27 protein-coding genes (1 of these 27 running past the window's edge) are annotated in these 57,671 nt (G+C 74.8%); 11 read left to right on the plus strand and 16 right to left on the minus strand.

Annotated features, from left to right (window positions below; all coding sequences use genetic code 11):
• The 9 genes from ACIBBH_RS37455 to ACIBBH_RS37495 form a co-directional block, all read right to left on the minus strand.
• A partial coding sequence (locus ACIBBH_RS37455; protein WP_399412590.1) for a type I polyketide synthase occupies nucleotides 1-1,613 on the minus strand: 1,613 nt, incomplete at its 3' end.
• A gap of 51 nt (nucleotides 1,614-1,664) precedes the next feature.
• Nucleotides 1,665-13,325, minus strand: a complete 11,661-nt coding sequence (locus tag ACIBBH_RS37460; RefSeq protein WP_399412591.1) for an SDR family NAD(P)-dependent oxidoreductase — start codon at nucleotides 13,323-13,325, stop codon at nucleotides 1,665-1,667.
• 59 nt (nucleotides 13,326-13,384) lie between these two features.
• The gene (locus ACIBBH_RS37465; RefSeq protein ID WP_399412593.1) at nucleotides 13,385-28,564 is read right to left on the minus strand and encodes an SDR family NAD(P)-dependent oxidoreductase; all 15,180 of its coding nucleotides are present in this window, start codon (nucleotides 28,562-28,564) and stop codon (nucleotides 13,385-13,387) included.
• 64 nt (nucleotides 28,565-28,628) lie between these two features.
• Entirely contained in the window at nucleotides 28,629-28,880 is a 252-nt protein-coding gene (locus ACIBBH_RS37470) for a phosphopantetheine-binding protein (protein ID WP_399412595.1), read from the minus strand.
• Between the two features lie 33 nt (nucleotides 28,881-28,913).
• Entirely contained in the window at nucleotides 28,914-29,945 is a 1,032-nt protein-coding gene (locus ACIBBH_RS37475; protein ID WP_399412597.1) for a methyltransferase, read from the minus strand.
• 91 nt (nucleotides 29,946-30,036) lie between these two features.
• Nucleotides 30,037-31,839 carry a non-ribosomal peptide synthetase gene (locus tag ACIBBH_RS37480; RefSeq protein ID WP_399412599.1) on the minus strand — a complete coding sequence of 601 codons (1,803 nt, stop codon included), beginning with the start codon at nucleotides 31,837-31,839 and terminating at the stop codon, nucleotides 30,037-30,039.
• A gap of 5 nt (nucleotides 31,840-31,844) precedes the next feature.
• Entirely contained in the window at nucleotides 31,845-32,657 is an 813-nt protein-coding gene (locus ACIBBH_RS37485) for a hypothetical protein (RefSeq protein ID WP_399412601.1), read from the minus strand.
• A 121-nt stretch (nucleotides 32,658-32,778) separates the two neighbouring features.
• Nucleotides 32,779-33,573 carry a thioesterase II family protein gene (locus ACIBBH_RS37490; RefSeq protein WP_399412603.1) on the minus strand — a complete coding sequence of 265 codons (795 nt, stop codon included), beginning with the start codon at nucleotides 33,571-33,573 and terminating at the stop codon, nucleotides 32,779-32,781.
• A gap of 21 nt (nucleotides 33,574-33,594) precedes the next feature.
• Complete coding sequence (locus ACIBBH_RS37495) at nucleotides 33,595-35,070, minus strand: amidase (protein ID WP_399412606.1); 1,476 nt, start codon at nucleotides 35,068-35,070, stop codon at nucleotides 33,595-33,597.
• 235 nt (nucleotides 35,071-35,305) lie between these two features.
• On the opposite strand from ACIBBH_RS37495, the gene ACIBBH_RS37500 reads away from it, so the two are divergent.
• Complete coding sequence (locus ACIBBH_RS37500; protein WP_399412608.1) at nucleotides 35,306-36,316, plus strand: AIR synthase-related protein; 1,011 nt, start codon at nucleotides 35,306-35,308, stop codon at nucleotides 36,314-36,316.
• A gap of 162 nt (nucleotides 36,317-36,478) precedes the next feature.
• Here ACIBBH_RS37500 and ACIBBH_RS37505 read toward each other — a convergent pair whose 3' ends face one another.
• The gene (locus ACIBBH_RS37505) at nucleotides 36,479-37,882 is read right to left on the minus strand and encodes an MFS transporter (RefSeq protein ID WP_399412610.1); all 1,404 of its coding nucleotides are present in this window, start codon (nucleotides 37,880-37,882) and stop codon (nucleotides 36,479-36,481) included.
• Nucleotides 37,883-38,038: 156 nt separating this feature from the next.
• Here ACIBBH_RS37505 and ACIBBH_RS37510 point away from each other — a divergent pair, with 156 nt between their 5' ends.
• From ACIBBH_RS37510 to ACIBBH_RS37535, 6 genes are all read left to right on the plus strand, one after another.
• On the plus strand, nucleotides 38,039-39,406 hold the full coding sequence (locus tag ACIBBH_RS37510) for a LuxR C-terminal-related transcriptional regulator (protein ID WP_399412612.1): 1,368 nt from the start codon (nucleotides 38,039-38,041) through the stop codon (nucleotides 39,404-39,406).
• Between the two features lie 318 nt (nucleotides 39,407-39,724).
• On the plus strand, nucleotides 39,725-40,714 hold the full coding sequence (locus tag ACIBBH_RS37515) for an AfsA-related hotdog domain-containing protein (protein ID WP_399412613.1): 990 nt from the start codon (nucleotides 39,725-39,727) through the stop codon (nucleotides 40,712-40,714).
• Nucleotides 40,715-40,727: 13 nt separating this feature from the next.
• Nucleotides 40,728-43,553: a BTAD domain-containing putative transcriptional regulator gene (locus ACIBBH_RS37520; protein WP_399412615.1), complete on the plus strand. Its 2,826-nt coding sequence runs from the start codon at nucleotides 40,728-40,730 to the stop codon at nucleotides 43,551-43,553.
• A 224-nt stretch (nucleotides 43,554-43,777) separates the two neighbouring features.
• Nucleotides 43,778-46,114, plus strand: coding sequence for an ATP-binding protein (locus ACIBBH_RS37525; protein WP_399412617.1), 2,337 nt, complete (start codon nucleotides 43,778-43,780; stop codon nucleotides 46,112-46,114).
• On the plus strand, nucleotides 46,105-47,772 hold the full coding sequence (locus ACIBBH_RS37530; RefSeq protein ID WP_399412618.1) for an AMP-binding protein: 1,668 nt from the start codon (nucleotides 46,105-46,107) through the stop codon (nucleotides 47,770-47,772). Before ACIBBH_RS37525 ends, ACIBBH_RS37530 begins: the two co-directional genes overlap by 10 nt.
• On the plus strand, nucleotides 47,769-47,948 hold the full coding sequence (locus ACIBBH_RS37535; RefSeq protein ID WP_399412620.1) for a hypothetical protein: 180 nt from the start codon (nucleotides 47,769-47,771) through the stop codon (nucleotides 47,946-47,948). Before ACIBBH_RS37530 ends, ACIBBH_RS37535 begins: the two co-directional genes overlap by 4 nt.
• A gap of 79 nt (nucleotides 47,949-48,027) precedes the next feature.
• On the opposite strand, the gene ACIBBH_RS37540 is transcribed toward ACIBBH_RS37535, so the two are convergent.
• Nucleotides 48,028-48,969, minus strand: coding sequence for a polyprenyl synthetase family protein (locus ACIBBH_RS37540; RefSeq protein WP_399412622.1), 942 nt, complete (start codon nucleotides 48,967-48,969; stop codon nucleotides 48,028-48,030).
• A gap of 270 nt (nucleotides 48,970-49,239) precedes the next feature.
• Here ACIBBH_RS37540 and ACIBBH_RS37545 point away from each other — a divergent pair, with 270 nt between their 5' ends.
• Entirely contained in the window at nucleotides 49,240-49,482 is a 243-nt protein-coding gene (locus ACIBBH_RS37545; protein ID WP_399412624.1) for a hypothetical protein, read from the plus strand.
• A gap of 1 nt (nucleotide 49,483) precedes the next feature.
• Nucleotides 49,484-50,386: a hypothetical protein gene (locus tag ACIBBH_RS37550; protein WP_399412626.1), complete on the plus strand. Its 903-nt coding sequence runs from the start codon at nucleotides 49,484-49,486 to the stop codon at nucleotides 50,384-50,386.
• Here ACIBBH_RS37550 and ACIBBH_RS37555 read toward each other — a convergent pair.
• The 3 genes from ACIBBH_RS37555 to ACIBBH_RS37565 form a co-directional block, all read right to left on the minus strand.
• Entirely contained in the window at nucleotides 50,351-50,572 is a 222-nt protein-coding gene (locus ACIBBH_RS37555; protein ID WP_399412628.1) for an MbtH family protein, read from the minus strand. The two genes, ACIBBH_RS37550 and ACIBBH_RS37555, sit on opposite strands and share 36 nt — an antisense overlap.
• Nucleotides 50,573-50,619: 47 nt before the next feature.
• Complete coding sequence (locus ACIBBH_RS37560; RefSeq protein WP_399412630.1) at nucleotides 50,620-53,421, minus strand: AAA family ATPase; 2,802 nt, start codon at nucleotides 53,419-53,421, stop codon at nucleotides 50,620-50,622.
• A gap of 163 nt (nucleotides 53,422-53,584) precedes the next feature.
• Nucleotides 53,585-54,415, minus strand: a complete 831-nt coding sequence (locus ACIBBH_RS37565) for a metallophosphoesterase family protein (protein WP_399412632.1) — start codon at nucleotides 54,413-54,415, stop codon at nucleotides 53,585-53,587.
• A gap of 317 nt (nucleotides 54,416-54,732) precedes the next feature.
• Here ACIBBH_RS37565 and ACIBBH_RS37570 point away from each other — a divergent pair, with 317 nt between their 5' ends.
• The gene (locus tag ACIBBH_RS37570; protein WP_399412634.1) at nucleotides 54,733-55,440 is read left to right on the plus strand and encodes a 4'-phosphopantetheinyl transferase; all 708 of its coding nucleotides are present in this window, start codon (nucleotides 54,733-54,735) and stop codon (nucleotides 55,438-55,440) included.
• 40 nt (nucleotides 55,441-55,480) lie between these two features.
• On the opposite strand, the gene ACIBBH_RS37575 is transcribed toward ACIBBH_RS37570, so the two are convergent.
• Nucleotides 55,481-55,660 (minus strand): hypothetical protein, encoded by a 180-nt coding sequence (locus tag ACIBBH_RS37575; protein ID WP_399412636.1) that lies wholly within the window; start codon nucleotides 55,658-55,660, stop codon nucleotides 55,481-55,483.
• A 278-nt stretch (nucleotides 55,661-55,938) separates the two neighbouring features.
• On the opposite strand from ACIBBH_RS37575, the gene ACIBBH_RS37580 reads away from it, so the two are divergent.
• Nucleotides 55,939-56,925 carry a LuxR C-terminal-related transcriptional regulator gene (locus tag ACIBBH_RS37580; RefSeq protein ID WP_399412638.1) on the plus strand — a complete coding sequence of 329 codons (987 nt, stop codon included), beginning with the start codon at nucleotides 55,939-55,941 and terminating at the stop codon, nucleotides 56,923-56,925.
• A gap of 20 nt (nucleotides 56,926-56,945) precedes the next feature.
• On the opposite strand, the gene ACIBBH_RS37585 is transcribed toward ACIBBH_RS37580, so the two are convergent.
• On the minus strand, nucleotides 56,946-57,671 hold the 3' portion of the coding sequence (locus ACIBBH_RS37585; protein WP_399412640.1) for a 4'-phosphopantetheinyl transferase family protein. 120 nt of this gene lie beyond the right edge of the window; only the last 726 of its 846 coding nucleotides appear in the window; the start codon falls outside the window, past its right edge — the gene reads right to left on this strand; the stop codon is at nucleotides 56,946-56,948.

Below are 57,671 nucleotides of genomic sequence, written 5' to 3' on the forward strand. Positions count from 1 at the left end.
ACGGCCTCCAGACCTGCCAGCAGCCCCTCCCGGTCACCGGCCACCACACCCGCCCGGCAGGCGAACGCCGAGCGCCGGGTCACCAGCGAGAAGCCCACATCGGCGAGGTCGACCTCGGGTTGCCGGGCGGCGAATTCACGCAGCCGTCCGGCCTGCGCGCGCACCGCGTCCTCGTTCACCCCGGAGACGATCCACGGCACGACCGGCAGCGCGGCCGGCTCCACGGTCTCCGCGGATTCCTCGGCCGGTGCCTCCTCCACGATGACGTGCGCGTTGGTCCCGCTGATCCCGAACGACGAGACACCGGCACGCCTGGTCCGCTCCCCCGCCCGCCACGGCCGGGCCTCGGTCAGCAGCTCCACCGCGCCCGCCGACCAGTCCACGTGCGAGGACGGCCGGTCGACGCCGAGTGTGCGCGGCAGTTTCTCGTGGCGGAGGGCGAGGACCATTTTCATGACGCCCGCCATACCGGCAGCGCCCTGGGTGTGGCCGAGGTTGGACTTGACCGACCCCAGCCACAGCGGGGCGTCCCGGTCCTGGCCGTAGGTGGCCAGCAGCGCCTGCGCCTCGATGGGGTCACCGAGCCGGGTACCGGTGCCGTGCGCCTCCACCGCGTCGACCTGCTGCGGGGTGAGCCGCGCGGCGGCCAGGGCCTGCCGGATCACCCGCTGCTGAGAGGGGCCGTTGGGGGCGGTCAGGCCGTTGCTGGCACCGTCCTGGTTGACCGCCGAGCCACGGACCACCGCCAGCACCCGGTGGCCGTTGCGGCGGGCCTCCGACAGCCGTTCCAGGACCAGGACACCGACGCCCTCGGAGAGTCCCGTGCCGTCGGCCGCGTCGGCGAAGGCCTTGCAGCGGCCGTCGCGGGAGAGGCCGTCGGCGCGGCTGAACTCCAGGAACGTGCCGGCGGAGCCCATGACGGTGACACCGCCGGCCAGGGCCAGGGCGCATTCCCCGCCCCGCAGCGCCTGGGCCGCGAGATGGACCGCCACCAGCGAGGAGGAACAGGCGGTGTCGATGGTGACGGAGGGGCCTTCGAGGCCGAGGGCGTAGGAGACACGGCCGGACAGGACGCTCGCGGCGACGCCGGTCATCATGTGGCCGGCGATCGACTCGGGCATACGGGCCAGGCCGCGCAGGTAGTCGTTGCTGCTGACCCCCGCGTAGACGGCGGTGCGGGTGCCGGCGAGGGTGTGCGGGTCGATACCGGCCCGCTCCAGGGCCTCCCAGGACGTCTCCAGCAGCAGTCGCTGCTGCGGGTCCATGGCGAGGGCCTCGCGGGGGCTGATGCCGAAGAACTCGGCGTCGAAACCGGCGGCGTCCTGGAGGAATCCGGCCCGCCGCCCGCAGTCGTCGTGGCCGTCGCTGGCGGCGAGCTGGTCCAGGGTCCAGCCGCGGTCGCGAGGGAAGGGGGCCATGCCGTCGCGGTCGGCGTCGAGCATGGCCCACAGGTCCTCGGGCGAGCCGACGCCGCCGGGGAAACGGCAGGCCATGCCGACGATAGCGATCGGCTCGTGTTCCCTCTCCTCCGCCTCACGCAGGCGCCGGCGGGTGTCGTGCAGGTCGGCTGCGACCCGCTTGAGCGTGTCGACCAGCTGTTTCTCGTCAGCCATTTCTTCCCTACTTCCCCTCTGATCCCCTCTGCGACGGCGGCGGGACCCGTGTCAGATGCCGAGTTCGTCCGTGATGAAGGCCAGGACCTCGTCGGACGATGCGTCCTGCAGCCGTGCGCCCACGTCGTCCGTGCCGTCGGTGGACGCGGTCCGCATGCTCTTGAAGCGGGCGAGCAGGTCCTCCAGCCTGGCCGTGACCACCCGGTGTGCCTCGTCGTCGAGCGACGCGTCCGGCAGGTGGCTCTCCAGCCGGCCGAGTTCGGTGAGGACGGCCTCGGCCGGGTCGGTCTGCTCGGGGGCCAGTTCGGCACGGAGCAGGCGGGCCAGGGCGAGCGGGGTCGGGTGGTCGAAGACGGCGGTGGCGGACAGCCGTATGCCGGTGGCGGCGGTGAGCCGGTTGCGGAACTCGACGGCGGTCAGCGAGTCGAAGCCGAGTTCCTTGAAGGAGCGGGTGGCGCCGACGGCCGAGGGGCCGGCGAAGCCGAGCACGGCCGCCGCGTAGGACTGGACGAGGTCGAGCAGAGCCGTCTCCCAGCCGTCGGCGGGCAGGGTGGCGAGGCGGGCGCGCAGTGCCTCGCCGGGGCCGCCCGCGCTCTGGGCCGCCGCGGTGGCGGTGGGGGCGGCGTGCGCGGTGGGCCGGGCCTGGGCGCGGACCAGGCCGCGGTACAGGTGCGGCACGGGTGCTCCGTCGGTCGCGCCGCGCAGCGAGGCCGTGTTGAGGCCGATCGGCACCAGCTGCGGGTGGTCGTGGCCATAGGCGCCGAGCGCGGCGTCCAGCAGCGCGAGGCCCTGCTCGGGGTCGAGCGGGCGGATGCCGGAGCGGGCGAGCCGACCGAGGTCGGCGGTGTCGAGGTGGCCGGTCATGCCGCTGGGCTGCGCCCACAGACCCCAGGCGAGCGAGATGGCGGGCAGGCCGCTCGCGCGCCGGTGGGCGGCGAGGCCGTCCAGGTAGGCGTTGGCGGCGGCGTAGTTGGCCTGTCCGGCGTTGCCGAGGACGCCCGCGGAGGAGGAGAACAGGACGAAGGCGTCCAGGTCGCGGCCGGCGGTCAGCTCGTGCAGGTGCTGGGCGGCGACGGCCTTGGGGGCGAGGACGGCTTCGAGTTTCTCCGGGGTGAGCCGGCCGAGGGTGGCGTCGTCGAGGACGCCGGCGGCGTGGACGACGGCGCGCGGGACGTGCCGGTCCAGGAGGGCGGCGAGCGCGTCGCGATCGGTGATGTCGCAGGCCTCGAGGGCCACGGACGTGCCCAGCGCGGCGAGTTCCTCGGCGAGTGCGGCGGTGCCGGGGGCGTCGGGGCCGCGGCGTCCGACGAGCACCAGGCTGCGCACGCCGTGCTCGGTGGCCAGGTGACGGGCGACGAGCGCGCCCAGACCTCCGGTGCCGCCGGTGATCAGAACGGGGCCGTCGGGCGACCAGGTGTGCGCGGTGCCCTGTGCGGCGGGTTCGGTGCGGGCCAGGCGCGGCACGCGGATCTCGCCGTCGCGCAGCGCGAACTCCGGTTCGCCGGTGGCGAGGGCCGCCGCGAGCAGGGCGCGGGAGGGCACCCCGGTGCCGATGTCGGCGAGCACGATCCGGTCGGGACTTTCGGTCTGCGCGGTGCGGACCAGGCCGTGTACGGCGGCCTGCGCGAGGTCGGCGATGTCCTCGCCGGGCGCGGTGGAGACGGCGCCGCGGGTGACGACGACCAGGCGCGCGGTGTCGGTGCGCGGGTCGGACAGCCACACCTGGAGGTCGCCGAGGGTCTGCATCACGGCGTCGTCGACGGTGCTCTGCCAGTGCACGGGGGCCAGGACGGTGCTGATGCCGCCGTCGAGTTCCTCGGTGCTGAAGATCTCCGGCAGGCCGGGGAAGAGCGGGTCGTCCCCGAACACCGCCCAGTCGTCCGGCACTTCGGTCGCCTCGGGGGTGGGCAGGGCGGTCCACTCGATGTGGAAGAGGGTGTCCCGGAACGGGTTGCCGCCCGCCCTCGACAGCTGGGCCAACGCGTCGGCGGGCAGTTGGCGCAGACCGAGTGCGCCGACGGTGGCGACGGGCGCGCCGGCGGTGTCGGCGACGGTGACGGACACCGCGCCCTCCCCGGCGGCGGCGATCCGCACGCGCAGGGCGGCGGCGCCGGCGCTGTGCAGGGTCACGCCGGACCAGCTGAACGGCAGCCAGGGGCCGCCGTCGCCGGCGTCCAGGAACCCGCCGAGCGCGATGGCGTGCAGGGCGGAGTCGAGCAGGGCCGGATGGAGGCCGAACTCGGCTGCCCGGGCCGCGGTTTCGAGGGGCAGGGCGACCTCGGCGTACAGGGCGTCGGCGGTGCGCCATGCGGAGCGCAGGCCGCGGAAGGCGGGCCCGTAGTCGAGGCCGAGGGCGCCGAGGTCGGCGTACAGCCGCGAGGTGTCGACGCTCTCGGCGCCGGCCGGCGGCCAGGCGGTCAGGTGCTCTCCGGTGACGGCCGGCTGCCGGGTGAGCAGGCCGGAGGCGTGCCGGGTCCAGGCGTCGTCCAGTGCCGCGTCGGCGGGCCGCGAGTACACGGTCACGGTACGGCCGTCCTCGCCGGTGCCCGCGACCACGACCCGGAGCTGGATCTCGGCGTCGTCGGACAGGACGAGCGGTGCCTCCAGGGTGAGGTCGGCCAGGTCCGGGTGGCCGGCCTCGTCGCCGGCGCGGACCGCCATCTCCAGCAGCGCGGTGCCGGGGACGACGACGGTGGAGCCGACGGCGTGGTCGGCGAGCCAGGGCTGCGCGGCGAGCGACAGGCGCCCGGTGAGGACCAGTCCGCCGTCGCCGGGCAGGGTGACGGCCGCGCCGAGCAGCGGGTGCCCGGCGTCTGTCAGGCCGACGGAGCCGGGGTCGGCGGGGGCCGCGGTGGTCGGCTCCAGCCAGTACCGCTCGCCCTGGAACGGGTAGGTCGGCAGCGGCACCCGGTCCGTGGCGCGGCCGGCGAACACGGCGTCCCAGTCGGGGCGCACGCCGTGCACGACGAGCCGGCCGAGGGAGGTCAGGACGCGGGCGGCGCCGCCGTCGTCGCGGCGCAGGGTGCCGGTGACGACGGCGGTGTCGGCGCCGGCGCCGGTGAGGGTGTCGGTGAGGCCGACGGTCAGCACGGGGTGCGGGGAGCACTCGACGAACACGGTGTGACCGCTGTCGGCGAGGGCACGCACGGCGGGTTCGAAGCGGACGGTGTGCCGCAGGTTGCGGTGCCAGTACGTGGCGTCCATCTCGTGCCCGTCGATGAGCCGGTCCTCCAGGGTGGAGTGCAGCGGGACGCGTCCGGCGCGGGGGCGTACGGGGGCGAGGATCTCCTCCAGTTCCTCCCGCAGGGACTCGACGTGGGCGGAGTGGGAGGCGTAGTCGACGGGGATGCGGCGGGCGCGGACGCCGTCGTTCTCGCAGGTCTCCAGCAGGGCGTCGAGGGCGTCCGGGTCGCCGGAGACGACGGTGGAGGCGGGCCCGTTGACGGCGGCGACCGAGATCTGGTCGGGCCAGCGCTCCAGCAGCTCCTCGACGCGGGCGGCGGGCAGCGGCACGGACACCATGCCGCCGGTGCCGGCGAGCCTGACCAGGGCGCGGCTGCGCAGGGTGACGACGCGGGCGGCGTCCTCGACGCTGAGCGCGCCGGCCACGCAGGCGGCGGCGATCTCGCCCTGGGAGTGTCCGACGACGGCGGACGGGACGACACCGAGGGACTCCCACAGCGCGGCCAGCGACACCATCACGGCCCACAGGGCGGGCTGGACGACGTCCACGCGCTCCAGTGAGGCGGCGCCGTCGGCTCCGCGCAGCACGTCGAGCAGCGACCAGTCGGTGTGGGCGTCGACGGCGGCGGCGCACTCCTCGATCCGCGCCCGGAACACCTCGGAGGTCTCCATGAGGTCGCGGGCCATGCCGGCCCACTGCGAGCCCTGCCCGGGGAAGACGAACACGGTCTTGCCGACGGGCCCGGCGAGCCCTTCCTCGACCCCGGCGGCGGGTGTGCCGTCGGCGAGGTCGGCGAGGCCCCGCAGCAGCTGGGTGCCGTCGTCGCCGACGAGGACGGCCCGGTACTCGAAGGGGGTGCGGGTGGTGGCCAGGGAGTGGCCGACGCGGGCGAGTTCGGCGGCGCCGAGGTCCCGCCCGGCCAGCTGCCCGCGCAGCCGGCGAGCCTGCTCGCGCAGCGCCTCGGGGGTGCGGGCGGTCAGCAGCCACGGCACGGGGCCGGCGGCCCGCTCGCGCTGCTCGGGTACGGCGGCGGGGGCGGGCGCCTCCTCGAGGATGACATGGGCGTTGGTGCCGCTGAAGCCGAACGCGGACACACCGGCCCGGCGCGATGTCCCCTCGCGGCGCGGCCAGGGCCGGGCCTCGGTGAGCAGGCGTACGGCACCGGCCTCCCAGTCGATGTGCGAGCTGGGCTCGTCGACGTGCAGGGTCGCGGGCAGTTCCTCGTGGCCGAGGGCCTCGACCATCTTGATGACCCCGGCGATGCCCGCGGCGGCCTGGGTGTGGCCCAGGTTGGACTTGACCGACCCGAGCCACAGGGGCGCGTCCGGGGAGCGGTCCTGCCCGTAGGTGGCGAGCAGGGCCTGCGCCTCGATGGGGTCGCCCAGTTTCGTGCCGGTGCCGTGCGCCTCGACGGCGTCGACGTCGGCGGGCGCGAGGCCGGCGGTGGCCAGGGCCTGCCGGATGACGCGCTGCTGGGAGGGGCCGTTGGGGGCGGTGAGACCGTTGCTGGCGCCGTCCTGGTTGAGGGCGCTGGCGCGGACGACGGCGAGGATGTCGTGCCCGTGGCGCCGCGCGTCGGACAGCCGCTCCACGAGGACCATGCCGACGCCCTCGGCCCAGCCGGTGCCGTCGGCGGACTCGGCGAAGGCCTTGCAGCGGCCGTCGGCGGCGAGCCCGCGCTGCCGGCTGAAGTCGACGAATGTGTCCGGGGTGGCCATCACCGTGACGCCGCCGGCCAGTGCGAGGTCGCACTCGCCGCGCTGCAGGGCCTGGACGGCCATGTGCAGGGCGACCAGGGACGAGGAGCAGGCGGTGTCGACGGTGACGGCGGGGCCTTCGAGTCCGAGGACGTAGGAGATGCGGCCGGAGGCCACGCCGCCGGAGGTGCCGGTGCCGAGGAAGCCCTCGACGCCGTCGGGCAGGTGGCTGTATCCGGCGCCGTTGCCGTAGTCGTGGTAGATCAGGCCGGCGAAGACGCCGGTGCTGCTGCCGCGCAGGGTGTGCGGGTCGATGCCGGCGCGCTCCAGGGCCTCCCAGGACGTCTCGAGGAGCAGTCGCTGCTGCGGGTCCATGGCGAGGGCCTCGCGGGGGCTGATGCCGAAGAACGCGGCGTCGAACAGCGGGGCTTCGGGCAGGAAGCCACCCTGGTCGGTGTAGCTGGTGCCGGGGCGTTCGCCGGTCGGGTCGACGACCGCCTCGATGTCCCAGCCGCGGTCGTCGGGCATGGCGCCCATGGCGTCTTCACGGGTGGTGAGCAGCCGCCACAGGTCCTCGGGTGAGCGGACCCCGCCGGGGAAGCGGCAGGCCATGGAGACGATGGCGATGGGCTCGTCCGTGCCGAGGGCCGGGCCGGTGGTCCGGGCCGCGGCGGGCAGCGAGCCGACGAGTTCCTCGCGCAGGTAGCCGGCCAGGGCTTCTGGTGCCGGGTAGTCGAAGACCAGCGTGGCCGGCAGGCGCAGCCCGCAGGCCGCGGCGAGCCGGTTGCGGAACTCGACCCCGGTGAGCGAGTCGAAGCCCAGGTCCTTGAAGGCCTGCGTGACGTCGACGGCCTCGGGCCCCGAGTGGCCGAGGACCGCCGCGGCGTGGGTGCGGACGACCCCCAGCAGCAACGCGTGCTGCTCGTCGGCGCCCAGCCCGGTGAGCCGCGCGGCCAGCTCCCCGCCTCCGGCGGCCTTCTCGGCTGCGCGGGCGGTGCGCCGTACCGGGGTGCGCACCAGGGCGTGCAGCAGCGCGGGCACCTCCTCGGGCGCCGCGGACGCGGGCAGGTCCAGGTGCATGGGCACGAGGGCGGCGTGCGGCAGGGCGAGCGCGGTGTCGTACAGGGCGAGACCCTCGTCGCCGGTGAGCGCGGCGGCGCCCGAGCGGGCCATACGGGCGCGCTCGGCCTCGTCCAGGCCTTCCGCCATGCCGCCGCCCTCGGCGGCCCACAGCCCCCAGCCGAGCGAGAGGCCCGGCAGGCCCTGGGCGCGCCGGTGGGCGGCGAGGGAGTCCAGGTAGGCGTTGGCGCCGGCGTAGTTGGCCTGCCCCGGGTTGCCGAAGGTGCCGGCGGCGGAGGAGAACAGCACGAACGCGGAGAGGTCGGAGAGCCGGGTCAGCTCGTGCAGATGCCGTGCGGCGTCCGCCTTCGGGGCGAGGACCTTGTCGAGCCGCTCGGGGGTGAGCGAGCCGAGGACACCGTCGTCGAGGACGCCGGCGACGTGCACGACCGCGGTCAGCGGGTGCGCTTCGGGTACGGCGGCAAGGGCGGCGGCGACGGCGTCCCGGTCGGCGGTGTCGCAGGCGACGAGGCCGACCTCCGCGCCCAACGCCCGTATCTCCTCGGCGAGTTCTTCGGCGCCGGGCGCCCGGGCGCCGCGCCGGCTGGCCAGCAGCAGCCGCCGTACGCCGTGCTCGGTGACCAGGTGCCGGGCGAGCAGCCCGCCGAGCGCGCCGGTCGCACCCGTGACGAGGACGGTGCCGTCCGGGTTGAGCGGCGCGGGCACGGTCAGCACGAGCTTGCCGGTGTGCCGGGCCTGCCCCATGACGCGCAGCGCCTCCGGGGCCTCGCGCACGTCCCACGCGGTGACCGGGAGCGGACGCAGCGCGCCGCTCTCGAAAAGGGCGAACAGTTCGCCGTACATCTCCTGGATCCGGTCGGGTCCGGCGTCCATGACGTCGAACGCCCGGTACACCACGCCCGGATGCGCGGCGGCGACCGCGTCGGCCTCGCGGATGTCGGTCTTGCCCATCTCGACGAACCGGCCGCCGCCCGGCAGCAGCCGCAGGGAGGCGTCCACGAACTCCCGTGCCAGGGAGTCGAGTACGACGTCCATGCCGCGCCCGCCGGTGGCCTCCAGGAAGTGCTGCTCGAACTCCAGCGTGCGGGAGTTGGCGATACGGTCCTCGTCGACGCCGAGGGCGCGCACGGCGGCCCACTTGGCGGGGCTGGCCGTGCCGTACACCTCGGCGCCCAGGTGCCGGGCGAGCTGGACGGCGGCGGTGCCGACACCGCCGGCGGCGGCGTGCACCAGGATGGACTCGCCGGCGGTGAGGCCGGCCAGGTCGACCAGGGCGTAGTAGGCGGTCAGGTAGACGACGGGCGCGGCGGCGGCCTCGGCGAACGTCCACGTGGACGGCATCGCGGAGACGAGCCGGTGGTCGACGACCGCGAGCGGCCCGAACGCCCCGGAGAACAGGCCCATCACCCGGTCCCCGACGGCGAACCGGTCCACGCCCGGACCGGTCTCCACCACGACACCGGCCGCTTCCAGGCCGAGCCGCCCGGCGTCGCCCGGGTACATGCCGAGGACGTTCATGACGTCGCGGAAGTTGACGCCCGCGGCGCGGATCGCGACCCGGATCTGCCCCTCGGCGAGCGGAGCGGCGGCCTCGGGGAAGTCCGTGACGTAGAGGCTGTCCAGGGTGCCGGTGGGGGTGAAGTCGAGCCGCCAGGGCGTGTCGCCCTCGGGCAGGCTCAGCTCGGCGCCGACGTCACGGACGAGCCGGGGCGCCAGCGTCTTCCCGGCTCGCAGGGCGAGTTGCGGCTCGTCGCCGCCGGTCAGGGCGGGCAGCAGGGCGTCGGCGGACTCGGCGGAGGTGTCGAGGTCGACCAGGACGATCCGCCCGGGGTGCTCGGACTGGGCGGACCGGGCGAGGCCCACCACGGCGGCGGCCGCCGGGTCGGGCACCCGGTCGCCGGCCGCGGCGGCCACGGCACCGGAGGTGACGAGCACGAGCCGGGCGCCGTCGGGCCGGGCGCCCTCCAGCCATTCCTGGATGATTTCCAGGGCGCGGTGGACGGCTTCGCGCGGTTCGAGACCGCCGGTGACGAAGGTGGCGAAGGTCAGCTGAGCGTCGTCGTCGCTCAGGGTGTGCCGTCCGCCGGCCTGCCCGATCACGTCGAGGAGTCCGAGCGGGTCCGGCCCGATGACGCGGCAGGTGACGGGCTCGGTGTTGGTGCCGGCCGGGGCGGCCTTCTGCCAGTCCAGCCGGAACAGCGAGTCGTGCGTCCGCGCTGCCGCGGGCGCGGTGGGCAGGGCGCGCAGGGCCAGGCAGCCGACGGTGGCGACGGGCGCCCCGGCCGGGTCCGCGAGGTCGATCCGGTACCCCGTGCCCTCGCCCGCGATGCGCACCCGCAGCGCGGAGGCACCGGCCGCGTGCAGCGCGAAGTCGGTCCACGAGAAGGGCAGTCGGGCGCCCTCGGTGTCGTCGTCGAGCAGGCCGATGGCGTGCAGGGAGGCGTCCAGGAGCGCCGGGTGGATGCCGTAGCCCTGGGTGTCGGTGCCCTCGGGCAGCGCGACCTCGGCGTAGACGGTGCCGTCGGCCGCACGCCAGGCGGCGGTCACACCCTGGAAGAGGGGGCCGTACTCCAGTCCGATGCCGGCCAGGTCGTCGTACAGGCCGGTGGTGTCGACCGGCTCGGCACCGGCCGGTGGCCAGGCGGTGAGGTCGGGGCCGGGCTGGACGGGCTCGGCGGCGAGGGCGCCCTCGGCGTGCAGGGTCCAGACGTCCTCGCCCTCCGGGCGGGAGTGGATGGTGACCGCGGGCTCGTCGCCCTCGCCGAGCCGGACGCCGACGCGCAGCGCGACACCGCCGCGCTCGTCGAGCAGGAGCGGGGCGTGCAGGGTCAGGTCGCGGACGGTGCCGCAGCCGACCTGGTCACCGGCGCGTACGGCGATCTCGACGAGCGCGGCGCCGGGCACGATGACGGCCCCGTTCACGGCGTGCTCGGCCAGCCACGGGTGCGTGGCCAGGGACAGCCGGCCGGTGAACAACACCCCTTCGGCGTCCGGCAGTTCCATGGCGCCGGCGAGAATCCGGTGCCCCGCCGCGGTCAGCCCGATCCCGGCCGCGTCCGTCGCGGCGTACGGGGCGGTCGTCGGCCAGTACCTCTCGTGCTGGAAGGCGTAGGTCGGCAGCTCGACGTGCCGTACGGCGGTGTCGGCGTAGAAGGCCTGCCAGTTCACCTCTCCCCCGGCACACTGCAGCCGGGCGAGAGCCTCGACGAGGGCCTGGGGCTCGCCGCGGTCGCGGCGCAGGGCCGGGATGGCACAGGGGTCGGCGACCATCGGGGTGAGGGCGGCGTCCGGCCCGATTTCGAGGAAGGCGCCGGTGCCCTGGGCGTCGAGGGTGGTGACGGCGTCGGCGAAGCGGACGGCCTCGCGGACGTGCCGGACCCAGTACGACGGCTGGGACAGCTCCTCGTAGGACACCGCCTCGCCGGTGAGCGTCGACACGATCGGCAACGTCGTTTCGGCATAGGTGAGTTGTGCGGTGGTCTGCTCGAACTCGGCGAGCATCGGCTCCATCAGCGGCGAGTGGAACGCGTGGCTGACGGTCAGCCTCTTCGTCTTCCGGCCGGCCGCCGAGAAGTGCGCGACGACCTCGTCCACGCCCGCCTCCGGGCCGGAGACGACGATCGCGGACGGCCCGTTCACGGCCGCGACACCGGTGCCCTCGGGCAGCACCGGCAGGACCTCCTCCTCGGTGGCCTGCACGGCGGCCATCGCACCCCCGGACGGGAGCCGCTGCATCAAACGGCCACGGGCAGCGACCAGCTTCGCCGCGTCTTCGAGCGACCACAACCCGGCCACATGCGCGGCGGCCAGCTCACCGATGGAATGCCCGGCCAGCACGTCCGGCCGCACACCCCACGCCTCCAGCAGCCGGAACAGCGCGACCTCCAGGGCGAAGAGTGCGGGCTGTGTGTAACCGGTCTCGTCCAGCCCCTCCCCGCCGAACATCACCTCCTTCAGCGGACGCTCCAGGTGCACGTCCAGCGCTGTGCACACCTCGTCCAGCGCGGCCGCGAACACCGGGAACGCCTCGTACAGCTCCCGGCCCATCCCGGGCCGCTGGCTGCCCTGACCCGTGAACAGGAACGCGGTCGCACCGCCCTTCGCGGCGGTCGTGTCCTCGCGGGTGAGTGCCTCGAGGCCGGCCAGCAGGCCGTCGCGGTCGGCGGCCACGGTGCCCGCGCGGTACGGCAGCGCCGAGCGGCCGGTGGCCAGGGCGCGGCCGATTTCCGCGGGGGCCAGCTCCGGGTGGGCGGTGGCGAAGTCGAGCAGGCGGGCGGCCTGGGCGCGGACGGCCTCGGCGGTCCTGCCGGAGACGATCCAGGGAACGACCGGCAGGGCGGCCGTCTCAGCGGCTCCCGTCGGCTCCTCGGCGGGTGCCTCCTCCACGATGACGTGGGCGTTGGTGCCGCTGATGCCGAAGGAGGAGACACCGGCGCGCCGGGTCCGCTCCCCCGCCTTCCAGGGCCGGGTCTCGGTCAGCAGCTCGACCGCGCCCGCCGACCAGTCCACGTGGGTAGAGGGGGTGTCGACGTGCAGGGTGCGCGGCAGTTCCTCGTTGCGCAGGGCGAGGACCATCTTGATGATCCCGGCCACGCCCGCGGCGGCCTGGGTGTGGCCCAGGTTGGACTTGACCGACCCGAGCCACAGCGGCGCGTCCGGGGAACGGTCCTGGCCGTAGGTGGCCAGCAGCGCCTGCGCCTCGATCGGGTCGCCGAGCCTGGTGCCCGTGCCGTGCGCCTCCACGGCGTCGACCTGCTGCGGGGTGAGCCGGGCGGCGGCCAGGGCCTGGCGGATGACGCGCTGCTGGGAGGGGCCGTTGGGGGCGGTGAGACCGTTGCTGGCGCCGTCCTGGTTGATGGCCGAGCCGCGGACGATCGCGAGCACGCGGTGGCCGTTGCGGCGGGCGTCGGAGAGCTTTTCGAGGACGAGCATGCCGACGCCCTCGCCCCAGCCGGTGCCGTCGGCGGCCTCGGCGAACGGCTTGCAGCGGCCGTCGGGGGCCAGCCCCCGCTGCCGGCTGAAGTCCACGAACGTGTCCGGTGTCGCCATGACGGTGACACCGCCGGCCAAGGCCAGTGTGCACTCGCCGCCGCGTAGCGCCTGCGCGGCCAGGTGGACGGCCACCAACGACGAGGAGCAGGCGGTGTCGACGGTGACGGCGGGGCCTTCGAGACCGAACGCGTACGAGACCCGGCCGGAGGCGATGCTGCCGCCGACGCCGAGGAATCCCTCCAGGTCGTCGGTGGCGCGCTCCAGAACCTCACTGTAGTCGTGGTACATGACGCCGGCGAAGACGCCGGTGGCGCTGCCGCGCACGGTGGCGGGGTCGATCCCGGCCCGCTCGAAGGCCTCCCAGGACGTCTCCAGCAGCAGCCGGTGCTGCGGGTCCATCGCCAGCGCCTCGCGCGGGCTGATGCCGAAGAAGGCGGGGTCGAACTCGGCGGCCTGGGTGAGGAACCCTCCCTCGACCGAGTAGGTACGGCCGACCGCGTCGGGGTCGGGGTCGTACAGGTTCTCCGTGTCCCAGCCGCGGTCCTCGGGGAACCGGCTGATGGCGTCACCGCCGGAGGCCAGCAACTTCCACAGGTCCTCGGGCGAGTCGACGCCTCCGGGGTAGCGGCAGGCCATGCCGACGATGGCGATCGGCTCGTGGGCGGAAGCGGTCAGGCGGCGGTTCTGCTCGCGCAGCCGCTCGGTCTCCTTCAGCGACGCCCGGAGAGCCTCGACGATCTTCTCGTTCTGTGCAGACACCTTCTGTCCAGACACCTGTTACCTCATCCCATCCGCGTCACGCGTAGTCAGCCGCGTCATCAGAAGTCCGATCCTTCGAGCGCCATCGAGATGAGGCTCTCTGCATCCATGTCGTCGATGTCGTCGACGGTCGCTCCGGCCTCGCCGGCCGGGTCGTCCGCCGACAAGGGCGCCGCCGCGGACTCGGGGCGGTGGCCCGCGAGTTCGAGCAGCGCGTCCAGCAGGCCCGCGTCCCTGAGCCGGGCCAGCGGTATCGCCCGCAGGGTCGCCCGCACGCTCTCCTCGTACGCCGCGTCGCCAGTGTCGGCGGCGTCCTCGGGAACCAGCTGCCCGAGCAGGAATCCGGCGAGTTCGGCCGGGGTCGGGTAGTCGAAGACGAGCGTCGCCGGCAGGCGCACCCCCGCCTCCGCACCCAGGGCGTTGCGCAGTTCGACCGCGGTGAGCGAGTCGAACCCGAGTTCCTTGAAGGGCTTGTCCGGCGTGATCTCCGGGGCCCCGGCGCCGCCGGCCGTACCGAGGACGGCGGTGACGTGCCGTTCGACCACGTCGAGGACCAGCCGCCGCCGGTCGGGCCCGGCGAGCCCCGCCAGCCGCTGCGCCAGCTCCTGTCCGCCCGCGGCCCCGGTGCGGGCGGCGGCAGCGGACCGGCGTACGGCGGCCGGCCGCACCAACTGGGCGAACAACGGCGGGACCTGGTCCCCCGCCGTGCGGACGAGCGCGGGCAGGTCGAGTCCGGCCGGAACCAGCGTCGCGCGGTCCGCCGCGACCGCGGCGTCCAGCAGGGCCATGCCTTCCGCCACCTCGAGGGGGCGGACACCGGACCGTGCCATGCGGTCGCTGTCGGCCTCGGTGAGGGCGGCGCCCATTCCGCCGGCCTCCGGCGCCCACAGCCCCCACGCCAGCGAGGTGGCGGGCAGCCCCTGGGCGCGCCGCTCGGCGGCGAGGGCGTCCAGGGCGGCGTTGGCGGCGGCGTAGGCGCCCTGTCCCGGGCCGCCCAGCACACCGGCGGCCGAGGAGTAGAGCACGAAGGCTTCCAGCTCGTGCCCGGCCGTCAGCTCGTGCAGGTGCCGGGCCGCGTCGGCCTTGGGGGCCCGCAGGGCGTCCAGCGCCTCAGGGGTGAGCGAGGCGATCGTCGCGTCCCGCACCACGCCAGCGGTGTGGACGACGGCGCTGATGCCGGGGTGTGCGGCGAGGAGCCCGGCGAGGGCGGTGCGGTCGGTGACGTCGCAGGCGACGGTCTCCACCCGGGCGCCCAAACCCTCCAGTTCGGCGGCGAGTTCCCCGGCGCCGGGTGCGTCCGGCCCCCGCCGGCTCGTGAGCAGCAGGCTCCGTACACCGTGGCGGGTGACCAGATGGCGCGCGGTGAGCGCGCCGAGGCCGCCGGTGCCGCCGGTGATGAGGGTGGTGCCGGTGACGGGCCAGGCGGCGGTGGCCGCGGCCGTCTCCCGGGCCAGGCGCGGCGCCTGGAACCGGCCATCGGCGTAGGCGAGTTCGGGCTCGCCGGCCGGGATGCGCCCGGGCAGGCCCTCGGCCGTGTCGAGGAGGGTGATCCTTTCGGGGTGTTCTGCCTGGGCGGCCCGGATCAGCCCACGGATGGCGGACTGCTCGGGGTCGGTGGCCGCCTCGCGGGTGACCACGAGCAGGCTGTCCTCGCCCTCCAGGTGGGCCTGGAGCCGCGACAGCAGACCGGCGGCGGTGGGAGCCTGGAGGACCGTGTACGACGCCGTCGGCTCGCTCGCCTCCCCGGTGACCGGAACCCAGTCGACCCGGTACAGGTCACGGACGCCCGCGGCCTCCGCCGCCAGCGGACGCAGGGCCAGCGCCCCCACACTGACCACCGGGGAGCCGGCCAGGTCGGCGGCGTCGATCCGGAACCCCGAGCCGCTTCGTGCGATACGGACCCGCAGCGCCGGGGCGCCGGTGGCGTGCAGAGCGAAGTCCGTCCACGAGAACGGCAGTCGAGCGGTGTCGTCGTGGTCCTCCAGCAGGCTGATGGCGTGCAGGGAGGCGTCGAGGAGAGCCGGGTGGATGCCGTACCCGTCCGTGTCGGTGCCCTCGGGGAGGGAGACCTCGGCGTACACGATGTCGTCCCCGCCCCGCCAGGCCGCCGTGGCGCCCTGGAAGAGGGGGCCGTACTCCAGACCCATGGCCGACAGGTCGTCGTACAGGGTGGTGGTGTCGACGGGGTCGGCGCCGGCCGGGGGCCAGACGGTGAGGTCGGTGGCGGGTTCGACGGTCCCGGCGGAGAGGACGCCTTCGGCGTGAAGGGTCCAGGTGTCCGCGCCGTCGGGGCGGGAGTGGACGGTCAGCGCCGGTTCGTCGCCCTCGCCGACGCGGACGCGAAGAGCCACAGCGCTACCGGCCGGTACGACGAGGGGGGCGTGCAGGGTCAGGTCGCGGACGGTGCCACGGCCGACCTGGTCACCGGCGCGTACGGCGATCTCGACGAGCGCGGCGCCGGGCACGATGACCGTGCCGTTCACGGCGTGCTCGGCCAGCCAGGCGTGGGTGGCGAGCGACAGCCGGCCGGTGAACAACACCCCGTCGGAATCCGGCAGTTCCACAGCCGCGCCCAGCAGCGGGTGCCCGGCGTCCGACTGGCCGAAGCCCGTGGCCGTACGCGCGCCCGTGTCCGCGAGCCAGTAGCTCCCGTGCTGGAAGGCGTAGGTGGGCAGGTCGACGGACAGGCTGCCGGTCTCCGCGAAGAAGGCGGTCCAGTCGACCACCGGCATGCGCGTGAGGGCTTCGACGAGGGCCTGGGGCTCGGTGCGGTCGCGGCGGAGGGTCGCCACCGCCCGGGGATCGGCCACCATCGCGGTGAGTACGGCGTCGGGGCCCAGCTCCAGGAACGTCCCGACGCCCTGGGCGTCCAGGGTGGTGACGGCGTCGGCGAAGCGGACGGCCTCACGGACGTGCCGGACCCAGTACGACGGCTGCGAGAGTTCCTCGTACGAGGCGGCCTGGCCCGTCAGCGTGGAGACGATCGGGTACTTGGGCTCGCGGTAGGTGAGTTGTGCGGCGGTCTGCTCGAACTCGGCGAGCATCGGCTCCATAAGCGGCGAGTGGAACGCGTGGCTGACGGTCAGCCTCTTCGTCTTCCGTCCGGCCGCCGCGAAGTGCGCGACGACCTCGTCCACGCCCGCCTCCGGGCCGGAGACGACGATCGCGGACGGCCCGTTCACGGCCGCGACACCGGTGCCCTCGGGCAGCACCGGCAGGACCTCCTCCTCGGCGGCCTGCACGGCGGCCATGGCGCCGCCCGCCGGGAGCCGCTGCATCAAACGGCCACGGGCAGCGACCAGCTTCGCCGCGTCTTCGAGCGACCACAACCCGGCCACATGCGCGGCGGCCAGCTCACCGATGGAATGCCCGGCCAGCACGTCCGGCCGCACACCCCACGCCTCCAGCAGCCGGAACAGGGCCACTTCCAGAGCGAAGAGTGCGGGCTGTGTGTAACCGGTCTCGTCCAGCCCCTCCCCGCCGAACATCACATCCCTCAGCGGACGCTCCAGATACACGTCCAGCGCGGCGCACACCTCATCCAGCGCGGCGGCGAACACCGGGAACGCCTCGTACAGCTCCCGGCCCATCCCGGGCCGCTGGCTGCCCTGCCCCGTGAACAGGAACGCCGGCGAACCCGTCGTGGCGAACGGCGTCACCGCACCACCGGCGATGGCCTCCAGTCCGTCCAGCAGGCCCGCCCGGTCGCCCGCCACGGCGGCCGCCCGGTAGGCGAACGAGGCTCGGCGGGAGGTGAGCGAGGCCGCGATGTTCGTGGAGTCCAGCTCGGGGTGTTCCGTGGCGAAGTCGAGCAGGCGGGCGGCCTGGGCGCGGACGGCCTCGGCCGTCTTGCCGGAGACGATCCATGGCAGGGCCGGCAGCCGGCGGGCCGAGGAGTCCGGCTCGGTGGTGGCCTCGGCGGGTGCCTCCTCGATGATCACGTGGGCGTTGGTGCCGCTGATACCGAAGGAGGAGACACCGGCGCGCCGGGTCCGCTCCCCCGCCCGCCACGGCCGGGTCTCGGTCAGCAGTTCCACCGCGCCCGCCGACCAGTCCACGTGGGTAGAGGGGGTGTCGACGTGCAGGGTGCGCGGCAGTTCCTCGTTCCGCAGGGCGAGGACCATCTTGATGATCCCGGCCACGCCCGCGGCGGCCTGGGTGTGGCCCAGGTTGGACTTGACCGACCCGAGCCAGAGCGGCGCGTCCGGGGAACGGTCCTGCCCGTAGGTGGCCAGCAGCGCCTGCGCCTCGATCGGGTCACCGAGCCTGGTGCCCGTGCCGTGCGCCTCCACCGCGTCGACCTGCTGCGGGGTGAGCCGGGCGGCGGCCAGGGCCTGGCGGATGACGCGCTGCTGGGAGGGGCCGTTGGGGGCGGTGAGACCGTTGCTGGCGCCGTCCTGGTTGATGGCCGAGCCGCGGACGATCGCGAGCACGCGGTGGCCGTTGCGGCGGGCGTCGGAGAGCTTTTCGAGGACGAGCATGCCGACGCCCTCGCCCCAGCCGGTGCCGTCGGCGGCCTCGGCGAACGGCTTGCAGCGGCCGTCGGGGGCCAGCCCCCGCTGCCGGCTGAAGCCGACGAACGTCTCCGGTGTCGCCATGACGGTGACACCGCCGGCCAGGGCCAGTGTGCACTCGCCGCCGCGCAGCGCCTGCGCGGCCAGGTGGACGGTGACCAGGGAGGACGAGCAGGCCGTGTCGACGGTGACCGCCGGGCCCTCGAGGCCGAGGACGTAGGCGACGCGTCCCGAGGCGACGCTGCCGGAGCTGCCGGTGCCGAGGTAGCCCTCCAGGTCGGCCGGGTAGCCGTTGAGCCGGATGCCGTAGTCGTTGTACATGACGCCGGCGAAGACGCCGGTGGCGCTGCCGCGCACGGTGGCGGGGTCGATCCCGGCCCGCTCGAAGGCCTCCCAGGACGTCTCCAGCAGCAGCCGGTGCTGCGGGTCGGTGGCCAGCGCCTCGCGCGGGCTGATGCCGAAGAACGCGGGGTCGAAGTCGGCGGCCTGGGCGAGGAATCCGCCGTGGCGGGCGTACGTCTTGCCGACGGCTTCGGGGTCGGGGTCGTACAGGCCGGCGACGTCCCAGCCGCGATCGGTGGGCAGCGGGCTGATGGCGTCGCCGCCCGCGGCGAGCAACTGCCACAGGTCCTCGGGCGAGTTGACGCTTCCGGGGTAGCGGCAGGCCATGCCGACGATCGCGATCGGCTCGTCGGTGGCGGCTGTCACAGCGAGGGCCGCGCCCTGAGCCGCGTCAGCGCCGGTATCGGGGCCGACCAGTTCGGTCAGCAGGTAGTCGGCGACGGCGCCCGGGCTCGGGTAGTCGAAGACGAGCGTGGCGGGCAGCCGTACGCCGGTGTCGGCGGCGAGCGCGTTGCGGAACTCGACGGCGGTGAGCGAGTCGAAGCCCAGCTCGGTGAAGGCCGCGTCGGTGGACACGGCGTGCGCCCCGGAGAAGCCGAGCACGGCCGCCGCATGCTTGCGGGCCAGGTCGAGCAGCAGCTCGCGGCGGGCGGCGGTGTCGGGCAGGGCCGCCAGTCGGTCCTGGAGGGTGGTGCCGGACGGACGCCCGGCGTCCGCCGCGAGCGACGCCCGTGCGGCACGGCGGGTCCGGGGCCGGACCAGGTCGCGCAGGAGGGCCGGGGTGTTCTCCGCGTCCCAGGCGCCCAGGTCGAGCTTGACGGGGACGAGGTGCGGACGGCTCTCCGCCGCTGCCAGCGCCGCGTCGAAGAGGGCCGTACCCTCCTCTGCTCCGATGGCTCCGACTCCCGCGCGCGCCATGCGCTCGAGGTCGGTCGCGGTGAGTCCGGCGCCCATGCCGCCGGCGTCGGGGGCCCACAGGCCCCAGCCGAGTGAGACCCCTGGCAGGCCCTCGGCCCGGCGCCGGGCGGCGAGGGCGTCCAGGTAGGCGTTGGCGGCGGCGTAGTTGGCCTGGCCGACGCCGTCGAAGCAACCGGCGGCGGAGGAGAACAGGACGAAGGCGGCGATGCTCCGGTCGGTGGTCAGTTCGTGCAGGTGCCGGGCGGCCTCGGCCTTCGGCGCCCAGACGGTGTCCAGGCGCTCCGGGGTGAGGTGTTCGACCGTCGTGTCGTCGAGGATGCCGGCGGTGTGGACGACGGCGGTGATGCCGGGGTGCGTGTCCAGCAGCTCCGCGACCGCGTGCCGGTCGGAGACGTCGCAGGCCTCGATCGTCACGTCCGCGCCCAACTCACGGAGACTCTCGGCGAGTTCGGCGGCACCGGGTGCGGCGGGGCCACGGCGGCTGGTGAGCAGCATGTCGCGGACCCCGTGGGCGGTGACCAGGTGGCGCGCGATGAGCGCGCCGAGGCCGCCGGTGCCGCCGGTGACGAGGGTGGTGCCGGCGGCGGGCCAGGCGGCGGTGGCCGCGGCCGTCTCCCGGGCCAGACGCGGCGCCTGGAACCGGCCACCGAGGTAAGCGAGTTCGGGCTCGCCCGCAGGGATGTACGGAGGCAGCTCGCCGCTGGTGTCGAGGAGCACGATCCGGTCCGGGTGCTCGGCCTGCGCGGCCCGGGCCAGGCCACGTACGGCGGCCTGGTCGGGGTCGGTGAGTGCGTCCCGGGTGACGACCAGCACGGGCTCCTCTCCCGCCAGCTCGGCCTGGAGCCGCGGGAGCAGGTCGGCGGCGGTGTCGGCCCGCAGGACCGTGTACGGGGCCGTGGCCTCGGTCGCCTGTACACCGACCGGCGTCCACTCCACCCGGTACAGATCGCGGACCGCGCCGCTGTCCGCGACCGCCAGGGGGCGCAGAACCAGCGTGCCCACGGTGGCGACCGGGGTACCGGTGGGGTCGGCCAGCTCCAGTCGCTGACCGGCCCCTTCCTTGGTGATCCGCACCCGCAGGGCCGAAGCCCCGGAGGCATGCAGGGTGACGTCGGACCAGGAGAAGGGCAGCTCCGCCCGCGAGGCGTCGGCGGACGGCCACAGCCCGATGGCGTGCAGGGAGGCGTCGAGCAGGGCGGGGTGGATGCCGAAGCCCTCGGTGTCGGTGCCCTCGGGGAGGGCGACCTCGGCGTACACCGACGTGCCGTCCGCCGCGCGCCAGGCGGCGGTGACGCCCTGGAAGAGCGGACCGTACTCCAGTCCGGCCGCGGCCAGTTCCTCGTACAGGTTCGCGGTGTCCACCGGCTCCGCACCGGCCGGCGGCCAGGCGGCGCCGAGGTCGGCGGCGGGCTGGACGGCCTCGGCCGCGAGAACACCCTCGGCGTGCAGCGTCCAGGCCTCCTCACCCTCCGGACGGGAGTGCACGGCAACGCTCGGCTCGTCACCTCCGCCGACGCGCGCCCGCAGGTCCACGGCGCGGTCGGCCGGTACGACGAGCGGGGCGTGCAGGGTCAGGTCACGGACGGTGCCGCGGCCAACCTCGTCCCCGGCCCGCACCGCCATGTCGACGAGCGCGGCACCGGGCAGGACGACCGTGCCGTTCACCGCGTGCTCGGCCAGCCACGGCTGCGTGGCCGACGACAGCCGACCGGTGAACAACACCCCTTCCGCATCCGGTAGTTCGACCATCGCACCGAGCAGCGGGTGTCCCGCCGCGGCGACTCCGGCGCCCCGCACGTCACCCACGTTGCCCGAGGAGGGCACGGGCCAGTAGCTCTCGTGCTGGAAGGGGTAGGTGGGCAGGTCGACGGCGTGGCGGCCGGGGCCGAAGTAGGCGGCCCAGTCGACCGACGGAAGCCGGGTCAAGGCCTCGACCAGGGCCTGCGGCTCGGACCGGTCCCGGCGCAGCCCCGCGACGAGCGTGGCCTCCGTGCCGGTGTCGGCGGCCATCGCGGTCAGCACGGCGTCCGGGCCCAGCTCAAGGAACGTCCCGACACACCGGCCGTCGAGGGTGGTGACGGCGTCGGCGAAGCGGACGGCCTCGCGGACGTGCCGGACCCAGTACGACGGGTCGGCGAGATCCTCGTACGACACCACCTCACCCGTCAGCGTCGACACGATCGCCAACGACGGCTCGTCATAGACCAGTTGGGCGGCGATCTGCTCGAACTCGGCGAGCATCGGCTCCATCAGCGGGGAGTGGAAGGCGTGGCTGACGGTGAGCTTCTTCGTCTTGCGGCCGGCCGCCGCGAAGTGCGCGACCACCTCCTCCACACCCGCCTCCGGACCGGACACGACAACCGACACCGGCCCGTTGACGGCGGCGATCCCCGTGCCCTCGGGCAGCACCGCGCGCACGTCGTCCTCGGTGGCCTGCACGGCGGCCATCGCACCCCCGGACGGGAGCCGCTGCATCAACCGGCCACGAGCCGCCACCAGCTTCGCCGCGTCCTCCAGCGACCACAGCCCGGCCACATGCGCGGCGGCCAGCTCACCGATGGAATGCCCGGCCAGCACATCCGGCCGCACACCCCACGCCTCCAGCAGCCGGAACAGGGCCACTTCCAGAGCGAAGAGAGCCGGCTGCGTGTAACCCGTCTCGTCCAGCCCCTCCCCGCCGAACATGACGTCCTTCAGCGGGCGTTCGAGATACGCGTCCAGCGCGGCGCACACCTCCTCCAGCGCGGCGGCGAACACCGGGAACGCCTCATACAGCTCCCGGCCCATCCCGGCCCGCTGGCTGCCCTGCCCCGTGAACAGGAACGCCAGCGAACCCCCGGCCGCCGACGGCACCACGGAACCGTTCGCGACCGCCTCGAGCCCGGCCAGCAGCCCTTCACGGTCACCGGCCACCACACCCGCACGGTAGGCGAACGCCGAGCGCTGAGTCGTCAGCGAGTAGGCGATGTCGACCGGGTCGGTCGCGGTTCCGTCGCCGAGGAAGCGCAGGAGTCGTACAGCCTGCTCACGCGCGGCCGCGGCGGTCTTGCCGGAGACGATCCACGGCACGACGGGCAGCGCGGCGGTCTCCACGGCCTCCGCGGGCTCCTCGGCCGGTGCCTCCTCCACGATGACGTGGGCGTTGGTGCCGCTGATGCCGAAGGAGGAGACACCGGCACGCCGGGTCCGCTGCCCCGCCCGCCACGGCCGGGCCTCCGTCAGCAGTTCCACCGCGCCCGCCGACCAGTCCACGTGCGAGGACGGGGTGTCGACGTTCAGGGTGCGCGGCAGCTCCTCGTTGTGCAGGGCCAGGACCGTCTTGATGATCCCGGCGACACCCGCGGCGGCCTGGGTGTGCCCCAGGTTGGACTTGACCGACCCGAGCCACAGGGGCTCCTCGCGGTCCTGGCCGTAGGTGGCGAGCAGCGCCTGCGCCTCGATGGGGTCACCGAGCCTGGTGCCCGTGCCGTGCGCCTCCACCGCGTCGACCTGCTGCGGGGTGAGCCGCGCGGCGGCCAGGGCCTGCCGGATCACCCGCTGCTGAGAGGGGCCGTTGGGGGCGGTGAGGCCGTTGCTGGCGCCGTCCTGGTTGACCGCGGAGCCGCGCACGACCGCGAGCACGCGGTGCCCGTTGCGGCGGGCGTCCGACAGCCGCTCCAGGACCAGGACACCGACACCCTCGCCCCACCCCGTACCGTCCGCGGCCTGGGCGAACGGCTTGCAGCGGCCGTCCGCCGCAAGACCCCGCTGACGGCTGAAGTCCACGAACGTGTCCGGAGTCGACATCACCGTCACCCCGCCGGCCAGCGCCAGCGAGCACTCGCCGCCCCGCAGCGCCTGCGCCGCCAGGTGCACGGCGACCAGCGACGACGAGCACGCCGTGTCCACCGTCACCGCCGGACCCTCCAGGCCCAGCGCGTACGACACCCGGCCGGAGGCGATGCTGCCGCCGACGCCCATGAAGCCCTCGGTGTCCTGGTGGGCGGAGCGTTCCAGGACGGTGGCGTAGTCGTGGTACATGACGCCCGTGAAGACGCCGGTGGCGCTGCCCCGCACGGCGGCCGGGTCGATCCCGGCGCGCTCGAAGGCCTCCCAGGACGTCTCCAGCAGCAGCCGGTGCTGCGGGTCCATCGCCAGCGCCTCGCGCGGGCTGATCCCGAAGAAACCGGCGTCGAACTCGGCGGCCTCGGCGAGGAATCCGCCGTACCGCGTGTAGGTCCTGCCGACGGCCTCCGGGTCGGGGTCGTACGACTCCTGCCACTGCGGCCCCCGGTCGGACGGGAACTCGGAGACGGCGTCACCGCCCGCCGCGAGCAGTGCCCACAGCTCCTCCGGCGAGCTCACCCCGCCGGGGTAGCGGCACGCCATGCCGACGATCACGACGGGGTCGCCGTCGGCGGCCGACGCCGTGCCGGCCGGGTCTGACGCCGCGTCGGACTCCTTGGCCTCTCCGACCAGTTCGGTGGCGAGGAAGCCCGCGACCGCGCTCGGCGTCGGATGGTCGAAGACGAGGGTCGCGGGCAGCCGGAGGCCTGCCTCGGCGCCGAGCCGGTTGCGGAACTCGACCGCCGTGAGGGAGTCGAAACCGAACTCCTTGAACGGCTTCTCGGGCGCGACCTCGCCCGCCCCGCCGAAACCGAGGACGGACGCGACGTGGCGGCGTACGAGATCGAGCAGGACGCGGGTGCGCTCGGCGCCCGGCAGGCGCTCCAGGCGGGCGCCCAGGTCTCCGGCCGAGGCCGCCCCGGCGGCCGCGACGGTCCTGCGCACGGCGGAGGGACGGACGAGCCCGTGCAGCACGCGGGGCAGTTCGCCGCGCCTGGCACGCTGTTCCAGGGCCCGGGCGTCCATGACGACGGGGAGCAGGTGGGCGTGCGGGGAGCCGGCGAGGGCCGCGTCCAGGAGAGCCAGGCCCCGCTCCGCGTCGAGCGGCAGGACGCCGACCCGGGCCATGCGGTCGATGTCGGCCGCGGTGAGACCGGCGCCCATGCCGCCGACCGACGGGTCCCACAGCCCCCAGGCCAGTGACACTCCGGGCAGCCCCTGCGCCTGCCGCTGGGCGGCGAGGGCGTCCAGGTAGGCGTTGGCGGCGGCGTAGTTGGCCTGTCCGGTGCCGTCGAAGGTGGCCGCGCTGGACGAGTAGAGGACGAAGGCGTCGAGGTCACGGTCGGCGGTCAGCTCATGCAGGTACCGGGCCGCACGCGCCTTCGGCGCCCACACCGACTCCAGGCGCTCCGGGCCCAGGTGCTCGACGGTCGCGTCGTCGACCACGCCCGCGGTGTGCACGACGGCCGTGATGTCCGCGTGGGCCGCGAACAGCCGTGCCAGCGCGTCCCGGTCGGAGACGTCACAGGCGACGGTCTCCACCCGGGCGCCGGCCTGAGCCAGCTCGGCGGCGAGTTCGGCGGCACCGGGCGCGTCGGCGCCGCGCCGGCTGGTGAGCAGCAGGCTGCGCACGCCGTGGGCGGTGACGAGATGGCGCGCGGTGAGCGCGCCGAGCCCGCCCGTGCCGCCGGTGACCAACACGGTGCCGGACGTGGACCAGGAGCCGTCCGCCGGCGCCGTCTCGCGGGCGAGCCGCGGAGTGGTGAACCTGCCTTCCGCGTAAGCGAGTTCCGGCTCACCGGTGGGCAGGTGCTCGGGGATGTCCCCGTCGGCGTCGAGCAGGACGATCCGGTCCGGATGCTCGGCCTGGGCGGCCCGGGTGAGGCCGCGGACGGCGGACTGCTCGGGATCGGTGCCGGCCCCGCGAGTGACGACGAGCAGAGGCCGGTCACTGCCCAGGCGGGCCTGGAGCCGCGGCAGCAGATCGGCGGCGGTGGCCGCCCGCAGGACGGTGTACGACGCCGTGGGCTCGGTCGCCTCGGACGAGACCGGGATCCAGTCGATCCGGTACAGGTCACGGACGGCACCCGTCTCCGTCTCCGCCGGCACCGCGGCGCGCAGGGCAAGCGTGCCGACGGTGGCCACCGGGGAGCCGGCCGGGTCGGCGAGGTCGAGCCGGTGGCCCGAGCCCGCGTCCGCGATCCGCACCCGCAGCGCCGAGGCGCCGGAGGCGTGCAGGGTGACGTCCGACCAGGAGAACGGCAGCTGAGCCGCGGAACCTTCCTCCTGCGCCAGGGTGATGGCGTGCAGGGAGGCGTCGAGCAGGGCGGGGTGGATGCCGAAGCCCTCGGTGTCGGTGCCCTCGGGGAGGGCGACCTCGGCGTACACCGACGTGCCGTCCGCCGCGCGCCAGGCGGCGGTGACGCCCTGGAAGAGCGGACCGTACTCCAGTCCGGCCGCGGCCAGTTCCTCGTACAGGTTCGCGGTGTCCACCGGCTCCGCACCGGCCGGCGGCCAGGCGGCGCCGAGGTCGGCGGCGGGCTGGACGGCCTCGGCCGCGAGAACACCCTCGGCGTGCAGCGTCCAGGCCTCCTCACCCTCCGGACGGGAGTGCACGGCAACGCTCGGCTCATCGCCCTCGCCCACACGGACACGAAGAGATACGGCGCTCTCGGCCGGTACGACGAGCGGGGCGTGCAGGGTCAGGTCACGGACGGTGCCGCGGCCAACCTCGTCCCCGGCCCGCAGGGCGATCTCCACCAAGGCCGCGCCCGGCAGTACGACGGTCCCGTGCACCGCGTGCTCGGCCAGCCAGGGCTGGACGGCCGGGGACAGCCGGCCGGTGAACAGCACCCCGTCGGAGTCCGGCAGCTCCACCGCCGCACTCAGCAGCGGGTGCCCGGCGTCCGTCTGCCCGGCGCCGACGACATCGCCGCGCGCCGCGCCCGCGTAGGCGTCGAGCCAGTACGGCTGGTGCTGGAAGGGGTAGGTGGGCAGGTCGACGGCGTGGCGGCCGGGGCCGAAGTAGGCGGCCCAGTCGACCGACGGAAGCCGGGTCAAGGCCTCGACCAGGGCCTGCGGCTCGGACCGGTCCCGGCGCAGCCCCGCGACGAGCGTGGCCTCCGTGCCGGTGTCGGCGGCCATCGCGGTGAGTACGGCGTCCGGGCCGAGCTCCAGGAAGCTCCGCACACCTCGACCGTCGAGGGTGGTGACGGCGTCGGCGAAGCGGACGGCCTCGCGGACGTGCCGGACCCAGTACGACGGGTCGGCGAGATCCTCGTACGACACCACCTCACCCGTCAGCGTCGACACGATCGCCAACGACGGCTCGTCGTAGACCAGTTGGGCGGCGATCTGCTCGAACTCGGCGAGCATCGGCTCCATCAGCGGGGAGTGGAAGGCGTGGCTGACGGTGAGCTTCTTCGTCTTCCGGCCGGCCGCCGAGAAGTGCGCGACCACCTCCTCCACACCCGCCTCCGGACCGGACACGACAACCGACACCGGCCCGTTGACGGCGGCGATCCCCGTGCCCTCGGGCAGCACCGCGCGCACGTCGTCCTCGGTGGCCTGCACGGCGGCCATCGCACCCCCGGACGGGAGCCGCTGCATCAGCCGGCCACGAGCCGCCACCAGCTTCGCCGCGTCCTCCAGCGACCACAGCCCGGCCACATGCGCGGCGGCCAGCTCACCGATGGAATGCCCGGCCAGCACATCCGGCCGCACACCCCACGCCTCCAGCAGCCGGAACAGGGCCACTTCCAGGGCGAAGAGAGCGGGCTGCGTGTAACCGGTCTCGTCCAGGCCTTCCCCGCCGAACATCACATCCCTCAGCGGACGCTCCAGATACACGTCCAGCGCCGCGCACACCTCCTCCAGCGCGGCCGCGAACACCGGGAACGCCTCATACAGCTCCCGGCCCATCCCAGGCCGCTGACTGCCCTGGCCCGTGAACAGGAACGCCAGCGAACCCCCGGCCGCCGACGGCACCACGGAACCGTTCGCGACCGCCTCGAGCCCGGCCAGCAGCCCCTCCCGGTCACCGGCCGCCACACCCGCCCGGTACACGAACGCCGACCGCTGAGTCGTCAGCGAGAAACCCACGTCCGCCGGGTCCAGCTCCGGGCGGGCCGTCGCGTACCCGAGCAGCCGTGCCGCCTGTCCGCGTGCCGCCTCGGCGGTCTTGCCGGAGACGATCCACGGCACCACCGGCAGAGCCACCGGCTCCACGGCCTCCGCGGGCTCCTCGGCCGGTGCCTCCTCCACGATGACGTGGGCGTTGGTGCCGCTGATGCCGAAGGAGGAGACACCGGCACGCCGGGTCCGCTCCCCCGCCCGCCACGGCCGGGCCTCCGTCAGCAGCTCCACCGCGCCCGCCGACCAGTCCACGTGGGTAGAGGGGGTGTCCACGTGCAGGGTGCGCGGCAGTTCCTCGTTCCGCAGGGCGAGGACCATCTTGATGATCCCGGCGACGCCCGCGGCGGCCTGCGTGTGGCCGAGGTTGGACTTGACCGACCCGAGCCACAGCGGCGCGTCCGGGGAACGGTCCTGCCCGTAGGTGGCCAGCAGCGCCTGCGCCTCGATCGGGTCACCGAGCCTGGTGCCCGTGCCGTGCGCCTCCACCGCGTCGACCTGCTGGGCGGTGAGGCGGGCCGAGGCGAGGGCCTGCCGGATGACCCGCTGCTGGGACGGCCCGTTCGGCGCGGTCAGCTGGCTGCTGGCGCCGTCCTGGTTGACCGCCGAGCCGCGCACGACCGCGAGCACGCGGTGCCCGTTGCGGCGGGCGTCCGACAGCCGCTCCAGGACCAGGACACCGACACCCTCGCCCCACCCCGTACCGTCCGCGGCCTCGGCGAACGGCTTGCAGCGGCCGTCCGCCGCAAGACCCCGCTGACGGCTGAAGTCCACGAACGTGTCCGGAGTCGACATCACCGTCACCCCGCCGGCCAGCGCCAGCGAGCACTCGCCGCCCCGCAGCGCCTGCGCCGCCAGGTGCACGGCGACCAGCGACGACGAGCACGCCGTGTCCACCGTCACCGCCGGACCCTCCAGGCCCAGCGCGTACGACACCCGGCCGGAGACGACGCTCGCGGCGCTGCCGTTGCCGAGGAAGGCGGAGATGTCCTGGGGGACATGGTGAAGGTGGGCGCCGTAGTCGTGGTACATGACGCCGGCGAAGACACCGGTGGCGCTGCCCCGCAGGGCGGCCGGGTCGATCCCGGCCCGCTCGAACGCCTCCCAGGACGTCTCCAGCAGCAGCCGCTGCTGCGGGTCCGTCGCCAGCGCCTCGCGCGGGCTGATGCCGAAGAATTCCGCGTCGAAGTCGGCGGCGCCGTCGAGGAAGCCGCCCTCGACGGAGTACGTCTTGCCGGGGGCGCCCGGGTCGGGGTCGTACAGGCCGGCGACGTCCCAGCCGCGGTCCGTGGGGAACGGGGTGATGGCGTCGCCGCCGGCGGCGAGCAGGTTCCACAGGTCCTCCGGGGAGGTGACCCCGCCGGGGTAGCGGCACGCCATGCCGACGATGGCGATCGGCTCGTACTGCTTCTCCTCCTCCTCGCGCAGCCTCCTGCGGGTGTCACGCAGTTCGGTCGTGGCCCTCTTGAGGTAGTCGAGGAGCTTCTGTTCGTTCGACTCATTCGACATGCGGTTCGTCCACCTGTGGGAGAGGAGCGGGAGGGAAGGAAGGAGGATGGGGGGTGAGCGGCCGTCAGCTCACGGCCGCGGTGCGCAGACCGGAGAGGGTGCGCCAGAGCGCGCCGGGGGTGCTGAACGTCTCCATGGACAGGGCGTCGTCGGTGAACTTGACCTCGTAGGCGTTCTCGAGCTCGATGAGGAGGTCGACGATGCCGAGGGAGTCGAGGCCGGCGTCCCGCAGGTCGAGGTCCTCGGTGAAGGGGGCGTCCTCGGGGAGGAAGCCGAGGTGAGGGCGGACGGTGCCCTCGAACTGGTCGTCCCACATGGGCTGTTGGTCCTCTCTGAAGGAAGGAAGCTGTCAGTCGCGGGGAGCGAGCACGCACTCGACGACGCTGTGCTCCGTGGAGAGATTGCGGATCGACCGCACCTGGAGGCCGGCGGCCTCGGCCTGCTCGCGCATGTCCTCGACGGACCGGATGCGGGTGCCCTCCTCGCACACGACCATCTGGAACAGCGAGCGGATCGCGGAGGCGTTGTCGTGGCCGAGCAGCGGCTCGACGACGAAGAGGACGGGCTCGGCGGCGAGGCCGTCGGACTCCTCGACGGTGCGGGTCATGGCCCGCTGGACGGTCTCGAGGATGCGGGCGCTGCTCTCGGGGCTCCAGTTGTGCAGGACGTTCTTGAGGAAGTAGGCGTCGGCGCCGCTCGGGACCTCCTCGAAGAAGTCGGCCTCGGTGAAGGAGAGCCGGCGGATCAGGTCCTGGTCGCCGGACTCGTCGAGGAGCTGGGCGCCGCGCTTGGCGACGTCGGCGCGCTCGGCCACGGTGCCGCGGATGTCGGAGTGGGCCGAGAGGATGCCCTTGAGGAGGTGGCCGGTGCCGCCGCCGACGTCGACCACGGTGGAGATGCGGGAGAAGTCGAAGTCGCGGGCGAGTTCGGCGGCGGCGGGCCGGGTGATGTCGGCCATGGCCTTGTCGTAGACCTCACCGGCGTCGGTGTCCTTGTCCATGTAGGCGTAGATGGACTCGCCGTACTCGGAGCGGGAGGCGGGCTTTCCGGTCTTGACGGTGGTGAGCAGGTCGCGCCAGACGTCGTAGTACATCTCGCCGCCGAGGACGCACCAGTAGCGCATGGACTGCGGGTGGTCGTCGCGCATCCGCTCCGAGGTCTCGGTCTGTTCGAAGGTGCCGTCCTCGCGTTCGCGGAAGACGCCGACGATGCCGAGGACGCGCAGCAGGTAGAGGACGCCGTCGGGGTCGGCGTCGGTCGACTCGGCGAGCTGGGCCGGGGTCTTGGGGCCGTCGGCGAGGTGGTCGGCGATGCCCAGCCGGGCGGCCACGCTGAGGGACCGGGAGATCCAGCCCATGCCGGCGAGCTGCAGCAGCTCCATCGTGTCTCCAATTCCTGTTACTGGTCGTACGCCGGCCGGATGCCGGTCGCACGTGGTGGTGCCGGGGTCCCGCAGTGAGCGGCCGGGGAGGTCACTCGGTGGCCAGCGCCTCGCACAGGCGCCGTACCGTGCGGTGGTCGGTGATGTCCTGGAGGCTGACGCCGAGGCCCTGCCTGCGGGCCTTGTTGGCGACCTGGGCGGCGCCCAGGCTGGTGCCGCCGAGGGCGAAGAAGTCGTCGTCGAGACCGGCCTTGGTGGCGCCGGAGAACCGGGCGAACAGCTCGCACAGCAGCGTCTGTTCGGGGGTGCCGGGTGCCGTGTAGCGGGTGACGGCGGCGAAGTCGGGCGCGGGGAGGCGGTCCGTGTCCAGCTTGCCGTTGGCGTTCAGGGGCAGGGTGCCGAGGGTCAGGAAGGCGCTGGGCACCATGTAGTCGGGCAGGGTGTCGGCCAGATACGTCTTCAGGTCGCCGGCGTCCGCTCCCTGCTCGGCGTCCGGGACGACATGGGCGACGAGATGGGTGTCGCCGGTGGGGGTCCGGTGGACGGTGACGGCGGCGCGGGAGACCGCCGGGTGGCGCAGCAGGGCCGACTCGATCTCCCCGAGTTCGACGCGGTAGCCGCGGATCTTGACCTGTCCGTCGAGGCGGCCGAGGAAGAACAGCGTGCCGTCGGCGGAGCGGCGCACGCGGTCGCCGGTGCGGTACATGCGGCTGCCGGGCGGGCCGTAGGGGTCGGCGACGAAGCGTTCCGCGGTGAGCGCCGGGCGGCGCAGGTAGCCGCGGGCCAGCTGACCGCCGGCGATGTACAGCTCGCCGTCGTCGGTGGGCCGCAGCCGCTCGTCCAGGACACGCAGTTCGCTGGCCCAGGTGGGCTGTCCGATGGCCACGGCGCCGGGCGGCAGGAGGTCCCCGGGGCGGACGGCGTGCACGCAGCAGCCGACGGTGGCCTCGGTGGGGCCGTACTCGTTGAGGACGGTGACCCCGGGGTGGCGGGCGCGGAAGGCCTCGACGGTCTCGGCGAGCAGGAGTTCACCGCCGACGACGAGCTGCTCGGTCGGCGCGGCCTGCGGGGGCAGCGTGCCGAGCAGCGCCATGTGGGACGGCGTGACCTTGAGCAGGGCGGGGCTGGGGCCCGGGGTCTCCAGCGCGCCGATGCGGATGGTGCCGCCACTGGTGAGCGGCGCGTACAGCGTGGTGACCGTCATGTCGAAGGCGACGGAGGAGTGCAGCAGGGTGCTGCGGGCGGCGCTCGGGTAGGTGCCGCGCGCATAGGCGAGGTAGGCGGCGAGCGGGCGGTGGGTGACGACGACGCCCTTGGGACGGCCCGTGGAGCCGGAGGTGTAGATGACGTAGGCGGCGTGGTCGGGGTGCAGCGGCCGTACGCGGTCGGTGTCCTCGGGGGCGGTGGCCGGGGCGGCGGCGATGGCCGCGCGGGTGGCCTCGTCGTCGAGGAGGACGGTGACCGCGGCGCCGGCCGGGGCGGCGCTGCCGGTGTGGGTGAGGAGGGCGGCCGGGCGGGCGTCCTCGGTCATCAGCGCCAGGCGCTGCGCCGGGTTCTGCAGGTCGAGCGGCAGATAGGCGGCCCCGGCCGTGAGGACGGCGAGGAAGGCGGTGACGAGTTCCGCGCCGCGTCGCATGCCGACGGCGACGATGTCCTCCGGACCCAGGCCCAGGGAGATCAGGTGGTGCGCCAGCTTGGCGGAGCGCTCGGCGAGTTGGCGGTATGTGAGGCTGACGCCGCCGTCGACGAGTGCGGTGGCGTCGGGGGTGCGGCGTGCCTGCTCGGCGAAGAGTGCCGGGAGCAGGGTGGCGTGGGTGCCGGTCCCCTGGGGGGCCGGCGTGCCCGCCGGCGGTGTTCGGGTCGTGGTGACGGTGTCCCCCGTCGTCGCCGTCATTCCGCTCACCCGGCCTTCCCGGCCGCCGGGGCCCGGTCGCCGGCCAGCAGGTGCTCCAGTGCGCGTGCGGTCGCCGGTGAGCGCAGCAGGTCGTCGTGGGCCACCGGGACGCGGTGGTCGTGGCCGACCGGTTGGTCCGGGGTGGTGGTGGTGACGGCCGTGGCGGTGGACCAGGCGGGCAGCGGGCTGAGGGTGGTGGCCGCGGTGAGGTAGGAGACCAGGGAGACGAAGGCGCCGGAGAGTTCGTCGCGGATGTCCTCGTCGAGGTCGAGCCGGTCGGCGGCGGCGGCCACGGCGGCCGTGAAGGTGTCGGCCAGCTCGCGGCCGACCACCGGCAGCTGGTCGTCGCCGTACTGGGCCTTCAGGGCCTCGCCGCGGGCGTGGAAGGCGTCGAGTTCGGCCGGGGTGAGCAGGGCGCCGAGGGAGTCGCCGGCCGTGTGGAAGTCCTCGTACAGGCCGCTGGTGGCGGGGAGTTCGGGGTCGAGGAGGATGAGCCGGGGGGCCGGCTGCCAGTCGGCGACGCGGTCGGCGAGGGCGGCGGCGAAGACACCGCCGGCGCAGTAGCCGAGCACGGCCTGAACGGGAGCGCCCGAGGCGCGGACCTCGCCCAGCCACCAGTCGAGGTAGGCGTTGCCGGTGGGCGGGACCTGGTCGTCGGGGCCCGGGGGCCGGCTCGCCCACAGCGTGTGCTGCGGATCGAGGAGCGGGGCGAGGTCGGCGAATTGGGCCGGCCCGCGGCTCCCCGCGGCGAAGTCGACCGCCAGCAGGAGACGGTCGCTCTCCCCGCTGTTCAGCGTCTTCCACGCTATTCGACTCACGGCGATTCCCTGTTCCTGTCCTCGGGCCACAAATGGAGAATTCGTGGCAGCGGTGAAGTTCACGCTAGACGCGGGTGGGCGCGGTGCGGACCCCTACCGGGGGCCGGGGACACCCCTAACCTCACATGCCGGCCGGGGCGCTTATGCGGGCGGTGATGGCATCGAGAACCTCGCGCTGCCGGTCGACGAGATAGAAATGGCCGCCGGGAAACACCTGGACCTCGCAGTCGGCCGTGGTGTGTTCGGCCCAGGCGCGGGCCTCGTCGAGGGTGGTGTTGGGATCACTGTCCCCGGTCAGCACGGTGACCGGGCTGTCGATGCGCACCCCGCGGTCGGCGCGGTAGGTCTCCACGGCCTTGTAGTCGTTGCGCAGCACGGGCAGCGCCAGCCGCATGATCTCCTCGTTGCCCAGCACCCGGTCGTCGGTGCCGCTGAGCTTGCGCAGTTCCCGGATGACGCCCTCGTCGTCGCGGGTGTGGACGCGGTCGGGGCGGGTACGGGAGGGGGCCCGGCGGGCGGAGGCGAACAGCCGGGCCGGGGCCGGGAGTCCGGCGTCCCGGAAGCGGCGGGCGATCTCGAAGGCGACGGTGGCGCCCATGCTGTGCCCGAACAGGTACAGCGGCCGGTCGGCGTGGTGCCGTACCGCTTCGAAGACGCGGTCGGCGAGTTCGGGGACGTTGTCGATCAGCGGTTCCCTCCGGCGTTCCTGGCGGCCCGGATATTGCACGACCAGGACGTCGATCGCGGGGGTGAGTTCCTTCGCGACGGGAAAATAGAAGCTCGCCGAACCGCCCGCGTGCGGAAAGCAGATGAGGCGTGGCGCGTCCGCGACGGCGGGGTGGTAGCGGCGAATCCAGTCGCTTTCCAGGAGGTCGCCGGTGGTCTGTGTGCGGGCGAGGTCCTGCTGTGTGGTCATGAAAGGCTCCTCGGGTTCTTGTCAGTTGTCGTCGTCGGTGTCGGATGCGGGGTCGGGGAGTTCCGGCAGGAATCCGAAGAGCATTTCGGTGAGCTGCCACTGCCCGGTGAATTCGGCGAGTTCGGCCTCGGGGACGGCCACCCCCGCCCGGCGCAGTGCCTCGCCGAGCTGCCGCTGGGCGTCGGCCTCGGAGGGTGCGCCCTGCGGCAGGGCGACGGGGGCGGGGCGGGTCACCGGAAGCGGGCCGGGGGTGCGCAGGTGCCAGTCGGTGTGCCGCTGGTAGGCGTCGGCGACGGCGAGCAGGGCGCGGTCGGTGCCGGGCGTGCCGGCCAGTTGCAGGGACAGCGGCAGGCCGGCCGGGTCGAAGCCCATGGGCAGGGCGACGGCCGGGAAGCCGACGGCGCTCCACAGGCTGGGCAGCCACGACACGGCGGCGAGGCCCGCGGGGTCGTCGTAGCGGGGGGCGGTACCGGGCCAGGTGGGGGTGGCCAGAGCGTCGATCCTGTCGAGCCGGCGGCGCAGCCCCGCCGCGCCCCAGGCGCGCACGCGCTGGGCGTGGACGTACGCGGAGGCGGGGATCAGGCCGCCGAGCACGAGGGTGCGCCGGAAGGGCCGCCCGTACTGGTCCCAGCGGCTGCGCAGCCCGGCGCCGTGGGTGTGGAAACCCTCGGCGAGCAGGGTGATCAGCTGGGCGGCGAACAGCGGGTACAGCTCGGGCAGATCGACGCTGACGATCTTGGCGCCCTGGTCGCGGAGCCGTTCGAGGGCGGTGTCGAAGGCGTCCCGGCAGTCCGGGGAGAGCTGCCCGGCCTCCTCCAGCGCGCGGTCGGGAACCCCGATGCGCACGCCGTCCAGGCCGGTGAGCCACTCGGGCTCGGGGGTGTGCCGGCCGGCGGCGACGCCGAGTGCGCGGGCCGCCTCGCGGACGGTGCGGGCGAGGGTGCCGACGGTGTCGAGGCTGGGCGCGAGGGGCCGGCTGCCGGCGGTCGGGACCAGTCCGTGGGTGGGCTTGATGCCGGTGACCCCGCACAGCGCGGCGGGGATGCGGATGCTGCCGCCGGTGTCGGTGCCGAGTCCGACGTCGAAGAAGCCGTGCACGAGGCCGGCGGCGCTGCCGCTGCTGGAGCCGCCCGGGTAGCGGTCGGGGTCCCAGGGGTTGCGCGGCACCGGGAACGGCAGGGCGGGGTCGGGGCGGCCGAGGGCGTGCTCGCCGGCGGTGGTCAGGCCGAGCGGTACGGCCCCGGCGGCGCGCAGCCGTCGGACGGCCACGGCGTCGCGGCCACGGTGCCAGTCGGCGTCGTGCACCTTGCTGTGCGCGGTGGGGACCGCCTCGCGGGTGGCGAAGACGTCCTTGATGCCGAGGGTGACCCCGTGGAGGGGACCGTTTCCGGCCGTTTCCGCGTGTGGGTCTTCGAAGCGGCGCACGAACACCCCGAGGCGCTCCTCGATGCGGTCGGCGGCGTGGTGCCGCTCCCCCCGCGTGCTGACGTCCACCATGGCCGCTCTCCCGTAGGTCCGTTGGCTGCCCGGGCGTTCCGGGTCTTCGACCCTAGGAAGGGCGACCGCCCCGGCAGTCCCCCTTGACGGACCCCTGTGCACCCCTGAATTCCCACCCCTGCCTGCCGGTTGTCCGTGGTTTCCCCGGCTACGGTGGCGGGGTGCCGGGAGCAGACTGGCACGCGGGGCGGCCGCGGGCCGCCGCGGTTCCCGGGTCCGGAAAGGGGGGATTTCCTTGCTGCGGGACGACCTGCCCCTGCCCGTGGGCCAGGTGGCGCTGCGCGACGACGCAGGCGCCGCGTCGCCGGCGCGCGTCCTCGTCGCGGCGCTGGGCGACCTCTACGACGCCGAACCGGCCCCGGAACCGGGGCCGCTGGTTGTGCGCACCACGACGTCCGTCGTCGACCCGCCGTTCTACGGCAACGGCGACATCGGCCGGCTCGCGGTGTGCGCGGCCGTCAACGCGCTCGCGGTCACCGGTGCCCTGCCGCGTCGGCTGGCCCTCGCCGCCGTCGTCGAGGCCGGGCTGCCGGCCGCGCTGCTGCACCGCGCCGCCGACTCCGTGCGGGAGGCCGTACGGGAGGCCGGGGTGCGGGTCGCGGCGGTCGACGCACGGGTGGTGCGGGCCGGCGAGATCGACCAGATGACGCTCTGCGTCACCGGGTTCGGGGTGTTCACGCGCCCGCCGCTGGACGCGGCCGCGCTGCGCCCCGGCGACCGGATCCTGCTCTCCGCCCCTCTGGGCAGCCATGCGGTGCACGTGCTGTCCCTGCGCGCCGGCCTCGGCTACGAGTACCACGTGCCCAGTGACGCCGCCCCGCTGGGCGGCCTGGTCGAGACGGTCCGGGCGGCGCTGCCGGCGGACGCGGTACGGGCGGCCGGTGTGGCCGGTGAGGGCGGACTGGCCGCGGTGCTGCGGGGGTTCGCCGCGCGTTCGGAGTGTGCGGTGCGGGTCGACGAAGCCGCGCTGCCGGTGCCGTACGGCGCCCGGGAGGCCTTCGACGTGCTCGGCCTGGACCCGTTGTACGCCGCCGGCGCCGGCTGTCTCTGCCTGGTGGTCGCCGCGGACGCGGAGGCCGCGGCGCTGGCCGCGCTGCGCGGGCACCGCGACGGGCGCCTGGCCACGGCGGTCGGCCGGGTCATGGACGGACCGCGGGGTGCGGTGGAGGTGCGATCGCTGGACGGCGGGCTGACGCCGCTGCGGGACGAGGCCGAGGAGGCCGGGGGGCCGACCCGGCTGCTGTGAGGGCGGGGGCAGGGTGCCCGTGCCAGTGCCCCAACAGGCAAGTTCGCCCCGTCGCGAACGCCCGGCACGCTCCCCCACGACGCCGCTCCTTGAGGGGCGAACGGTGTCCGCCTGGTCACTGGTCCGGCCCAGCCGGTCCTCCGGCCCGGCCGGTCCCCGGTCTCAGCCCCGCTTCGCGCGCCGCTCCCGGCCCAGCACGGCCGTGGCGGCCAGCGCCGCCAGGGCGGGCAGCAGGCCGATGCCGACGAGGATCCCCTCACGTGCCGTGTGCGACTGGGCGACGGCGTGCCCGGTGCCGGACGAGGCGTAGCCGAAGACGGCGAGTGTCAGGCCGTACAGGAAGGGCCCGACCGCCAGGCCGAGGGTCTCGCAGGTGGTGAACAGCCCGGACGACACGCCCACCCCGCGCAGCCCCTCGCTCGCGATGCAGTCCTGCAGCAAGGCGTACAGGAAAAGCAGTTGACCGGCATGCCCGGTTCCGGCGACGACCATGGCGAGCAGTACGACGGGCAGCGGCAGCACGGGCGCGGCACACAGCAGCAGACAGCCGGCGCCGAAGACCGCGCAGGCCCACCGGTATCCGGCCCGGTGGCCGAGGCGGGCTCCGAGCCGCGTCCAGGCGCGCACGGTGAGGAGGTTCGGGGCGACGAACGCGGCGACGAGCAGCCCTGTGACGTTCTTGTCGCCGAGGATGTGCTCGCTGAAGTAGGGCGCGCCGGCGGTCAGTCCACCGGTGGCGACGGACTGGACGGCGATGGCGCCGAGAAGCGCGGCGAAACCGGGAACCCGCCGGGCGAGGAGGAGCCGTCGCAGGAGGCCGGACGGCTCGGCGCCGGGCTCGTCGGCTCGGGGCGCCCCGGCACCGGGTTCACCGGCAGCGGGTGCCCCGGCGCCGGGCTCCGCGGGCGCCGTGTCTCGCCGGCCCGCCCCCTTGGTACCGAGCACCACCCCCGCCGTACCGGCGAGCACGCACAGCGCGCCGAACAGACCCACCAGGCGGTGCCCCGGCACTCCCCCGCCGCCCGCGTCCACCAGCGCCGGCCCCACCGTTCCGATGAGCAGCGCGGAAACGGCGATCACGGCGACGCGTCCGGCCACCAGGGCGACCCGGTCGGCGGGTCGGCCGGTCAGCTCGGCCGGGAGCGCGGAGTAGGGCACCTGGAAGAAGGCGTAGGCCGTGGCGGCGAGGAAGAAGCCGACGGCGGCCCACCAGATCCCGGCGGAGTGCGAGCCGGGCGCCGAGAACATCAGGGCGAACGCGGCGGCCACGCCGACGCCTCCGGCCGGCAGATGCCTACGGCGGCGGGGCACGCGGTCCCCGGCGTGGCCCACGAGAGGCCCGAGCAGGGCGTTCCACACCTTGGGTACGAGCACCACGGTGCCGGCGAGTGCCGCACCGGCGCCGAGCGTGTCGGTGAGGTAGGGCAGCAGCAGCAGGCCGGGCAGCGTGCTGAACGCGCCGGTGACCAGGGCCCCGGAGGCGTAGCCCGCCCGCAGCCAGCGGCGGGCGCCGGGCAGCGGGGGTGCCGCCCCCGGGCGGGTGACGGGGTTTGAGTCGACAGCCATGGTTCGAGCCTGATCCCGTCCCGACCACGGCAGTAGTCAGGGATTCACCCCACGTCCGAGGGACTTCCTGTCGTGCAACTACCGGACAGGGCGGGTGCCTTGGAGCCGGGGGTCCGGGTGGGAGATGGTCGGCTGGACCGACGGGGGGAGAAGCGGATGCTGACCGCACAGGCCGACGGAACCGCACGGACGGAAGAGCCCGCAGAGACCGAACGGACCGAAGGGACCGGCCGGCCCGGGCAGACCGAGGAATCCGGGGAGCCCGGAAGGACCGGCGGCACGATGGCGCACGGCCCGGCGCGGCCCGGGGCCGAGTTGCTGCGCATGGCCGCGGAGGGGTTGCACCGGGAGGCCTCCGCTGCCGCGTCCCTGCTGCGGCTGCTGCCTCCCGACGACGTGGAGGCGACGCTGCTGCGGGCGCGGGCACTGGTGCTGGCGGGCCGTCCGGAGGCCGCGCTGCGGGCGTACGCCTCGCTCCCGGCGGTGGTGCGGGACACACCGGTCCGTGCGGCGGCCCTGCGGCTGCTGGGACGCTGGGAGCAGGCCGAGCGCTGCCTGGAGGGGTGCGCCCCGCCCGTGCGGGCCCGCGCCACCCCGGAATCCGTCCACGAGTGGGTCGCGGAGTGCGCCGCCCTGGCCCTGGACCGCGGTGAGCCGGTGCTGCGCCGCACGGCCCAGCGCTGGGCCCAGGAGGCGTTGCGCACCGCCCCGTCGGCCGTCGCCACCGCCCACGCCCGCTGTCTGCTCGCCGCCGTCCACGCCGCCGCCGGGCTGTTCGGGGCCGCGCTCGACTCGGCCGACGCCGCGGCGCGGGAACTCGACGGGCTCGGGGAGGACGCGCTGCTGCGCCGCCTGGACGCGGTGCCGCTGCTGGCCGACGCACTGTTCCACACCGGGCGCCGGCACGCGGCGGAGCGGCGGCTGGAGGAAGCGCTGGTACTGGCGCGCGAGTCGGGTCAGGAACAGCTGGCGGGCCGGCTGGAGCTGGGGCTCGCCCGGGCCCGGCTCGCCGCGGAGGATCTCGCGGCGGCCGGCCGGTGGGCCGAGCGGGCGGCCGGCTCGGCGCATCGAGCGGGCGGAGTGCCGCTTGCCGTGGCGGCGGCGCTGTGCCTGGCCCGGGTGCGGCTCGCGGCGGACGACAGCACCGCCGCGCTGGAGGCGGCCCGCAGGGCGGTGCGGGCGGCGCGGCCGCTCGGCGGGGTGTGGCGGGACCGGGCGGAGGCCCGGCTGCGGGAGGTGCGGCTGGTCCAGGAGCACGAAGTGCCCGCGCCGCCGCCCGAGGCGGAGCCGGAGGGCGCGGGGCGGCTGTCGCTGGAGGCACTGAGCAGGCGGGAGGCTCAGGTGGCGGTCCTGGTCAGCGAGGGCTGTACGAACCAGCAGATCGCGGCGCGGCTCCAGGTCAGCCCGAAGACGGTGGAGACGCATCTCAGCCGCATCTTCAAGAAGCTCGGCATCACCTCGCGCGCACAGGTGGCGCACTGGGTCGGGCTGGGTGCGGGCCCCGTCCGGGACGGCGGGGGATGACGTCCCGGACGGGGCGGGCGAACGGCGCGGGCACGCGGTGACGGGGGGGCCGGTGCGTCCGCGCCGTGATCACGACCGTACCGCCGGGCACCTGGGCGCGGCTAAAGCCGGCCTGGCGTGCGACCAGGGCCGTTACCACCACTAGCTGCCGTGCAACTTGCTGCCACCGTTCCCGGCTGGCGTCCGGGACCGACGTTTTCGCACCCTGGTGGGCGTGGGTCGTCCGTGTGACGGCCACGGGGACAGTGCGCGCCGCACGACGGGCCCTCCCCCACGCTCTGCGAGCAGGGAGCGCTCCCATCGCGCCGAGGAGAGACCATGACTGTCGACATGTCCAGCACCACCGTCCCGGGACTCAAGTACGCCACCCGGCATCTGATCCACTGCCCGACGTCCTGGGAGCACTACCTCCTGGACGCCCCCAGCAGCGGCGAGGAGAAGTTCGTTCTGGCCGGCTCCGTGCCCACCGGGCACCCGCTGTTCAACGACGGTCCCGGCCACTTCTACGACGCGCAGTCCGTCACCGAGGAGGTCCGCGAGGTCGGCGAGTTCGTGGGCCACCGCTACTTCGGTGTGCCGCGCGAACGGCCGGGCCTGTTCTACCGGTTCGCGCTCGACCTGACCGACCTGCGGGCCTGGCGCGCCGGCGACGGGGAGCCGCCGCGGATGACGACGCACCTGACCGCCCGCCCCGACCACATGATCGGCGGGGTGCCGCGCGGGCTGACGTTCGGCGTCGAGGTCCGCATCGACGACGTCTCGTGCTGCGCGGGCAGCGCGGGCCTGGTCTTCCTGACGCCGGCGCTCCACCGCAACCACATGGAGCACAGCCGCCGCGCCCTGCGCGCCGCGCCGGAGCTGGACGACGCCCCGGACGGCGCGGGCTGGCCCGTGGACCCGGCCGAGATCGGCCGCCGTGCCCCCGGCAACGTGGTGGTGTGCGAGCCGAGCGTGTCCGCGCAGGGCCGGCTGACGACGTGGGTTCTCACCCGGGGCGACAATCCGGCGCTCGCGCCGTCCGCCGACGGCCAGGTGTCCGGTCTGCTGCTGCTGGAGGCGCTGCGCCAGACGTCGATCCTGACGGCTGGCCGGGCCAGCGGTGTGGACGCCGACCGGGCCGTGGTGGCCGGCTGGGACGTGCACTTCCGCGGCTACGCGCAGGCGGGCCTGCCGCTGCGCTGCGTGGCGGTGCCGGGCCCGCTGGAGCGGGACGCCGAGGGCCGGCCCTCGGTGCCGGTGACGCTGACGGTGACCCAGCACCGGCGCGCGGTGGCCGAGGCCCGCACCCGCGTCGTGCAGGACCTGTGACCCGGGTGCCTTCATGAAGTTCCGCATCCTCGGCCCCCTGGAGATCGAGGGCAGCGCCGGCCCCGGTGTCTCGTACACGCCCCGGGCCGCGAAGCTCCGCGTCGTCCTCGGCGCGCTGCTGGTGCGCAGCGGCAATGTGGTGTCCGTGCAGGCGCTGACGGACGAGCTGTGGCAGGACGATCCGCCGCGTACGGCGACCACCACGCTCCAGGTGTACATCTCGCAGCTGCGCAAGCAGCTCAACGCCGCCGAGGCGGGGTTCGGCCGGGAGGCTCTGGTGACCCGGCAGCCCGGTTATGTGCTGCGTGTGGGGCCGGACCAGCTGGACCTGACCCGGTTCGAGGCACTGCACGCGAGCGGCCGCCGGGCGCTGGAGTCGGGCGACTTCGCGCAGGCGGCGGCGTTGCAGCGGCAGGCGATCGAGCTCTGGCGCGGCCCGCTGCTGTCGGACACCCCGCACGGGCCGACGCTCGACGCCGCGGCGGTCCGGCTGGAGGAGGCGGGCGTGGCAGCGCTGGACCAGCGGATCCGCGCCGATCTGGAGCTGGGCCGGCACCGCGATCTGATCGCCGAGCTGCACTCGGTGACGACGCGGTATCCGCTGCGCGAGGAGTTCCACGGCCATCTGATGCTGGCGCTGTTCCGGGCGGGCAGGCAGGCGGAGGCGCTGCGGGCGTTCGGACAGCTGCGCCACACGCTCGTCGAGGAGTTGGCGATCGAGCCGGGTCCGGCGTTGCAGCGGCTGCACGGGCGGATCCTGGCCGGTGACGCCGGTCTGCTGGTCGACGAGGCCGCGCCGGCCGGACCGGTGACGGTGACGCAGGCGCGCGGCCGGCCCGTCGCGCTGCCCACCGCCGATCCGGGGTTCACCGGCCGGGAGGACGAACTGGCGCGGGTCGTCGACCTGTTGACGTCGTCCCCGGCGGGTACGTGCGTCGCCGTGGCCGGGATGCCTGGCGTGGGCAAGACGGCGCTGGCCGTGGAGGCCGCGCACCGCTGCGCGGACGTGTTCCCGGACGGCCGGCTGTTCCTCGATCTGGAACCCGAGCCGGGCCGTCCGCTCACCGCGGCCCAGGCGCTGACCCGGCTGCTGCGGCGGGCGGGCGAGACGGGCCCGCTGCCCGAGGCGGTGGAGGACCTGCGGGACGCCCTGCACACCCGGCTGGCGGGCCGGCGCATGCTGCTCGTCCTCGACCACGCCGGCTCCGAGGCGCAGCTGCGCCCGTTGCTGCCGGCCACCGAGGGCTGCCGCGCCCTGGTCACCATCCGCCGTACCCCGGCGTCCCTGGCCGCGGTGCGTACGGTGTCGCTGGCACCGCTGCGCCCGGAGGCCGCCCGGGCCCTGCTGGCAACGGCGTCCGGCCGCGTCCCGGCGGGCGGCGCGGACGAGGCACGGCGCCCGGCCGCGAACGGTCCCGCCCGCGCGCGGGCCACCCGGCGACCGGCCGGGCACTTCGCGGCCGAGGGCGCGTACGCCCCGGCGCAGCCTGCCGCGGACGGCCGCGCCCGCACGGACGGCCCGGGCAGCCCTCGCCCGACTGCCCTGGCCCGGCACGCTCCAGCAGCCGACGCGGGCGCCGCGCGGCGCCCCGCACAGCCGTCCCGCGCGCACACCGTCCTCACGACGGCGTCCGGTCCCGGCTCCGCGGGCGACACGGACGCCGTACGCGTGCCCGACCCGGCGGCGCTCGCCGAGGTGGCCGTGCTCTGCGGCGGTCTGCCGCTGGCGCTGCGCGGCGCGGCCGCTCAGCTCGCCGCCCGGCCACACTGGACGCCGCAGACCCTCGCCGCCCGGCTGCGGGACCCGCGCGACCGGCTCGACGCTCTGCGCGTCGGTGAAATAGACGTCCGAGCGGCGCTGTTGACTGCGTACGCGGCGGCCGCGGCCCAGCAGCAGCGGTCGTTCCGGCTGCTGGCGCTGCTGCCGGACGCGCCCTTCGAGACCGGCCCGGCCGCCGCCGTTCTCGGGCTCGGGGCCGACGCGGCCGACCGCAGCGTGGAGGGCCTCGTCGACGCGCGTCTGCTGGAGGCCGACGACACCGGCCGCTTCCGGTTCCACCCGCTGCTGCGGCTGCTGGCCGCCGAACTGCTCGCCCGGCACGAGCCGGAGGACTCGGCACGGGACGCCGCGGGCCGCCTCGCCGAGGCCTTCGCGGACTCGGTAGGGGCCACCGGCTCCGCCGCCACGGCGCACACCGACCTGGCGGTCCTCGTCGGCGTCCTGCGCACCGCGCACGCCTACGGCGCATGGCCGGCGGCGCTGCGGCTGGCCGACGCCCTGTCCGGCGGCCTGGAGTCGCACGCCGCCTGGCCTCTGTGGCGGACCGCGCACACGCTCGGCCTGGACGCGGCCCGGCGGGCCCAGGACCGGGCGGGCGAGGCGCGGATGCTGCGGTCACTGGGTGATCTGTCCTGGCAGCAGCGGGAGTTGACACGCTGCGAGGAACTGTACGCAGCCGCCGCGCGGGCCGCCCGCGGCTGTGCGGACGACCACGAGCACGGGCGCGCGCTGGTGGGGCTGGTCGACGTACGGCTGGACGCGGGAGCGTACGACGAGGCGGGCGCCCTGCTCGACACGGCGCTCGGCTCCCTGCCGGACCGCTCCCCGGCCCGCTTCGACGCGCTGCGCGCCGGCGCGCTGCTCGCGCTGGACCTCGGCGACGCGGCGACGGCGACGGCCCGCTTCACGGCCTGCCGCGACCTGGCCACGGCCCTGCGCGACCGCCGTCTGGAGGCTTATGCCCGCCGCTGCCTGCGCCGCCTCACCGACACCGCCCAGGGTGCCGGGCCGGCGGTGGAGGTACGGCCGGGAGTGTGGCGGCTGCGGGAGGCTGCGTAGCGAGTCCGGGTACGGCGGGGGTGCGGCGGCTGCGGAGGCGGCGCAGCGTGGGACGCGCGGGCCGGCCGGGGAAGGCGGCTGCCGGGGCGGCCGGCGAGGCTCGTACGGCCGGCGACACGGCCGGGCTCCACCCGCACGCCCCCGTCCCAGCCCCGATCGCCGTGTTTAAGCCACCCTTTGCCCGTCCCGGGCACGCTGTCCGCAGCCGTCTTCAGGGGGATGCCATGACCGTCACACAGCAGGTTTCGAGGCCGGCGCGGACACGTCCGGCGCCGGCGGACACCGGGCGTCCTCTCGTCGGCCGGGACGCCGAGCTTCTCGTACTGGGCGGCAGGCTCGCCGATCCGGACGCCCGGCTGGTCACGCTCACCGGGCCCGGGGGCGTCGGCAAGAGCGCGCTGGCCAGGGCGTTCGCCCCGGCGCCGGGACAGTTCCGTGGTGTACGCGCGGCCGACCTCTCGCCCGCCGCCTCCGCCGACGAGGCAGCGGCCACCGTGCTGCGGCTGGCGGCCGAGCTGCGCCGGATCCCGGGGGACGCGGACGCCCTGCTGGTGCTCGACGGCTGCGACCACCACGGCGAGCCGCTCACCACCATGCTCACCGAGCTGCTCACCCCCGCGGGGAGACTGCGGGTTCTGGCCACCTCCCGCGAGCCGCTGCGCATCGCCGGCGAGCGGCTGCTTCCGGTACCCCGGCTGCCCGTGCCCGCGCCGGAGGCCGAAGAGCCCGGCGTGCTGTCCGGCAACGCGTCGGTGGCCCTGTTCACGCGCGCCGCGCGGGACGCCGTGCCCGGGTTCGCGCTCACCGAGGCGAACGCGCCCGCGGTCGGCGCGCTGTGCACACTCCTCGAAGGCCTGCCGCTGGCCCTGGAACTGGCGGCGGGCCGGCTGCGGCTGTTCACGCCGCAGGTGCTGCTGGCCCGGCTGCGGCACCGCGGCGGGGCACTGACGGCGCTGTCCGGCGGGCCCGCGGGCGCCCCCGCCCGGCACCGTTCGCTGGCCGCGCTGGCGGAGTCCGCCGTGACGGGCCTGAGCCGTGACGAGCTGGCCCTGCTGGGTCAGTTGTCGGTGTGCGAGCCCGGGGTCGGACTGTCGATGCTGGAACGGATGTCGCCGCTCCCCCGCGCCGGCGGCGACACCGTACTCGACGCGCTCCTGGACCGCAGCCTCGTCGTCGTCCTCGACCAGGAGCAGGGCGAGCCGCGCTTCGCGGTACCGGAGCCGGTGCGCTCCCACATGGGCGAGGAACTCGCCGCCGACGGCCTGCTGGAGCCGGCCCTCGACCGGCACGCCGCCGCGTACCGGCAGCTGGTCACCGGTGTCGAGGCCCGGCTGACCGGCCCCCGGCAAGGCCACTGGCTGCGCGTGCTGGCCGCCGAGCACCCCAACGTCGTGGCCGCCCTGCGCCGTCTGCGGCAGCGCGGCGCCATCGAGGAGGCCGCCCTGCTGGTGCTCGCCCTGCGCCTGCCCTGGCTGGTGCAGGGGCATCTGAAGACGGGCGTGGAGTGGTGCGACGCGCTCGGCCAGGAGGAGCCGGAAGCGGGGCCGGGGCCGGACGTCACCGCCTTGCCGCCCGCGCTGCCCGAGCCGCTGCGCGCCCGCCTCGTCGACCTCTCGGCGACGTTCACGCTGGCCCTCGGCGACGCGGACCTCGCCGTACGGCGCAACCGCCGGGCCCTCGCCCTGTGCAAGCGGCTCGGCGACCGGCGGCAGACGGCACTGGTGTCGGCGCGCATGGGACTCGCGCTGCTGCGCTACGGCGACCCCGGCGGCGCGGTCACGGCGCTCGGCCCCGCCCTGACCGCGCTGGAGTCGCTGGGTGCGGCCGCCCCGGCGGCGGACGCGGCGGTGGCGCTGGCGGCGGCGCTGCGCGCGCAGGGCGACACCCGCAAGGCACAGGACATGCTGGACAAGGGGCTCGACGCGCACCGCCGGATCGCGGACGCGCGCGGCCTCGCGGCGGCGCTGCGCGAGGCCGCGGCCGTCGCCGTGGAGCGCGACGACACCCGGAGCGCGGCCGGCGCGCTGCGCGAGAGCCTGGAGCTGTACCGCTCGCTCGGCGAGCGCACCGAACTGCCCGGCGTGCTGGAGGAACTCGCCCTGCTGTGGCTGCGTACCGACCCGGCGGCCGGCCCCCGCACGACCCGTGTCCTGGCGGCCGCCGAAGCCGTGCGCGGGGCGCTGGGCAGCACGCGGGCCCCGGATCGCCGTACCGCCGTCGGCGAGGCCCTGGACACGCTGCGCTCCCGGCTGCACGCCACCGGGTACGCGGCGGCCTGGGCCGAGGGCACGCGGATGCCGCCCGCCACGGCCGTCGAGGAGGCGCTGGCCGCCCCCGAACCTCAGGCGCGCCCGGCCGCCCCCACACCGGAGGCGCAGCCGCTCACCCCGCGCCAGGTGCAGGTGGCGATGCTGGTCGCGGAGGGACTGACGAACCGTCAGATCGCGTCCCGGCTGGACATCTCCGAGTGGACGGTCGTCAACCACGTGCGCCAGATCATGCGCAGGCTGGGCGCCACGTCCCGGCTGCAGGTGGCCTGGTCGGTGGGCCGATGGACGTGACGGCCGGCCCGCCGGCCGAACTGCCGGACGGATCGGGCGTCCCGCCGGACGTGGCCGGGCGCTGGCGCGCGGCCGGGCTGTGGCGTGCCGAGGGCTTCGTGCACGACGTGCTGCGCACCGCCGCCGCGCACCCCGATCGCCCGGCGTTCGTCGGCCACCGCGCCCACCGGCCGCCCGGCCGGCGGTCCGTCACCGTGTCGTACGCCCAGCTGGCGGTGTACGTCGGCCGGTTCGCGGCGGCGCTGCGGTCGCTCGGGGTGGGTGCGGGCGATCCGGTGGCGTTGCAGCTGCCCAACTGGTGGGAGACCGCGGCGCTGACGCTCGCGTGCTGGCGGATCGGCGCGGTCGTGGTGCCGGTGCTGCCGGGCGTGCGCGCGCCCGACCTGGAGCGCGTCCTGGCCGCCACCCAGGCTCGGGTGTGCTTCGTACCGGACCGCTGGGAGGAGTACGGCAACGCCGAGGTCCTGGCGGACCTCGCGCACCGGCTGCCGTGGCTGCGGCGACGGGTGGTCATCGGGGACGCGGCGGCGACCGGGGCGGTGGACTTCGGGACCCACTTCCTGCGCACCGCGCACGAACGCGGCCCGCACGCCCGTGAGTTGCCCCTCTCACTGGCCGCCCCGGACCGGCCGGCGCTGCTGCTGACGGTCATGGGCATGGGGGAGGACCACGGGGCGGTGCTGCACACGGGCAACACGCTGTACGCGGGGCTCGCGGCACAGGGCGGCGAGGACACCCCCGGTGTCTTCTCGACCCCCCTCCCCCTCACCTCCCTCGCCTCCCTTCTCTACACGGTGTGCTGGCCGCTCGCGTCCGGTGGCACCGGGGTGTTCCAGGACGTGTGGGACCCGCGGGTCTTCCTGGAACTGGTCGAGTCCGCGGGGGTCGACCAGGTGTACGCCACCCCCGCGCACTGGGCCGAACTCCTGACCGCGCAGCGGCAGGAACGCCGTGACGTGTCCGGGCTGCGGCTCGCGCTGACCGGCGGCCGCGTCGACACGCCCGAGCCGCTTCCCGGTGAACTGCGCGAGGAGTTCGGCGTCCGGGTCGGCGGCGTGTGGGGCGCGCCCGAGGCGGGGCTCGGGGCGCTGTCGTTCGACTCCGGGGAGCGGCCCCTGCGCGGGCTGGAACTGGCCTTGGTGGGCACTTTGCGGGTGCGCGGTCCCTCGGTCGCCCTTGCCGCCTGGCGGCACGGGGAGCCCGTCGAGGCGGCCTGGGACCGCACGGAGGGCTGGCTGGACACCGGGGACACGGCACTGCCGGGGCCGCCGGGCGAGGTGACGGTGGTGGGCCGCGCCGACGAGCGGACCGGCGGCCTGTTCGTCGTACCGGTCGACGCGTTGGAGAAGGGGCTGCGGGCGCATCCGCGGGTACGGGAGGCGGCCGTCGTGGAGTACACGGACGCGACCTACGGGGAGATGCCGTGCGCCGTGGTCGTCCCCGCGCTCCAGGAGGAGCCACCGGGCCTGGTGGAGCTCCGCGAGCATCTCGCCCGCACCGGCCTGACGGAGGCGTTCCTGCCGACCCGACTGGAACTGGTCGGCTCCCTGCCGAGGGACCCGGGCGGCGAACTCCGCAAGGAGGCCCTGCGCGTCTGGCTGTCCCGGCTCCGCCCGGGCGCACCGCGCCCCCGGCCGACGGCACCGGAGGAACCGTGACCGGCCACGCACGGTCGCGCCCGCTGCCGGACCACCGGCTCACCCGCGGCGCTTCGACGCCGTGCCGGACCAGCCGAAGGGCGCCCGGCCCCGGCCCGCGCCGGGAGGGCGACCCGCACACCGCGACCGGCACGGCGTCCGCGGACGCCGACCGCACGGCCCACGGCACCACCTGACGGCCTCCGCCCCCCGGCCGACGACACACCCGACCCCGCGACCGGGCGAACCGGCGGTGGCCCGCGCGGCCCGCTCCCCTCACACCGAAGCCACCCGTTCCCCGAACGCCACCAATTCGGCGCGCCACTCCCCCGGCACTGGCGCGCCGTCGGCCGTGCGGGATGCCCGGGTCACCAGATCGCGGATCATGCGCTCCGCCACGTCCCGTTCCTCGCCGTCGAGCAGGATCTCGCGCAGGAGGTCGGCCTCCCAGGCGTACTCGGGGCCGCCGTCCAGGAAGCCGCGGAGGCGCCAGGCGGCATGCAGGGCGGCGGCATAGGCCTCGTAGGCCGGCGCGAGGTCGTCGCGGCCGGCCAGCTCGGCACCGATCAGCAGGGGGGCGCGCAGGGCGTACCAGCCGGCGCGGCAGCCGCTGTCGCAGCCGGAGACGCAGCGGCCCGGCCACGGGTCGGCGAGGTAGGCCGCGGTCATCGACTCGTGCGCGTACATGCCGACGCAGCGGTCGGCGCGCAGTTCGTCCCAGAGAGCCCGCGCCGTGCCGGTGAGCGCGCCGGCCAGCCGGTCGGCGCAGGCGAGGGCGAGGTCGGCCGCGAGCGTGGCGGCGTACGCGCCGTGCCGCCCGGCGTCGCCGCCCCAGCCGCCGCGTTCGTGCTCGGCGGCGTGGGCGACGTGCAGGGCGGGCATGCCGCGGCGCACGGCCACGTTGTCGTGCACGTCGGCCCGCAACACCATCGCGGTGTCCAGGAGTTCCAGGGCGGCGGCCACGTCCACGGCGCCCGGGTCACCGGGGGCGCCGCCCGCGGCGAGGTACCCGGTGAACAGGACCACGGGACGCACCCGTTCGCCGCCCGCCGCGACCAGTTCGGCCAGTGACTCGACGAGGATCGCGGCGCGCGCCTGCCCGGTATGGCGGCGGTACTCGTCGTTCAGCAGCGAGCGCAGTCTGGTCTCGACGCCCTCCAGCATCTGCTCGCGCCGGCGTGCCGGGGACGGTGTCCTGTGGTCCTGATCCGTGAGCATGGGGGACCTCCTGCCGGGGTTACGGACTGCGACCGACCCTGACCGACGGGTGATGCGGCCACAATGCGGGAAGCGGAAGTTCCACGTCGTTCCCGGCCGGTTCCCGGGGCGCATCACCGTTTCCTGCCATGCCCGGCGGCCGCGGGCGCGGCCTTGCCATGCGCTTGCCACAGCCATCCGCCGCTTTAGCGCCATGACGCTAGATGGAGTCGCTGCTCGACACGCAGACCGGGCACCGGCCCGGCCCCACGCTCGTCCTCAGGAGATCTCATGACGAACAACTCCCCGGCGAACAACCCCATGTCGAACAACAGCAACAACAACGTGGACAGCAACGCCAACAACAACGCGACCAACGCGGCGATGGCCGGCAACGCCGACGCCCCGCGTCTGCAGAGCGTGACCGCCACGGACATCAACGCCCTCGCGGAGGACCTGTCGATCGTTTCCGACGACAACAACAACGCCAACAACAACAGCAACAGCAACAACAACACGAACGTCAACAACTGACGTGGCACCCCCGCGGGGCGGGGCGCACCGGCCCGCCCCGCAGCACGACCTCACCGGTGACCCACAGGCCGTCGCCGCCTACCGGGACGAACGCCGGCGCCTGCAGCGCGAGGCCGTCCTCGGCACCGGCGACCTGATCGAGAAACTGCTCACCGAGCGCCGCGCCCGGCTGGCCCTACTGCGCCAACTGCCTTGGGTACGGCGCTTGTTCGACGTCACGCACCGGCAGGTGCGCCAGGTCCTCGCGGCCCCCCGCCACGCGGCCGTCCTGCCGCTGCGCCGCTCGATGCTGGTGCACCTGGCCGAGCTGCCCCTGCCGCTGCCGGCCGACGACGTGATACTGAGCCACCCCACGCACGCCCCGGCCGCCGAGATCCTCCCCGGGCTGCCCGAGCTGCGGCCCTGGCGGGCGCGGGTGCTGCGTATCCTCGCCGAGTCCTCGCTGGCCGAGCGCGGCACCCCGTTCCGCACGGTCGGGCCCCCGCACGCGGCCGTCATCCTCGGCGCCGACGGGCCGACCCTCGGCGCGCTGGCCGGCGTCGCCCACGAGCTGGGCCACTGCCTGTACGAGCGGGCCCGCCCGGGCACCGGGATCCGCTCCCGCCTGGCCTCCGAGCGCGTGGCGCACCGCCTGGAAGAGCAGTTGACGGCCGCCTACCTGAGGGAGCACGGCACGCCCGAGGAGGGTCACCGCTGGTGGCTGTACCAGCGGCAGGTCGACGCCTTCAACCTGTACTACTTCGAGCTGGAACGCGCCCTGATGTACGACGAGGCGGACGCCGTCGAGGAGTTGACGACCGAGTCCGCCTCGGCGCTGCGCGAGTCCCTGTTCATCGTCCCGGGCTGCCAGGTGGTGTACGCGCGCGCGTCACTGGCCCGGCTGCCCGTCCAGGGCCCTCAGTGACTCCGGCCGCGCATCGGTCCACTGGCGGTCGATGTGGTCGAGCACGGCCTGCCGGGGCGAGGCGGCGAGAGCGACCCGCCAGCCCGCGGGCACCTCGGCCGCCGCGGGCCACACCGAGTACTGCCCCTCGTCGTTGACCAGCGCCAGGTACTCGGCGCCGGGGTTCTCGAACGGCGTACCGCTCATGGTCGTATCTCCTTGTCTGCCGCGCCCCCGGCCGACCGGGGCGGGCCTCAGGCCAGGTCCAGTGCCTCGCTGAACGGCAGGTCGGCGGGCAGGTCCTGGCGGCGGGTGATGTTCAGCTTGCGGTAGACGCGGGTGAGGTGCTGCTCGACCGTGCTGACGGTGATGTACAGCTTCATCGCGATCTCCCGGTTGGTGTGGCCGTGCACGGCCAGCAGGGCCACCCGCTTCTCCGACTCGCTGAGTTTGGCGTCGAGTTCGGCGTGCCGGGCGGCGTCGGGGACGTCGGCGGCCAGGGCCCGACCGGGCAGGATCCGCTCGCGCAGGGTCTGTGCGCCGCACTCCTTGGCCACTTGCCAGGCACGCCGGTTGACCATGTTGGCCCGGCCCGGGTCGCCGGACTCCTTGAACGCCTCTCCCAGGTCGGCCATGGCGCGGGCCAGTTCGAGCCGGTCGCCGGCGCGGCGCAGGTCGTCGACGGCGTGGGTGAGCAGTGCGGGCCGTTCGGCGGGCTCGGCGAGGGCCGCCTTGAGCCGCAGTGTGAGGCCGTTCACCCAGGGGTGGGCGATGTCCCGCGAGGCGAGCTGGTCGGCGACCAGCCGGGAGGCCTGGCGGACCTCGCCGAGCTGGAGCAGGGCCTCGGCGGCGAGGGTCCGCCAGGGCAGCACGACGGGCCGGTCGATGCCCCAGCGGCGCATGGCCCGTCCGATGTCCAGGTAGTCGGCGAGCGCGGCCTGGTAGCGGTTGGTGGCGAAGTAGTAGGTGCCGCGAGCCTTGAGGTGGGCGAGCAGTTGGAGGCTGCCGGCCAGGCGCTCGGGCTGCGGTCGGCACACCTCGCGGCCGGCGTCGTCATGCCGGCCCATGGGGGTGCGGGCGGCGGCCAGGGTGGCGCCGGCCCAGCTGTGGAACAGGCTGTCGTCGTGCTCGGGCACCAGGCTGCGGGCCTGCAGGGCGAGTTGCTCGGCGCCGGGCAGGTCGCCCTGGCGCAGCAGCGCCTCGGCGCGGGTGAGGGCGAACACGGCCTGCCAGCCGGGCGCGCCCCGGCGGGCCGCCTCGTCCAGGTAGGTCTGGGTCCAGGGCAGCGCGCGGCGCGGTCCGTCGAGGTGCAGCAGGGCGCGCAGCGCCTGCAGGACGGGGGCGAGGGTGGTCTCGGCGGGGCTGGTGCGCCTCAGCAGCGCCTCGGCGGTCTCGGCGCCGCGGGTGGAGCGCTCCCATTCGGGCACGCCCCAGAAGGCCGCGGCCCAGCCCGGCCCCTGCTGAGCGGCGGGCGCGTGGTACGCCGGGGCGGCCCGGTGGGGGTCCTTGGGGCGGGCCGCGACGGCGGGCGGCGCGGGCCGCGCGGACCGGTACGGGAACGCGGACAGCCCGTCGAGCAGCGGTACGCCCCGCAGCTCGTCCCAGGTGCCGCCGTCCCCGGCGGCGGTGTCGACGCCGAACTCCCGCAGCACCTCGCCGGCCTCGTCGATGCGGCCCTGGGTGACCAGCAGGCGGGCGAGCCGGGCCGCGGCGGAGGGCGGGAGCCGGTCGGCGCGCACGGCGGCCAGCGGCCCCGCCAGTTGCTGCTCGGCGGCCGCCGGGTCGATGGCGAGCTGGGCGGCGGCGAGCGCGGTGCGCAGCTCGGCGCTCTCGCCCTCGTCCTCGGTGCCGGCCAGGGCCGTCTCCAGGCACTGCAGCGCCCGCCGGTGCTGCCCGTCGGCCAGCAGCCGGTCCGCCGCGGCCCGCAGCACCGGGCCGGCCCAGGCGGGCGTCGGCTCGCCGGCCGCGAGCAGCAGTGCCGCGACGTCGGTGGCGGCGTGCCCCTGGGCGTGGGCGAGCTCGGCGGCCCGGCGGTGCCACTGGGCGCGGACCGGGGGGTCCAGGTGGTCGAGCAGGGCGATGCGCACGGCCGGGTGCCGGAAGCGGGTGCCGTCGAGGAGGCCCGCCCGGCCCAGGGAGTCGAGGCAGGCCCGTACCCCGGACTCGGGCACGTCCAGCAGGCCGGCGACGGTGCCGGGCCCGGCGAGAGTGCCGAGGACCGCGACCGCCCCCGCGACGTCCTCGGTACGGCTGCCGCTGCGTCTGAGGCAGGCGAGGAAGGCCTGTACGAAGGCCCGTCCTGGCCGGCCGTCCTCGGTCAGCGCCCGCAGCAGCAGCGGGTTCCCCCCGGTCAGGGTGTGCGCCTCGGCGGCGTCGCGGCTCGTGTCCCCCGCCCGCTTCAGGGCCGCCGCGACGCCGTCCCGGGTGAGCGGCGCCAGTTCGATCCGCGCGAAGCCCGGTCTGCGCAGCAGGTCGGTGCCGAGTTCCGGGTCGTCGGCGCGCTCGTGCAGCGACTCGGCGAACACCAGCAGCACCCGGGCCTGCCGCAGGCGGCCCGCCAGGTGGAGCAGATAGCGGCGGGAGGGCTCGTCGACGAGGTGGAGGTCGTCGACGCAGATCGCCACGGGCCTCCGCACGGCGAGCCGTTGCACCGCGGTGACGAAGGCCTGGCGGGCCGCGATCCCGCCCGCTCCGGCCAGGTCCGGCTCCGGCACGGCGACGAACGCGCCCTCGGGGGCGGTGGCCGCCAACTGGGCGATCACTCCGAATGGAATGTTCCGTTCAGCCCGCGTTCCCTCCGCGCGCAACACCAGGGCCCCCGCGCGTACGGCCATTTCGGTAGCGGATTCGAGTAGTTCGGTCTTTCCACAGCCCACCGCGCCCTCGACGAGCACGACCCGGGCGGCACCCCCGGCCGCCTCTCCCACCGCGGATTCCAGCAAGCGGATTTGTTTCTCCCGGTCCATACGCATGGCCGTTGCCTCACTTCCCCCGTTGTCCAGGAAGCCGCCGAAATCCACCGGAACCTTCAGGAGTACCGCGGGGGACTTCTTCAACGACTTCCTTCGGACGTCCCCATGTTTTCCCCAAAGAAGCGCAAAGGAATTCCCTGGGCGGGGCAACCGTCCTTCAAGGCCCCAGTCTACGAAGCATGGGTGCGCCCGCCGGTGGCCGAAAGCTGCACGGCAGCAAGTCACCGGCCCCGGCCGGAGGAGGCTGTCAAGAGGGCAGAATCCGCCGCGGCACGTTCCTCGGGTGACCGGGCCTGCGCCACTCGCGCGGATAGCCGACGGAGACCTCCTCGAAGCGCACGCCGTCGTGGAACGACGTACGCGGGATGTGGAGATGGCCGTAGACGACGGCGGCGGCGCGGAACCGCAGATGCCAGTCGGCGGTCAGCTCGGTGCCGCACCACTGGGCGAACTCCGGGTGGCGCAGGATGTCGGTGGGGGTTCGCACCAGCGGGAAGTGGTTGACCAGCACGGTCGGCAGCTCCGGGTCGCACTCGGCGAGCCGCCGCTCGGTCTCGGCGACCCGCGCCCGGCACCAGGCGTCGCGGCTCGGGTAGGGGTCCGGATGCAGCAGGAACTCGTCGGTGCACACCACCCCGGCCGCGTACGCCTGCTCCAGCGACTCCTTCTTGGTGGCGGCGGTGGGCGTGCGGAACGTGTAGTCGTACAGCAGGAACAGCGGCGCCACGACGACGGGCCCGCGGGAACCGCACCACACGGGGTACGGGTCCTCCGGGGTGTGCACGCCGAGACCGCGGCAGATCTCGACGAGCCGGCGGTAGCGGGCGTCGCCCCGCAACTGCACCGGGTCCTCGTGGGCGGTCCACAGGTCGTGGTTGCCGGGCACCCACACCACCCGGGCCCACCGCTCGGCGAGCAGCCCGAGCGCCCACTCCACGTCCGAGAGCAACTCCCCCACGTCCCCGGCGACGAGCAGCCAGTCCCCCGGCCCCTCCGGCCGCACCCCGTCCAGGATCCGCCGGTTCTCCTCGTACGCCACGTGCAGATCACTGATGGCCATCAGCTGTCCGTGCGCCATTCGGCCGACCCTAGGGCCCAGGACCAGGCAGGGAGTACCCCTGAAGCCCCCTAGGACCTGGGCTGCGCCGTCACGGCCGCGGCGGGCAAGGGAATTGACGACAGGCCCCGGGACGACAGGCGGTCGCCATGACAACCCCATGGCAAGTACCCGCCGCAGCATCGCGCGCCTAGCAGGGGACAGTCGCTTTCCGACCCCCGAGGACACCAGTACAGCCCGGCCGGCCAGTTGCGGCTGGAGCCCGGGCGAGCACGGCGGGACGGTGGGTCCACCGCCGCGGCTCACCCGGCCGCGGCCCGTCTCCGAGGGTGATCCCCATGATCGAAACGCTGCTCCCGGCCGAGGTCGCCGCCGTGGACACGACCGTCGACCGCACCGACGTGACCCTCTTCCCGGCCGAGGAGGCGCAGATCGCCCGGGCCGTCGAGGCGCGACGCCGGGAGTTCACCACGGCCCGCTGGTGCGCACGGCGCGCGATGGCCGCCCTCGGGCAGGAGGCGTTGCCGGTGCTGCCGGGTCTGCGGGGCGCGCCGAAGTGGGCGCCGGGGCTGGTCGGCTCGGTCACGCACTGCGCCGGCTACCGGGGTGCCGCGCTGGCCCGTGCCGGGGAGATCGCCGCGCTGGGGATCGACGCGGAGCCCAACCAGCCGCTGCCGGAGGGAATCCTGGAGTCGATCGGACTGCCGCAGGAGCGGTCCTGGGTGACGCGGCTGCTGCGCACCCTGCCGGAGGTCCGCTGGGACCGACTGCTGTTCTCCATGAAGGAGGCGGTGTACAAGGCCTACTTCCCGCTGACCGGGAAGACCCTGGAGTTCGAGGACGCACTGCTCACGGTGGACGCCGAGCGCGGCACGTTCCGGGCGGCGCTGCTCAGGGACCCGGCGGCCGGGCCGGGTGCGCCGCGGCGGGTTCTGACCGGGCGGTTCTCGGCCACCGGCGGCCTGGTGCTGAGCGCCATCGCCGTGCCGGCCGTGCGGCACGCGACGCCGGCGCAGACGGCGGCAGGCGCCCCCCTTCTGGTCTGAACGGGAGGCGCCTGCCGACGAACGAGGTAAGTGGGTGCGGTCACGGCCAGCGGTCGTCGTTGTGATGGACCAGGGAGGAAGCGGTCACTACCGTTCCGCTGTGCGCTTCGGTCCGGCCTGCGTCACTGTGCTGCCCGAAGAGTATGGCGCCGGTAAACAACACACCAAGAGTACTGCCCAAAGCTGCACTACGAGCGACGATGTTGATCATGTTTGTCATGACGTGCACGTTTCCCCCTGCGAGTTCGATGTGTCGGCGTACCGAGCGGGAAGGATCGTCATGAACCCTGAGAGCCCCGTGTCCACCGCCGGCCCCTCCCGTCGCCAGGAACACCATCTCGAATCCACCGGGCCGAACCCAAGTCTCGAGCGATGGCTCAAAGCTGCACGGCAACAACTGCACACAGACTCGAGAACGGCTGGATGCGCGGAATGAATTACTCCCATTCCCAATTCACCGAGCTGGACGACGTAAGTGCGGCAGCCTATGGACACGCTGTGGAATTGGGCCGCTTCATACGCGAGGACATAGCCGTGCATCTGGCGCTGTCCCCGGCCGAGATCGAGCATGCGGAGAAGGTGCTGGTTCTGCTGCGCCTGCTGCAGCCGATGCCGGGCGACCCCGACGTGCTCGTCCCCGTGGCCCCCGACGTGGCCACCGCCGACCTCGTCAGCTCCGCCGAGACACAGATCCGCGACCTCCAGCAGGCGGTGACCGACGTGCGCGGTCGCCTGATGTCACTCATGCCGGTCTACTTCGAAGGCCGCCGGCTGCGCAACCGGCTGGAGGCGTTCGACGTCATCACCGACCCCGCCACCGTGCAGTCGATGCTCGACCACCTCAGCACGCACTGCCGGCACGAGATGGCGTCCGTCGCCCCGGGCGGCGCCCGCCCCGGCGATGTCCTGCAGGCCGCCCGCAAGTCCGCCCTGGGCATGCGCGAGCGCGGCGTGGCGATGCGCGTGGTCTACCAGCACACCGCGCGCAGCGATCTCGCCACCCGCGCCTACGTACGCGACGTCACGGCGGCGGGCGTGGAGGTGCGCACCGCCGACCAGGTCATCGACCGCATCCTCATCTACGACCGGGAGACGGTGTTCCTGCCCAAGCGCGAGACGGGTGACCCCGGAGAGGAGAACCGGAGGATCAACGGCGCGATCGTCGTCCGGGAACCCACCCTGGTCGCGTTCGTCTGCAGCGTCTTCGAGCACCTGTGGGACGGCGCCACGCCCTTCGTCCCGGACACCTCGCGCGCCCCGGCCATCGCGGACGATCTCAAGCAGTCCATCCTGCGCCTGATGGCGAAGGGCTATAAGGACGAGATGGTCGCGCGGCGGCTGGGCATGTCGGTGCGCACCTGTCGCCGGCACATCTCGGAGATCACCGAGGAACTGGAGGCCACCAGCCGCTTCCAGGCCGGGTACAACGTGGCGCTGTCCCGCATGCTGGATCAGCGGGCGGGTCCCGAGCGGGACTCGGGCTGACGCCCGGAACCTGGTCATGCTCACTCCTGCCCCAGTGCCTCCTCGATCGTCTCCACGCAGTCCGCGTCCAGCATGGTCGTGATGTCGGTGTCGCCCGGCCGGCCGAACCCGGCGTCGTAGACGGCCGCGCTCACGCAGTAGCCACTGGCCAGCGGGAAGGTACGGAAGGCCCATTCGGCGCCGGTGCCGGCGCTGCCGTCGGGCCGCTGCACGCGGACCGGCTTGCCGTCGGGCCCGAAGCCGAACTCGGTGAACCTGAACTGCATGCCCTGCCCGATCGCCTTGCTGTAGGCCTCCTTCAGCGTCCACAACCGCACCAGGGACGGGTTGCGCTGCTCCTCCGGCAGCGCGGCGAGGGTCACCATCTCGTACGGGGTGCACACATGCCGTCCGAGACCCCCGCCGTACATCTGGCGGTCGGCGCGCTCCGCGTCCACGCCGATCAGCCCCCTGGTGGTCAGCCCCACGAAGAGCAGGTCGTCGGTGTGGCTGAGGCTGATGTCGACCTGGTCGCAGCCGCGCAGGTACGGCCGCCCGGTCGGCCCGTAGGCCAGCTCCAGGGCCTCCGGGTCGCCGTGCAGCACCGCGGCCGCCGCGGACTTCAGCAGCACCCGGGAGGCCGCGTACCGGTCACGGACGTCGGCGTGCGCGAGGCCGAGATAGCGCGACCAGTCCCGGCCCAGCAGCCGGCGCAGTCCGTCACCGGAGGGCAACTGGGGTTGCAGGAGGGGCCGGTGGGCGTAGAG

The sequence above is a fragment of the Streptomyces sp. NPDC051636 genome (assembly GCF_044453765.1).
Classification (GTDB): domain Bacteria; phylum Actinomycetota; class Actinomycetes; order Streptomycetales; family Streptomycetaceae; genus Streptomyces.

What these genes read in the sequence shown, in the direction of transcription:
- ACIBBH_RS37575 (WP_399412636.1), bottom strand. Translation starts at nt 55,660, where the DNA reads ATGACAAACATGATCAACATCGTCGCTCGTAGTGCAGCTTTGGGCAGT.
- ACIBBH_RS37490 (WP_399412603.1), bottom strand. Translation starts at nt 33,573, where the DNA reads ATGACCACACAGCAGGACCTCGCCCGCACACAGACCACCGGCGACCTC.
- ACIBBH_RS37470 (WP_399412595.1), bottom strand. Translation starts at nt 28,880, where the DNA reads ATGTGGGACGACCAGTTCGAGGGCACCGTCCGCCCTCACCTCGGCTTC.
- ACIBBH_RS37495 (WP_399412606.1), bottom strand. Translation starts at nt 35,070, where the DNA reads ATGGTGGACGTCAGCACGCGGGGGGAGCGGCACCACGCCGCCGACCGC.
- ACIBBH_RS37515 (WP_399412613.1), top strand. Translation starts at nt 39,725, where the DNA reads ATGACTGTCGACATGTCCAGCACCACCGTCCCGGGACTCAAGTACGCC.
- ACIBBH_RS37510 (WP_399412612.1), top strand. Translation starts at nt 38,039, where the DNA reads ATGCTGACCGCACAGGCCGACGGAACCGCACGGACGGAAGAGCCCGCA.
- ACIBBH_RS37480 (WP_399412599.1), bottom strand. Translation starts at nt 31,839, where the DNA reads ATGACGGCGACGACGGGGGACACCGTCACCACGACCCGAACACCGCCG.
- ACIBBH_RS37570 (WP_399412634.1), top strand. Translation starts at nt 54,733, where the DNA reads ATGATCGAAACGCTGCTCCCGGCCGAGGTCGCCGCCGTGGACACGACC.
- ACIBBH_RS37525 (WP_399412617.1), top strand. Translation starts at nt 43,778, where the DNA reads ATGACCGTCACACAGCAGGTTTCGAGGCCGGCGCGGACACGTCCGGCG.
- ACIBBH_RS37475 (WP_399412597.1), bottom strand. Translation starts at nt 29,945, where the DNA reads ATGGAGCTGCTGCAGCTCGCCGGCATGGGCTGGATCTCCCGGTCCCTC.
- ACIBBH_RS37555 (WP_399412628.1), bottom strand. Translation starts at nt 50,572, where the DNA reads ATGAGCGGTACGCCGTTCGAGAACCCCGGCGCCGAGTACCTGGCGCTG.
- ACIBBH_RS37530 (WP_399412618.1), top strand. Translation starts at nt 46,105, where the DNA reads ATGGACGTGACGGCCGGCCCGCCGGCCGAACTGCCGGACGGATCGGGC.
- ACIBBH_RS37565 (WP_399412632.1), bottom strand. Translation starts at nt 54,415, where the DNA reads ATGGCGCACGGACAGCTGATGGCCATCAGTGATCTGCACGTGGCGTAC.
- ACIBBH_RS37520 (WP_399412615.1), top strand. Translation starts at nt 40,728, where the DNA reads ATGAAGTTCCGCATCCTCGGCCCCCTGGAGATCGAGGGCAGCGCCGGC.
- ACIBBH_RS37465 (WP_399412593.1), bottom strand. Translation starts at nt 28,564, where the DNA reads ATGTCGAATGAGTCGAACGAACAGAAGCTCCTCGACTACCTCAAGAGG.
- ACIBBH_RS37545 (WP_399412624.1), top strand. Translation starts at nt 49,240, where the DNA reads ATGACGAACAACTCCCCGGCGAACAACCCCATGTCGAACAACAGCAAC.
- ACIBBH_RS37505 (WP_399412610.1), bottom strand. Translation starts at nt 37,882, where the DNA reads ATGGCTGTCGACTCAAACCCCGTCACCCGCCCGGGGGCGGCACCCCCG.
- ACIBBH_RS37540 (WP_399412622.1), bottom strand. Translation starts at nt 48,969, where the DNA reads ATGCTCACGGATCAGGACCACAGGACACCGTCCCCGGCACGCCGGCGC.